Origin of the sequence: Acinetobacter sp. YH12099 (assembly GCF_013419195.1) — a bacterium.
Lineage (GTDB): Bacteria > Pseudomonadota > Gammaproteobacteria > Pseudomonadales > Moraxellaceae > Acinetobacter > Acinetobacter towneri.
In genome coordinates, this window is the sequence record NZ_VPAP01000015.1 from 1 (window position 1) to 57,671 (window position 57,671).

Consider the following 57,671-nt stretch of genomic DNA (forward strand, 5'->3'; position numbering starts at 1 on the left):
TTCCATTTTAGAGATTTGTTTAAGATAAGATATAACTCATTGAGATGTGTCATAGTATTCGTCGTTAGAAAACAATTATTGTGACATTATTTCAATGAGTTATCTATTTTTGTCGTGTACAGAGATTTTTTTCAATTTCATTTGCAAATTTCAATTCATCTAATTTATTTTCAGATGTTGAGGCTTCAATTTCTTTAACTTTCTCTGAATTAGTCCAATTATTAATCGTATTTGAATTGGTAACATGAGCGGCGGTAGTTAATGATGTCGCCAGCGCATCAAATCCTTGAGCTATTTCAGCTCCTACCGCACTATCTAAAGCTAAAGATTTTCCTGTCTCAATTGCTAAACGGACTGGGCCTGAAATCATTAGTCCTACCGCAAGTTGAACAGTACCTAAATCAACTCCAGTATCTTCACTAATCTGCTTTATATTATTTCCTAAATCAGCAATATTGCTTAATATCGTCATACCAACTGTGGTTTGGGTCGTAACTTTTGTCTCAATGTCAGTTCCTTTCGCATAAATTACTTCTTGTTCATTTACGCCTATTTTAGGTTGTTTAAAAATCGTTTCTAAACCAACACCAGATTGAGCTAATGTATCTAGTTGACTCTGAATTTCACTAAACTCTTTTGCTGCATAGAAAAAATCTAATTTAGAAAATAAAGCTTCAACTTCTTTTGGCTCTATCCCTCGTTTGAGCAATTCACTTGCAACTTTGTCACCAACTACACCCGTTTCTTTATATTCACTTGGTAAATTGTAAAGCCTTGCCTGAATATTATTTAGTGTTTGTAAAGCCTTATCTTTATACTCACCCGCTGGTAAGGCTTGTGCTAAATTTTCTGCACTTTGACGGAAATTCTCTGGCAAATCCTTCTGTTCTTGAATAATCTCCTGTCGTCCAGCTTCTGTCAGTAATCGATGATCAATCGTTACTGAACCATCCAGCATACCTGTGGTCTGATCACGAGTAATTTCTTGGGTATTGTTGATATCACGGTTGGTGGTATGGTAATCCTCCCATAAATAACCGAAGTTAAAAGCAGAGGTTAAGCAGCCATTAGAGGTGGCTTTCCTTTGTTAGCTTGATGTGGTCTTTCATGGTTGTAATGCCACAACCAGTTTGTTGCATAATCTTGTACTTCATCCAAAGTATCAAATAAATGCTTGCTCAGCCAACTATAACGTATGGTCCGATTATAGCGTTCAATATACGCATTCTGCTGTGGCTTACCCGGTTGAATATATTCAATACGAATACCATGCTCAGTAGCCCAGCGCACAAATTCGTGACTGATAAATTCGGGACCATTATCGCATCGGATCACTAACGGTTTTTCTCTCCACTCCAGCAATTGATTCAACGTACGAATAACCCTGATTGTGGGCAATGAGAACCCTGCTTCAATGGCTAGGCCTTCGCGGCGGTAATCATCAATCACATTCAATAATCGAAACTTGCGACCATCGGAAAGCTGATCATGCATAAAATCTAATGACCAAACCTGATTTTCTCGGATTGGTTCTTTCAATGGTTCAGGCGCATGCCGTTTTAGTCTTCTTCTCGGTTTAATACGCAGATTCAGTGCCAACTCACAGTAAATGCGGTAAACCCGCTTGTGATTCCAGCAGCAACTCTCAACATGCCGTAAATACGAGAAGCACAAACCAAAGCCCCAATCGGAATTTTCCTCAGTGAGTTCAATGAGCTGTTCAGCAATGAGTGCATTGTCATCGCTGAGTTTGGCTTGATAGCGGTAGCAGGTTTCACTAATGCCAAATGCTTTACAAGCCAAACGAATACTAATGGCATGCTGGGCAACTGCCTGTTGTGCCATCTTACGCCGGCAAGATGGCTTTACCACTTTTTTGCCATCGCTTCCTGGATGATTTCGGCCTTTAATCGCTCTTCCGCATACATCTTTTTAAGTCTGGTATTTTCGGCTTCTAGCTCTTTCAGTCGAGCCATTAATGATGTATCCATACCACCATATTTGGCACGCCATTTATAAAAGGTAGCATTACTCATGCCGTGTACACGGCAAAGGGTCGCTACAGGTGTGCCAGATTCTGCCTGTTTCAAGATGGACATGATCTGACTATCAGTAAATTTAGATGTTTTCATGCAGAATCTCCTGCTCGTATCTTAAGAGAAAATTCTACTTTTAGATCCTATTATTTTTAGGGGGGATTACCGTATCTTTCACATTCGTCACAGTACCTTGACCTAAGGTTGCCTTGGTCAGTTGTTCTGTTTCTTGCCCGCTGCTATTGATACCAATGGTCGTTGAACCTTTTGGAGCTGTAGAAGCTTCTTTAGTTCCCTTTTGTGGAATACCAATACTGGTCGATACATTAATTTCAAAAATTAAAATCCTTTAACGTCTTTCCTTTTTCATCCAATAATTTATATACAAAATCAGGTTCAATTTTTAAAAATAACTCAATAACATCATGAATTTTCCAACCATGTATTTCTGGATGATCAATGATTGAAATTAAATGTTCTTTTAAAAATGGAATATATTCTTTGAAGTCCTCATCGATTATTAAACCAAATAAAGAATCTATTCCAAAAGGTTGAGTATTAGCAAGCTCTATTATTTTGACAATATATGGAAACAATTTTTTTCTTGTTAAGGTACCTAGACCATGGTCAGATTTATCAGCCCAATAACGAATAAATGCTCTAAGAACATGTTGCAATGTATCATCATAACCATTTAGCCTATGATCAATAAAACCATTTAATTTATTGTTTTCAAATAATGCAGTTAAAGCATTAAAACCATAATCATCTCCCCAAAATGTCAACAATTTAGCAGCTTGGAATACAATATAGTCATCCGAATTTGTTAATAATTCTCTTAACTGTTCTATACGGCTAACTGAAATATCTTCAGCATCTAAGTCCTCTGCTATATCTGTATAATTGACACTATCAGGAATCTCATTTAATAAGTCTATAATCTTCTGTTCCAACTCTATACTCCTTACAAACTATTTCTTTATGTATTCTGATGGAACACAACCTTTGATTAAGCATTCCCCATCTCTAATAGCATGATTCAAATCTTTATTTGCATCTCTTAATTTATCTCGATTTTTTTTACTAGGATTACGATCATATTTCGCCTGAGCTGCATCGACTTTAGATTGTAATTCCTTTCTAACTTCGGTATGTGTCACAATCTGACTACCAGAAATCTTACCTGCATCAATATCTTCCTGCAATCGCTTCGTATCAATCTTAATTTGCTCACCACCATAATTTTTAGAATCAATAGCTATTGCTGGATCACTTGTTGAAATGTATGGTGTATTCTCAGAATTACCACCTCTAATATGAGATTGAACAGATCCTGTTCCTTCAGGGTTTGCAGCAACCAAATCACCTTTGTCATTTATGTAAGCTTTTGGTTTACCTTTATAATTTTCTGTAGCAGAAAAATCATGATCATTACGAGTAACATAATCAGGAACAGTAGGTTTTACTGATATTTCATCACTATTTTTAGCTTTTCCTTTCCCTGAAATTAGTGTCTCAGCAGCTATACCAACAATAAAAGTAGCACCTAGCTTTGCATTTTGCAGTGATTCCGCATAATTAAGACTTCGTTGAAAATCATCATCGCTTAGTCCAAGCTGTTTCAACTCACTAATTTTTTCAGACCGACTCCAATCATCATATAGACCATCTGAAAGTCCGTAGAGTGATTTTACTAAATGATCTGATACCGCATTTGTAGCATAATCAATATATTCTCCACTAAATTGATTAACTATATATCCTGCTGTTGCTTTTACAGGCCCTCCTAACAACACGCTAGCAGCAAGTTGTATTTTTTCAATGTCAACACCACTATCTACAGAAATTTTTTCTATATTTTTACTAATTTCTGCTGCCGCATGTAAAAATTTAAAACCTAGTAAATCCGTTTCTTTTACAGCAAGAGAACTATCTGTATTTTCAGCTAATATACTAATTAAGGAGTTTGAGTTGACTATTGGTTGCTCTTTAGAGAGCTCAGAATTAAGAATCTGTTCAATGCCACTACCATTCTGACTCAAAATATCTAATTGTTCTTGGACAGCAGATAATTTTTGAATTGCATACCAATAATTATCTGTATCTATAATCTTTTCGACCTCTTTAATTTCAAGACCATTTTTCAATAGCTCCCCTGCAACTTGCTGCCCATATTCCTCTAAACCCTCAAAATCTGCTGGTAAACTATAAAGTTTTGCTTGTATATTATTTAAACTTTGTAAAGCCTTCTCTTTATATTCTCCCTCAGGCATTTGCTTCACAATATTTTCAGCACTTTGACGGAAATTTTCAGGTAATTCCTTCTGCTCTTGAATAATCTCCGCCCGTCCACTCTTACTCAGTAAACGCTGATCAACCGTCACAGAACCATCCAGCATGCCCGTCACTTGGTCACGAGTAATTTCTTGCGTATTATTAATGTCCCGATTGGTGCTGTCTGGGGCATTTGCAACAGTCCCTTGACCCATCGTTGCCTTAGTCAATTGTTCTGTTTCTTGTCCACTGCTGTTAAGGCCAATGGTGGTTGAACCGTTTGGATATTTGGATTTTTCTCCATCTTTGTTGTTCGTGGTTTTGCCTATCGTCGTTGATACATTAAAACCACTGCTACTGTTGTAGTTATGATCTTCTATGTCTTTCAGCGCAAGTTCGCCTGAATAGTTCAGCTTACCGTGATCCGTTAATGTGCCGTCTTCATTCTTCGTCGCATTGGCAATCACACCACCAATACTGGTAATATTTTTAACACCCATCGCATCTAGATCAGCATCGTTCTGCGCATTGCCAATCAGCAGCTTACTAGTGTCATTTACCCATGCACTGTCAATGCTGCCCTTACTTTGGTTATAGCCAGCGCTGATATTGCTGGCTTTACCGTTAGAACCAAAACCTAAGCCAATATTTCCGCCTTTGCTGCTATTACTGCTAGTCTCTGTATCCTGCAAGCTTTCTACATGGATCTGATTTACTTGTAGATTACCTCGGTCAGCGATAGAAACCTCACCGCCCTGAATATTCAGTTTGTCTATTGCACCTTCAGTACGATTCAGCACAACTTCACTATTTACGTGGGTGAGGCTTTCGTTTTGTGATTGGCTGGTTTGCTTGCCTATTGAAGCACTGCCGCCACCGCCATAGGTATAGCTCACACTTTGGCTATTGGTTTTACTATTGCTGTCCTGTTTACTATGCTCGACGCCTGCAGTCACATTGAGGTCTTTGCTGCCATCAAAGGTCGTGGTGCCTGTTGCATTCACTCGGCTGCCTTGGATATTGATGTCTTGGCCTTCTGATTTAAGCTGAAGGTTATTTAAATCTAAGTTGCTACCTTGCCATTGGCTTTGTTCTGTATTCGTGGTCGTCGTAGTTTCAATCCTTTCACCATTGGCACCAATAGTAAAGCCATAGGTTGCACTGCTTGCAGCCGCAGATGCGGCTGCTGCCCCTACAGCAATCTGTGCACTTGCCACATTGGCCGTTGCCATTGCGACATTGGCTTTGCTGTCATCTAAGGCTCCTTTGGTAATTCGACCCGCTGCATAGTCACGTTGTGCTTGGCTATAATCATCTTTAGCTTTAGATAAGGCTTTAGTTGCATCTGCAACAGCTTCTACCGCTAAGATTGCATCTAAATAGGCATTGCGAATGCCGACTTCTGTACTGATGGTTTCAGTATGAGTCTTTTCTTCTGTGGTGGTTTTATTTTCATAACCGCCTATGTTAAGATTTCCTCGACCATGATCAATGATCGTATCACCTGTCGCTGTGATATTTTGGCCGAGGATATCTACACCTTCTGCACCTTGAATTGTTAAATTTTCAGTATTGATATTGCCTGACTTATGCGTTGTGGCTGTAGTTTTAACGGTATTCTCTGCGTCTTCAAGTACAAAGCCGCCCACTCGAATGCTGTCTTTATTCAGCTTAACCCCAAGACCTTGTACCGTTTCTTTGCTGTTTGACGTAACAGTTTTGTGTTGTTCTTCTGCTGCATCGAGCGTGACTTTTTTGCCCGCTAAGACCGTGTTCTGTGCATCAATGTTGCTACTGGTCAGTGTCGTTTGACCTGCTGAACCCACATAGACATTATTGGCACCAAGATCGGTCCCTGTTTGTGTTCTTTGCTCAGTCCGTGTGCTCGATGATTCTCCGATCGTGATCTTCGGTGCTTTTAATCCCGGAGCTAAAGCCTCAATACCCGCTAAGCCAACAGCAGTCACTTTCATTAAGTCTTTGGCAATGCCACGATAACCTTTTTGGGTTTCATCCCATTGCTGATCATTGGTTTCTAATGTCGTCAGACTGACATTTTCGGGCAGGGCATTACCATCTTTGGATTTTAAACTGCCATCCGCTTGGCGTTCGAATTGTTTATTGCCAATATAAATATTGTCTTGAGCTTGTATATCATTGGCTTGCAGCTCGATATTTTTACCGGCATTGATATCAACATTTTTGCCAGCTTTGAGCTGTGTTTGTGCAACATCTTCGTCGATATATCCTGATTGACGGTTTTTAAATTGAATTGTATTTTTCTTGGCTGTTTCCGTGCTCTTTATATCAGTATCAATATCTGACAAAAGTTTTACATTGCCTTGGTTTGCCGTAATTTGAATGCTGTCTTTCGCACCAGCTTGCAGGTGCGTGGCTTGAATATCTCCTGTTTGGCTATTGATCAGGATATTGCCACCCGATTGGATGTCGGTTGCAATCGATTGACTGGTCGAAGATTGGATTTTTTTATCTGTTGTAGAGAAGCCACCTTTTTCTTGGGCTGCAAGCTGAGAACTGCGTTCATCTCGTCCATTTTCGATCAAGACATTTTGTCCAGCATCAATCACTACATTGCCCGACGTACTGTTCAAGGTGCTGGCTTTAATCTGAGTATTGGCACCACTTTGCAGGGAAATATTTCCTTTCGCCTGAATCTGCGTCCCTACATCTCGACTCGAAGCATTCAGAATCTGATCCTTGTCACCTGCTGAGCTTAAATCACTGCGACTGACATTCACCGTAGAAAGATTCAGGTCTTGTCCCGCTTGGATCGCAATGCTACCTTGGCTTTGTAGATCTGATGCAGTCAGATTGATATTATTCTTGGCATTGGCAACCAGCTGACCATCCGCATCTTGTACATACAGCCCAGCAACACGGCCAATGTTTTCAGCGCTAAATTCACTTAAACCGTGCTTATTTTCAGTTTTAATCGTCGTGGTGATGTTGTTAATGTCTCGGCCCGCATCAAGGGCAAGGATTTGATTGGCGGTCATTGTCCCACCAATATTATTGATATCGGTGTGTGCTGTCGCAAAGACATCTCGACCTTGTATTAAGCCACCCACGTTATTAATGTTATTGGCTTCAAGACTCACCAATTGGCGTCCAGCAATACTGCCTTGGTTGTTTAAATCCCCACTCAGTTTTAAATTGACCGTCTCGCCTGCAATCAAGGCACCTTTGTTGTTTAAGTCCCCCGACTGTACCGCAACATACACTTTCGGTACCAAGACTTGGATTTTTTCGCCATCAACGGTAATGGTTTCTGTCACCAGCCACACCATATCACTGGTCAATCGAGCAATCTGTGCTTCTGAGAGCTTCACTCCAACACTTAAATTAAGATCTTTGGCAGCACTTACCCCAGAATCCATCAAGGCTTTGAATTGATCCTCGAAGTTCGTATAACCATCTAAATAAACTTGACCCGTCAGTTGTGCAATTTGGTCATTGACCAGTTTTTGCTCGTAATAACCATCCCCTAAACGTTTTTGCATATTTTGTGGGTTGGTCGTGAACATTTGCAGCATGTAATCACTGCCTAACCAATTTTTATAATTGGTAAAGGCATCGCTGCTTTCAATCAAAGGGCGGTTATTATTTTCTTTATTAACGCTGTATAAGGATTGCAGCGGTAAGCTGAGTTCTGAGGTATCACCATTTAATGTGCCTTGGTGAGCACCATCATATTTCACCACATCAAGTTTTATTGGCGTTACGATATCAGCTGGATTATAGGGTTTAACACTGTTCCACTTACTTCGTTTACTTGTACCTAATGTATTCCAACCTACATAGTGATACTGTGATGTCCCCGTTTTAATCACACGATGCTCACCCTCAGCATCAATATTATTCACTTCATTTTGTTCAATATTAATGCCTTTCGTCGCTAGAATTTGGCTCTTGTCATTGGTCAGGCTTTGGCCTTTTAGCGTCAGTGTGCCACCTGAAATAATCTCCGCTGGTGCACTGGAATCCACATAGTGTTGGGTTTCGTACTGGTTGTAGATATATCGGGTATAGTCTTCATATTTTTGACCATCCAGATAAATGCTGTCATAACTGCCACGACCTGTAATATGCGATGAATCAAGAATTTCAGCGCTTCCAGCACCTTGATAAGCGGTCACATCTTTGCGGGTTTCTGGTATTTCTTTGACACTTGAACTGAAATGCAAATTTCGGTTGGTCAAAATATCCACGCCTAAGTACATATCACCCACGGATTGAATACGTGCACTGGCATTGTCTAATAATGCGGCAGAGCCTTCTGCCATATGGTTTGCATTGAGTTGTCCACCAACAGTCAGCGCACCTTCGCTGGCAATTAAGGCTTGTTCTCGGTTTTCAATTTTTCCGCCTGCAATATCTAAGCGTTGACGTGCCGCAATCGTGCCTGCTTTGACATCGCCATTGGTTTGCTGTTCTGCATTGAGAAGATGCGCGGCTTGCAGGGCAATATGGTCACCATAGATTTGACCTGTACCCACGTTTTGGATGCCTTGACTGGCATCAATACGAGTTAAACCTTGGCTATTAATGAGGCCGGTATTGTTGACGTTTTCAGCCTGAATGCGTTGATCGCCTAGACTTAATATCTTGCCATTATTGTTTAAATCTTTTGCTTGAAGATTTAAACTCGCTGGGGTGCTATCGACTTTATTTTCTGCAACTACTGCACCGCTATTTTGCAGCTCGCCATTGGCACTGATTTTAATATGCCCGGCTGAAGCAAACACTTGCCCTGCATTGTTAATCCCAACCCCTTGTTCGGTACTGATTAAACTGATTTTGCCCGCATACATTCCGCCTAAGTGACTGGTATCAATGGCAAACTGTGGCACAGTGCCTGCCAACCCCGAAGCCGCCTGTATCGCACCAGCCTGCGGATTAACTTCAATATCATTTTGTCCAGCAACCACCGTCAATTCTTTAGCCCAAATCCCCGCATTGATCTGTGCAGCACGGCTGAGTAACTGGGTATAGTCGGCTTTACTGGCATCCAAGCCCTGACCTGTGATGTTAATCACCCCGTCACGGACTTGATAACCTGTCACTTGTCCATTTTGAATATTCGGATTGGCGGTACTTAAAGTCACCCCACCTGCATTGATAAAACCGCCACCATCGACATTAATCCCAGCTTGGTTGGCAATGATCACATCTGCTTTACGTCCACCGACCTCTACATAGCCATTTAAGTGACTTGGATTGCTGCCGTTCACCTGATTAACAATGACTTTGGCTTCACCGCCTGCAAGCCACGGATTGGCTTGGATATAACCCCCAAGCTGCGTTTGAGTATTTTGGCGGCTGTTATTTAAAATGACACCGTTCTGATTCACATCAAATTGCTGGTAGTGATTCACCGATACCCCAGCTTTGCTTGGGGTTTGAATATTCACCTGCGTTGTGCCATTGGCACTGTTCAATATCGTTGGACGCTGATTGCCTGCCGCATTCGAGTCTGCAACAACATTGCTGTGCGATACACCAATAGATGCATTGATCAGGGCAGTGCCTGTAATCAGCATCAATGAAAATGAAAGAACTTTTAAAGCTAAACTTTTTTCAGAAGCAACGACTGGTGTTTCAAGATCAACCGCTTTATTATTCTGTGTTGAGGCTTGTCCTGCAGCTGCGACATTTTCTGCAACAGCAATCATTTCACCACGGGTTTGACTAAAAATCGTTTTATAGCAGTTCTTATTCATTTTTCAATTACCAATGTGTCTTTATTTGGGAGATTTTTTCGCTTTAATACTACGAGCTCATTTTTTAGTTTGTACTTTTCTTTAGATCAGAATGAATAACTGGCACTAAAACCATAATTCAAATCATAATTTTGGAAATATTCAGGCTTCTTGATTGGTTTACCGATAAATATATCGTAGTAAAAAGTGCCACCCACCTTAAATTGACCACGTAGCCCCATCGCACCACCCACAAGGGTTTTACCTAAAAGCCATTGGGCAGATTGACCATCAACATGCCCAGCATCCAAGGCCATATAGAATTGATGTGCGGGAAAAATAGACATGGCTAAATCATTGCGCCAGTAGAAGCCACGGTCTGCTGCTAGGGTTAGGTCACCATCAAAACCGCGTACTGTATACCTTCCACCAATGGAAAGCCGGTCTTGGATGGTCAGCGGGGTGTCATTGTATTGCGCTCTAAAGGCACTTGAGTAGCTATATTGCTGGTTCTCAAATTGGAACGGAACATTCAGATTGGCATCTAGCGTCCAGATCTTCATCCGTGATGTACCTTCGTTCAGCGCTTCCTCAACTGCTGGTAATGAATCGAATGCACCTGTGCCTCGCTTATACCCTAGACTCAAATCCAGCACTGCAAATTGAATATATTCACGATGATCAAGGTTTAACTGCCAACCCGCAACATCTCTGCGCTGTATGGTCAGTTCGGCATCATCAATATAGCTTTTAGATTCTCGATGCCAGCCTTTCAAGGTCGCTGAGGTTTTACGCTTGGCATCCCGATAAAGCAATCGGGTCAAGCCTAAGTCTTGAGTCTGACTTTCTCCATTATAGTTATAGACATTATTGGTGCCTGCAACAGCTTGGTCATAATTGTATCGACTCGCATTGGCGCTGATCAGCCAGTTTTTATAAGGGACTGAATAATGAAGGGCATAGTTATGGGTTCCGCTCTTCACAGTGGTTCCATTTTGATCCGTAATCTCTTGCTGATCTGCTAAGTTACGGCCCATGGTGACGTAAAATAAGTCACTTCTAAATAAAGGGTTATCGACTGAAACGGTGATGTTACCTTGGTATTTACCGGTTTGACGACTACCGGCATCATCAGCACTTAAGGTCACGCGAATTGGAATTTTTCGCTGTTTCCATTTGACGATAACATCACTTTGATTGGGCGCATCTGCAGGAATAATTTGAATATCAGCTTCCGCTGTAGGCAGTCTTTTTAAGTTTTCTAAGCCTTGCTCTAAGTCACGTAAATTGAGAATATCGCCACTCTTCATTGGAAAGATATTTTTGGCATATTGAATTCGGCCTGCTCGGGTATTTTCCTCATCACTTAAATCGAGTTTGATTTCTCGAACTAATCCCGGAATGACGGTGAGTTTTAATACGCCTGTACTTAAGTTTTGAGGTGCAGCCAATATTCGTGTCGTAGTAAAGCCTCGGCCAATGATGATGTTCTGCGTTTGCGTCATCAACAGATTAATTCGCTGCTCACCCATGCATAAACCTGGAGTAAAACTTAAATCTTTTAACGCTTGTTGCACATATTGATCAAAATGCTTACTCATTTCGCCATCAAGTTCAACTGTCTTGATTTCAAAACAATTCTGATCTTCAAGGTCGGTAAGTTGTACAGCTTCTTTTTTTTGGATGACATCTAAATTAACATCACGTTCTGGTTGTATAATTTTTTCTAGTTCTGCTTGGCGCTGCTGGTTTCGAATCAAACCATCTATCGCTGGATCAAATGTTTCTGCAAATGCAAAAGGAGTAACAACAAAACCACCCAAAGTAAGCAAAATACTTTTTAATACTATATTTTTTTTGAACATAAATTTATTGCATGTTAAATTTTGCGCAGAAATTAACAAATAATGACCAAATATTCAATGGTATTTTATTTTTCAATTTCTCCCATTAGATTGTACCCCTCAATAGACACTTAACTTTCATTCTGCAGGACACCTTCACTTGCCACATGTGTCGTTGATAGCCAATCTGACCATTGTTCTTGATATAACTGTACCATATGAGCACTTGGCTGTTTTTTCGTAAGCGTCCGCTGAACACACCTTATGAATTCATCCTATAAGCCTTAATTTAGTCCCCACTTAAAAACAAGTGGGGACTTAAATTTATGACGACAAATAATCAGACATCCATCGCATCTCTAGCGAAAAAACGAAGAACATACAGTGCTGAATTTAAACAGCAGATCGTTCAGGCTTGTAAAGCACCTGACGTTTCAATTGCTTCGGTCGCTTTGCAACATGGATTGAATGCAAATCTTGTATCCAAATGGATTCGCTTATTTGATGGTAAACCAAAGAATGATCGCTCACCACCACCGAATAAACCTGCATTTATTGCCTTATCCTGCTCTGCACCATTAGATCCTATTTCTACTAATATGTTAACGGTTCAAATTGCTTTACCTCACTCAAAAGCAGAAATTGGCTTTGTGATACGGGTCTGATTTTTCTTGATAAGCTGTGGCTCAAATTTACCCTCACGATCTCTAGGGGTATCTAGTTCAAACTCACCATCATCAGTCAGTAGACGCTTCGTTGTGTAACCATTGCGAGCATTTTTACCTGTTCGTGGACTATTCTTTTCGTAACCTAAATGGTCGGTGAGTTCCGCATTAAGGGCAGTTTCAACAGTCAATTTCTTTAAAGCCCGACTAAAATTATTGAGATCGAGTTCGGTTTTTAGGTTCTTGGCTAACTCTTTAGCGAGTGCCAACATTGCTTCATCTTTCATGGTAAACACCTTTTGTTTGACCCCAACAACGTTGGGGGAGTTTAAGCGTTTACATAGTTTTATTTACAGTCTCAACAAATCCGAAAACAAGGCATCACCATTGCTCATCTAAGGAGTAGACCCAGATACGATATTAGGCATATTTAGGTTTTTTGTCGTGTACAGAGTCAAAAAAGATAGAATCTGGATTTTTATTACATTTACTATCCGTATACTTCAACAGCAGCTTTGAATGTTTCACTTAACCTTAAACTTTTTTTAAAATTAAATATATTTACATATACGTTCTAAAATTTGATATAATTTATTAAAACTTTAGATTCCAAGTGTAAATAATGAGAAGCGCTAATATTCGACGTGATGGCTACTTAAAATTTCTGAATACATGGCAAGACCGTGATGTCATTAAAGTACTTTCAGGTGTGCGTCGCTCTGGAAAATCCACCTTATTGGCAATGTTTCAACAAATCCTAAAAGCACAGGGTGTACAAGCCGAAAACATCATTGCCATCAACTTCGAATTTATGGAATTTGAAGAACTCACCGATTACCGTAAACTACATGATTATGTATTGTCCAAAGTTGATAAAAGTAAAAAAAACTATGTTTTCTTAGATGAAATACAACATGTTACAAATTTTGAGAAAGTAGTCGACTCTTTATATGTTCGGGATTATATCGATTTATATATTACAGGCTCAAATGCATTCTTTCTAAGTGGAGAACTTGCGACTTTACTTACAGGACGCTATATCGAGCAACATGTTCTACCTCTGTCATTCCAAGAATTTAAACAGTGGCATATTGAAAATAATCCGATCATCCAACAATTATCAAATCGTGATTTGTATGCCATGTATACGCGCAGTAGTTTCCCTTATACGCTTGCCATGACTAGCCAGCAGGAAACTTATGATTACTTGCAAGCAGTCTATGCCAGTGTAATGTTTAAAGATGTTATTCCCCGTTTGAATACTGCCGATATTAACTCTCTCGAGCGTGTCGCAAGATATTTGGCAAGCGTGACAGGCTCACCTATTTCCATCAATAAAATTAAAAATACCTTTGTTTCAAGTGGGGTTAAAATTTCATTTGAAACAGTAAAACGCTATATTCAGGGCTTACAGGACAGTTTGTTATTTTATAGTGCCGCACAATTTAAAGTACGCGGGCGTGAGTTATTACAATCCTCTGAAAAATACTATTTAGTTGATGTCGGATTGCGCCGGATTATGTTGCCTGATGCTAATGCTGATCAAGGTCATATCTTAGAAAATGTGATTTATCTTGAGCTTGTCAGACGAGGTTATACGGTCTATGTAGGGCGGGTTGATGAATATGAAATTGATTTTGTTGCTGTCGATACTTTACAGAATTTAACTTATTATCAGGTGGCATTAGAAACGCTCAATGAGGAGACACTCAGCCGAGAGTTACGTCCATTACAGAAAATTTCTGATTCGTATCCCAAGTATTTGCTTACCTTAGACACGATAGGGACTGAAGCGAATTATAATGGTATTGTAAAAATGAGTGCTCTCGATTGGTTGCTATCTGAAAATAAGTAAAGTTGAGGGTAGACATGGATACACTTATTTATTAATTAAAACTCAAAGACTTTTCAGCATTAACCAAGAGTGTGATCAAGCATAATTTCTGCTCCATTTGTGATGGATTGATTTACCTCGACTCGATTTCTATCTGATTAAGATGTATGGTCCGCTTGCATCATGTGAGGACAGGAAAAGGCGAAACGGCTACTTTTTGCATGTGATTAGATAGTTACGGCTGTTATAATCCGTTACTTAACGGGGGATTAATATGTTTAAAAATTTATTACTGAGTTTATTTGTGGCTGTTCCACGGCTTTGTTGCATAAAGATTTTGTAAGCTTCTGATTTAAATAGGTTTGTATGAATTTCAACCTAAAAATTAATGAACAAAATCAGTTGGTTATGTATTTATGCAACAAAGCCTATGTTAGAATATTTTTTTATCGATAGTCCAACATTAAAATTTCGTCTATCTGCGGGCTCAAAGAAACGATTATTACTATCATTGACAATCACGGAACCCACATAGTTTCGATCTAATAAATTATCTAGTCGTGCATAAGTATTTACTTTCCAGTCTTTATTGACCCACAAATAGCCAACATTTGCCGCAACGACCGTATAACTTGGTGCAGTATCAGAGTTGATATCATCGACATAAATCTTGTCCATATAACGTGCTTCTAAGCCTGCCTGAAATCCCTGCTCAGGTTGCCATGCCAAGCCTACAAAAGCTTGATTCTTGGCAATACCTGGAATATATGTTCCTTTTTGTATCAGCGGTTTGGTTGTGGTCGCTGGAATATCAGCATCAAAAGTCGCATCTAAATAACTATAACTGGTTCGAATATTGAGTGCTTGCCAGAGCTGTTTTTGCCACGATAACTCTAAGCCTTCACGTAAGGTTTTTTCTGCATTACGAAATGTGCTTCGCCCGCCATTGGCATCGTCAGGCACAATGTCATTTTTAGTTTCAGTATGAAATACAGCAAAAGTAAATAACCCTAAGGTATTCTGCGATTTTAAGCCAAGTTCTACGGTATCACTGGTCGCAGGTTTTAAATTAAAGTTAATGCCTGAAGTCCCTACTGTAAGATAGGCCATCTCGGTAAAGGTTGGTGTTTCGAAGCCTTTGCCATAGCTAGCATAAGTATAAAGCTCAGGTAATATATCCCAGCCTAAAGCGACAGTTGGAAGTAACTTTTGATAATCTGTTGAACCACTGTCATCACCATTGCCTGTGGTTTAGTCATGGTGCTGAAGCTATTTCTGATGTCTTAATTCTATTACCTGCAACACAGTACATTTAAGTTGATGATGCTACTAGCAATGTTTTAACTATTGGAAAATATTACAGTAATTTAAATTATTTGGGGGAATTTTCAATAAACATAAATTTCGACACGTCACATTGTGTCGTTAGTAAGTAGGATGATTCAATCACTTCAAACTTAGCATTGGTATAACCCTGCCCTATGAGACAGCTTCATAATAAGGCTGCTTATATCTAGAATACTGTGGCAGTTTAAAGTTTTATTTTAATTTTACCTCAAACCACATTTGATAAATAATGAAGAAAACCTAGATATAACCCCCACAAACTACTGATATTTTTAATTTGCTAAAATTTTACATTGATCATATTTCATTCATGTAATTGTCATTTTTGCTTCTTATGATGAAGCTTTTTAAACATGATGCTTCAAAAAAATGAAAAAAAAACCACTAACCTTAGCTTTATTAGCTTCGACAATTTTATTAACCGCATGTACTGATGATGGGGACAATGGTCAAAATGGATTGAATAGTTTGATTCAACAGACGCCTTTAGTACTTGGAAATGATGATTGCTGGAGTGCTGGAACACGTATTGAAAGTGGTTTGGATAAAAATCAAAATGGTGAGTTGGATGCGAATGAAATCCAGCAAAGCTCCATCCAGTGTGGTCCAAACTTATTTGCCCAAGGGGTTGCATTGCCTTACCAAAACTTAACAAGCTTTAAGGCGAATGGAACAACTATTGCGAGTGCATTTACACTTCGACAGGGTGGCTTTGGCTCTGATGTTGCTGCCCATCCTACGAACAATAAACAATTTTACGCAATCACAGATCGTGGCCCAAATGCTGACTATAATGATGGCGTGAATGGTGCTGGTAAGATTTTTCCAATGCCAGACTATATACCTAAAATTGGGTTGTTTGAGGTACAAGATGATGGCTCAATCAAACTCATCAAAACGATTTTATTAAAAGATCGTGATGGAAATAATATTAGTGGATTACCGAATACTGCTGCACTAGGTGGTACAGGCGAAACACCTTACGATATTCATGGCAAGGTCATCGCTAAAGATCCATCAAAGCCTTATGACCCAATAACGAACCCTATCAAACTTGATGATTACGGTCTCGATTCTGAAGGTTTGGCAGCATTGAATGATGGTACATTCTGGGTGAGTGATGAATATGGTCCTCACATTGTGCACTATGATGCCAATGGAAAAGAAATTGGTCGTATTAATCCTTTTGTAAATGATGTGCGCAATACCTTCACTTTACCGCAAGAATTTAGTTATCGTCGTGCCAACCGTGGTATGGAAGGTTTAACTATTACACCTGACCAAAAAACATTGGTTGGGATTATGCAATCGACAATGGACTTACCGACTAAAGCTGTTAATAAATCAACCTTAACACGTATTGTGACGATCAATCTTGAAACAGGAAAAGTTGCTCAGTATCTCTATCGTCAAGAAATTGATGCTAACTCAAACTCAGCTATTATTGCGATTAATGATCATGAGTTTTTAGTACTGGAACGTGATGGCAAATTCCTTAAAGACGATCCGAATATCATGAAACATGTTTATCGTATTGATCTGAAGGATGCTACCAATTTGGAGGATATCGCAACTCAGGGCGATCTAGTGCAAGATCCTAAACTTGGTTTAACGATTGCAGGTAAAACCCTCGAGCAATATTTCATCAATAACGATAAAAAATGGGAAGCATTACAAGCACTAAATATTCAGCCAGTAAGTAAAACATTGGTATTGGATATGGGTAAACGTGTAAGTTATGCGCATGACAAAATGGAAGGTCTATGGTTGATTAACCGACAAACTCTTGGCATTGTGAATGATGATGACATGGGTCTTTGGACAACCAATGGTTTAGAGCAAAAGTATTTGGATAATGTGGGCATGCGTGTCGATACACCTACCTTATATATTGCCGATAAGTTAAATCTTTTCAACCCATAACAATGAATGAAGCCCAAAAGCTAAAACTTTTGGGCTTTTTAAATTCAACTTTTGTCTAGAGAGAAAAATGAGAATAACTCAATCGGCTTTGATAACTTTCTTGGCAATTACAGTGCTACCATCGCTGAGCTATGCATCTCCCAAAGTCACATCTCGCGAATACAAAGTACTATTAGATCCCATAAATTTTAATTATGGAAATGAAGCAAGCAGCATAAATAGCTATTTTTCAGCGGTGAAAAATGCGATTGAAAATAAAATCAGTCGTGACGTAACTGGTGCTATGATCTTTGATACACAAAGAGAAATCCGCTTTTACGATACTCAAGGAAGCTGTACTTTAAAAAATATGGGATACAGCTTCAGAGAGCGTAATGAAAATGGTACAAAAGAAGTAACTTTAAAGTATCGTGGATATGACCATTATATTGCTGACTTCAAAGATTTGACTAGCAATGTATCAGGCGCAAAAACTAAGCTAGAAGATGACATTACTCGTAAAGATAACTTGAGTTTCCTTGTAGTTGCAAGCAAGTCAACAACCGTACCAACCTCGCGAACCATTAACGATTTTGAGGATATCAATATTCTATTTACTGGCTTCAAAAATGACTATAATTTTAATAATAGTCTAGCCCTGAATCAAGTTGGTGGTCTAACTATCTATGAACGAAAATATAGTGGTGCAACGATTGATTTAGGTGAATTCGATGCAGATTTAGAGTTAAGTTTATGGTATACCCTATTGCCTTACGGTAGTCTAAAACCTGTTTTAGCAGAAATTTCGTTTAAATATTCAGATCCCAATGCGAATTTCACAAGAAAAGTAGTTGATCGTGCTGCTTTAAGCTTCAGTGCTTTAAAAGGTTTAACCCAATATAATGCACCAACTTCGACAGCAACAAAGACTCAGTTTGTGTACCAATATCAATCAAATTTCTGCAATTAGCCTTCATACACATCTAGAAAATTTAACCTGATAGAAACAATAAAAAATGGGTAACTGTCAGATCAGGTTTGAGATACAAGTTATCCTTCTCTGCCCCAATTTCAAGCCCAATATTTAAAGCTTGGGCTGTTCTAAACACATTAATCACACAGCCTAAACCGAGTGAATAAATCGGCTGTCTTAATAGAACAACAACAGCACCTAGAATATGCTCAACTTCAGCCACAGTTTCAGGCTCGTATAGGTATTTTCCGTTCGCTTCTACGTGATTGTCAGTTTAGGACGCAAACTGGGGCTCATCCCGCCTGCACGTCCAACGCACAGCTTGGGGTATGAAGAATCACTCTATTGGTTCAGAGTATTGGCCTTCTTCGATGGCAAACGCAGCCGCATGTCGAAAAGGCCCATCAGGCGAAAATAGCAAGCCCCCCATTTGATCACTTACCGTGGCAGTTGGGACAATGGGGCAACACTTGATATGCCGAGCTTAAGAGGGTGAATAAGAGGGATGTGAACCGCCCCAAGGAATGGGGCAATTGGGGATGCGGTAACAACTCCTAACCGCATCAAGAATACCAAACTTGCAAAAGTCCCAAATTGGGACTAATATCTATTTATGAGAATTATCGCACTATCAACCTTAAAAACATTTTGGGAAGACAGCTCAGAATACATTGACGCTAAAGAGCCAACGTTAGCTTGGTATAGGCATGCATTAAACGCTGATTGGGGAGCACCGGCGGATGTGAAACAGGACTTTAGAAATGCCAGCATCCTCAAAGATGGGCGTGTCGTGTTTAACATTGCCGGTAATAAATACCGGTTAGTTGCTTGGATCAATTATGCGTACAAAGTGGTTTACATACGGTTTATCGGCAGCCATGCGCAATACGATAAAATTGATGTACAAACGATTTGAAGCCAAAAGGTAGTAACAAGAGGTAAATATAATGGACATCAGACCTATTAAAACAGATGCCGACTACCGCGCGGCATTAAACGACATCGAAAACCTAATGATGGCGGAGCCTGATACCGTCGAAGGCGAAAAGCTGGACATTTTGGTTACGTTAGTCGAGGCCTACGAAGCAAAGCATTTTCCAATGGATTTGCCAGACCCTGTTGAGGCAATAAAGTTTGAGATGGAGCGCAAAGGCTTAACCGTTAAAGATCTTGAACCCATGATAGGTAAAAGCAATCGTGTTTATGAAATCCTAAACCATAAGCGATCACTCACGCTAAAAATGATTTGGAAACTTCATGAAGGGTTAGGTATTCCAGCAGAGTCGCTGATCAAGCCACCGCAAGTTCGCGCTTTATAGTGCTGCGAATCAAAATTAGTTTGTTATGAATGACGCTCGCTACCCAAACATTTCTGCTATTGATAACAGGCTAGCTGAGCTTGAAAATGAAAAGCAGCAGCTTCTCGCATTAAGAGAGGCTTTGCGTAGCGCTCAAATCGAGCGTTCAGTACAGACATTCACGCCAGAACAAAAGGTCGCCTTATTCAGACAACGATTTCGTGGAAGAGAGGATATCTTTGCCAATCGTTGGCAAAATCAACAGGGGCGCAGTGGCTATTCCGTAGCCTGTGATAATGAGTGGGTAAGCGGGCTATGCAACAAACCCCGCATTAAATGCCAAGACTGTTCACACCGAAAGTTTAGCGAATTAAACGAGCACATTATTTACAGGCACCTTGCCGGTCATCAAGTGGTTGGTCTGTATCCACTACTTAAAGATAATTCGTGCTATTTGTTGGCAGCCGATTTTGACAAAGGCTGTTGGCAAGAAGAAGTCAAAGCAATGTCTAAAGTGTGCCAAGCGTTTGATATTCCGCACGCGATAGAAATCTCGCGTTCTGGCAACGGGGCTCACTTATGGATATTTTTTGAAACCAATATCCCAGCGAACCATGCTCGGGCACTGGGTTTCGCTTTGCTTGATAAAGCCATGGAAATATTTCCAAATCTATCGTTTGACTCCTATGACAGGCTCTTTCCTAACCAAGATGTACTTCCTGAAGGCGGGTTTGGCAATCTCATTGCGTTACCACTTCAAAAGGAGGCTCGCCTTTCAGGTCGTAGTTGCTTTGTTGACAGTGACCTGAATGCCATCGATGATCAATGGCGGTACCTTGCTGAGCTTAAAACGCTCACTCAGTCGAGTATTGACCAACTCATAACAACTATTTCACCCAACACCCTATTACTGTCCGAGCAAGGGCTAACAGACAACCGCCCTCCTTGGGAAATCACAGCCAAAGCCGCACCAATAAAATTAGAGTCTTTGCCGAAAAACGTGACCATTACCTTGGCCAACCATATCTACTTTTTGATGAGCGAGTTACCTGGGCCATTACTGGCCGGACTAAAGCGATTAGCTAGTTTTTCTAATCCTGTGTTTTTTAAAACACAAGCGTTGCGCTTTTCAACCCATGGCATTCCGAGGTTTATTTCCTGTGCTCGTATTGAAAACGGTTATCTAGCACTACCGCGAGGCTGCCTCGATGATGCGATTGCTTTGCTACAAGAGCAAAACATTTCGCCACTATTTGACGATAAGCGTGAAATTGGTAAACCATTATTAAAGCTTACCCCTGAGTTCACTTTGCGAAAGAACCAGCGTGACGCAGTGGCCGCAATATCTAAACATGACTTCGGTATTTTGCATGCGCCAACTGCATTTGGAAAAACGGTTACTGCCATTGCTATGATCGTAAAACGCAAAGTAAATACCCTCATACTGGTTCATAGCCGACAACTGCTCGAACAATGGCAAGAGCGCTTACGCACGTTCCTACCCGAAGTAACCATTGGCAGTATAGGCGGAGGTAAAAGAAAGCCGAGTGGCATTATCGACATAGCCACCTACCAAAGTTTGGTTAATAAAAAAGACAATTCCATCACTCCTCTCATTCAAGACTACGGCCATATTATTGTTGACGAATGCCACCACCTATCTGCACCAAGGTTTGAAATGGTACTCAACGAGGTAAGAGCAAAATATGTATTGGGCCTTACAGCAACACCAGAGCGACAAGATGGTCATCAAAAGATCATTTTTATGGCGGCAGGGCCTATTCGCTACAAAGTGAAACAAAGCCCTGATGAGCAATTTACTCAAACCGTGATGATTCATCAGCTCTACGATGTACCAGCAGCAGAGCTTATAAAAACAGATGAGCGCCCCAAAATAAGCGATGCCTACCGCTGGCTCGTCAATAATGAGCAGCGCACTTCAAAAATCGTCTCAGACGCCTACGAGTGTGTTCAAAATGGCGGACACCCGTTAGTCCTTACAGAGCGTAGAGAGCACGCAGAATCCATACACTCACGACTTACCGAAATGGGTATAAGCACTGTCGTACTTAAAGGCGCCATGAAAGCTGCGGAACGCAAGAACGCTGACAATCATCTGCAATCGGCTCAAGTCGTCGTCGCAACAGGAAAATATGTAGGCGAAGGGTTTGACCTACCAAGACTGGATACGTTGTTTTTGGCCATGCCCATCTCATGGAAAGGAACATTGGCTCAATATGCCGGTCGTATTCATCGTGAATCGGAAGGCAAAACACAAGTCACTATTCACGACTATGTGGACTGCACTCTCCCTATGCTGCAACGCATGTTTAAAAAACGCGAGAAAAGCTACAAGGCTATGAGGTACGCCCTTGAGTACATTGATGACAACAGTAACAAGCAACCTTCATTGAAATTAGAAAACATCCCTTCACCAAATACCAAGCCAAAATAAACAGCAGCACTTCATTAAACACTTCCCCATGCCTTTACCCCCATACGCCAAAACTGAGCTAAATCAGCTGTGGTTTGTGCTCCACAATTGGAAATAAATTCAGCAATCTCTAAGTAGCTGGCACCTTGAGATTGTTCACCATCATAGTATTGAAGCTGTGTCATGGCCGACGAAAAATGCAGCCGCTTGTCACCGTCGCGGTCAAACCGTTTTGTTAAGAAGGTATGGTGCTGTGACGAAAATTGCCTCATCTCACTTGGAAACATGTCAACACCTGCCGCTAACGCCAATTCATAACAGACCATCTCCCACGCGCCCACATCATGGGTATCGTTTAAATTGGGAAACTTAGCAATCCACAAGTGGTCTTGTTCATCTGTGACACAAGCTTTGGGCCTTGCACCACCTAATGATGAGCCTGGAGAAATCAGCATTTTCAACCAGCGGTAATACTCGTCACTGTCGATGTTATCGTCTTTTTCAATCTGCATTGCTGCATGCTCTAGCTCTCGCAAAGAAGCCATTGGCGGCGCAGCAAATTCAGAATTGTCGTCCAAAAAAGCATTCGAGCCTGTTCGCTTAAATCGAATACCACCCATCCGGTAAGAGTCATTTACGCCCAGCAGGTAATCCAATTCGTTTAATCGACTTGTTGCTCGAATGCCTTTGCGCGCCTCAATCGCCGCACGCCGCTGCATTAAAATACGCCCCCATCTATCAGGCGATGAATCAAGAAATGCGCGGAAGCTTTTATCGACTTCATCGTTTTAGAGTACACCGGAGTGGAGGGTCAGGATGGGATCAATTTGCAAGCGATAGGCTGAGGTTAAAAATGCTTTATCGTAGGCAAAACTAAACACGCCACCTCGGCTTGAATCGCTGTAAGAAAGCAGCCCTATTAGCAAAGGTGCTTCAATTGGCTGCCAGTCGGCATAGACTTCAACGATTTCACGGCTCATCTTGAACCTTCCAGCAATTTTATGTTTTGCAGCTTGATACCCACTTCATCATGGGCGGCCATTTCTGCAAAGTTGCTTTCCATGCCAAGAACGGCCATCACCTTTAAGTAAGTGCCTATGGCAACGCCCGGATCACCGGCTAAGACTTAATTCACGGTTTTATGATCAAAACCAGTACGTTCACACAGTAGCTTTTTGGTAAAACCACGTCTTTTCATCGCCAACAGCAAGTCTTCACCAAACTGCGTCAGGATTTTACGCTGCTTTGGAAACAATATATTGTGTAAGTCACGCTTAGCCATATCACCAACCAAAGGGACTATATTCCCACTTTACTCAATATAATTGGATTTATATCCTACTTTTAGGTTTAGCTTGCGCGTTGGCCAAGGCGATGATGTGAATCCCTGAATGCCAAAGGTCATCAAATTACACTTTTATGCGCATAAAAATGTAAAATTCCGCACTTTTCTGCGCGTAAAAGTGTAGGCTGAGTTATACTACAGGCAGTTAACAGTCTTAATTGGCGGGAAATGACAATGCAGCGCAACTTACTAAACGCCCTAATAACATGGAAAAATCAACCGGTGCGCAAGCCATTATTGATCGATGGTGCAAGACAAACAGGTAAAACCTATCTGCTACAAGAGTTATTTGGGAATACCTTTGCCAACATCCTTCGTATCGACTTCCTTGAAAACCCTGCCTACAAAGAAGCGTTCGATGGCTCTCTGTCACCTGACGAGCTAGTAATGAATATTGAGTTGTTAACCAACCAAGCGTTCAACCCAGAAACCGATCTGCTGATATTAGATGAAATTGGCGAATGTGAACGTGCCGTTACCTCACTAAAGTACTTTGCTGAAAAAGCACCGTCCTATTTTGTCGCTGCCAGCGGCTCGAATATTGGTTTGCTCAACACCTTCCCTGTGGGCAAGGTAGAACAATACAATTTACGACCACTGACCTTCCAAGAATTTATTTACGCATCCAACGAGCAAGCGCTGATCAAAGCGTTTGATAGTCAAGCAAGCACACCGGCAGTACACACCAAATTGATGGACAAACTCACTGACTACTTTTTTACTGGTGGTATGCCGGAAGCCGTTTCTGCTTGGTATCAGTATAAGGATTCAAGCATTCTAGAGCGTGTTGAAAAAGTCACAAAAATTCATGCCGATTTAGTGGAAGGTTATCGCCGCGATTTTGGTAAGTACGCGGGCAAGGTCGACACCACACTGATTGAATCGGTATTTAATAGCATTCCAGCCCAGCTATCACTTGTCAGCGATGAGTCGGTTAAACGCTTTAAATTTAAGCATGTGCATGAGCGTAAATCTCGTTATAGCGATTTTGAAACCGCGATCCATTGGCTTAACTGCTGCCGCCTAGCTTTGCCAAACTACCCTATTGAAGGATTGCCGAAATCTCCGTTAGCGGCCTATAAAAAAGAAAATATGGTGAAACTGTTTTTGTTTGATGTGGGTCTGCTTAATCATATGCTCGGCAGCAGTTATAAAGAAATTAAGCAACAAAACTATGAATACAAAGGTTATGTGGCTGAAAACTTTGTGCAACAAGAGCTCACTGCCATTGGCGTTGACCCAAGCTATTCATGGAATGACGCCCGTGCCGAAATCGAATTTATTTTGGCGACCGATGAAGGCGATATCGTCCCTGTGGAGGTCAAAAGTGGTAAACGTACAAGAGCAAAATCGTTGGCATCCTACGTTGAAAAATGTACTCCAAGTAAAACCTTTAAGTTAACGGGTACACAAGGCTCATCCGCATTAGAGCAAACCAATATCGTGATGCCTTTGTATTTCACGCAGTATTTACCACAGAGATGGTAAAAGCGCGTTACTTAGACCCCGAGGTCTACACAAAGTGACTTCATAGGTAACAATTTGTAGACCTTTGGTGGGCTTACAACCTTTCAACCAACCCTCAATCGGTTTTTTGCTAACGTCATTTGGCCAGCCTATCGCCTCATCGTTTAAAGCAAATCACTCAAGCGATTTAACAGTGCTTTACGGCTATTATTCGCCACAACAAAGCGCTTAAAACGTTGTTCAAACGCCGCTTCATCAGCTTTGAACTGATAGGCCTCAAACAGCTGATGCAGATAGCGTGATGCCGCATCGTAACCACTGGCGCAAGTTCGATCCGCTTGCTCTTGTGATTGCTGCCAGTAGTGCTCACGTTGATTGTAGATATACGTCAACGCTTTTTCTTTTTCCGCTTTTTCGATAGCTAATTTTTTTGCGAGTGCTGCGGCTTGCTCTTGCTGTAATTGACTTTGCGCTTGCTCAATGAAAGGAGAAATGACGGCGGAAGTTAACCAGTATTGATAGATCTCGTCTGTGTTGACAGGTTCTTTTCGCGTCAGCGCTAAGGCTTGGTGACGGGTTAGCTGGCCTTGCTCAAACAACGTGCGTAATAGCGTGTCTTTCTCTGCTTGCGAGAGATTATGGATCCACGCATCAAGCGTAAGCTGAGTTTGTTTGGCTTGGTGACTGGGTTGTTCGCTCAGCACCATGGCGAGCGCCTTAACCAATGCTAAGGGAATATCATACAGCGCAGCAAACGCCTGCTCCTCTTCCCTGAGGTGCTCAAAATCGAATTGAATTAACGGCACTCGCTCAACGCCATCATTAAAATCAAACGCTTTGAGCCACATTAAGTACACAAGGCGCCAATCCCCTTGCATTAACCCGCCGCGTAAAGCGGCTAAATGCTGGAAAAAGTCGTCAGCATGCTCATCGTCAAAATACTCATCACACTCCTCAAGGGAAAAAATCAGCAACTGCCACTCATCGTTTTCGTGAACATGAAGTCCATCACTTGAAAAGCCAAGTAACGCATCTGGAAGCGTTCCTGCTGGTAGCTTGATGTATACATCGATTGAGCCCCAATCGGCATAGTAAAAACCGATATCAAAGTATTTTAACATCAGCTCAAAAGGCTCGGCCTTTAGATCACTGTAGGTGTAATACACCTGAAAGGCCGTAGCGCTGATCTCGGCACGGCTTGAAATGGCTCTGAGTGCTTGACGTGCTTTAGCATCTAAATACCCATCCAGACGCTCAAATTTATAGTATTGAAATTCGCTCACGGTGACCTTGCTATTTATTTATTGTGAATTGAAAAGTTTGTTTTAACAAAGGCTGTACCTGAATCACTCTGGCGACTTGTTCAGCGTTTATATAACGTCTTGGGTCAATCGTTACAAATCCCCAAAACTGCAAAAATCGCTCAATAAATCGTGATTCGATGAGCATACTTAAGTTTCTTTCTGGCGAGAAGTAATCATCCGTAGGGAATACCAGCAATAGATTAGGGAAAGCTGTCATCACCTCTTTCACAAGCTGCTCCACACTGTTGTGGCTTTGAATACGCCACAGCATAAACAACCAAAAAGTGCGCAAGTCGACATCGTATTCGAAACTGTCCAAATAACCCCAGTTATATTTGCTGATAGCGGCCTCTAACATAGGTTTGAAAAAGGCCTGTATGCCTAGCGCTTGATACTGCTTTTGCGCTGATTTTTTTACATGGTAGCGGCCACTGCGCCGATAAATAATACCGCTAATTTCGGCAAGCACTCGGGTGTAGTGCAAGGCATTAAATTTGTCTTCATTGCTGCCCGAAAACTCGCTGATGCTTATACTACGTTCTAATTGAGCAACGGCAAACTCAGGCAATAACTCACTGGCCTGTTTAACCAACTTAGCCGGTAAGTTGCCTTTACTCGTGGCTTTGAAGGAGCCTTCTTGCGCCATGGCCTCATCAAGAATGAGGGCTAGATAACGCATTATTGGGCTGGCAGAAAGAGAGTCGGGAGTGCAAATTGTCACCCACTTTAATTCATCAAAAGGCGCATAAAGCCAATTGGCCATTTGCGTTGGCGTTACGCCACAAAAATCGGGATGAGGTTGATGATTGCGTTCTTGCACTTTGTGCTGCAAAGCGGCATTGAGTTCATCAAGACTCAAATTTGGGTTCATTGCCAGCATGGTTTCAACATCATCGAAGACTTGGGCATGTTGCTTGGAAACGCTGCTCATACAACAACGTTTAAATTTTTTACCACTGCCACAATGGCAAGGATCGTTTCGGCCGAGCTTCATTACTGTCCCTTCTTATTGTTATAGAAAAAGCGCTGCATTTTCTTGTTTACGCTGCTCCAATGTCTTAGCAATCACGGACATTGTTGTTTTACTGATCCCTTGTTGCTTGGCAAGATACGTAAATTGGCTGATGGCTTCTGCGACTTCTTCAATAACTTGCTTTGCATCATTCCAATTCGCAAAGCCAGCACTAGTAGCAAGTTTTTGCATCACCTTAAGCGATGGCGCTTTGCCATAACCGCCGAAAGCAGTGGCGTGTTCGTTGAATGGATGTGGGCTGTAGGTAACATCGTAAAAAGGTGCAGGGTTCCATTGACCGTCATCCGCTTGCAAAAACGCCCAGTTTTTACTGTGGTCGTCTTGGTTAGACGACAGCAGGTTAAAAACGGCACGGCGAAATTGCAGCTGCCCAGCAGCAGGAGATTTACACAACTGACGGCTGGCTTTGATCAAGTCAATATAATCTAAACTTGGCGTTCGAAAGTCTGCATCCAGCAGCCCGCAAGCGCTGTGCATATGCAAGCGACCTGAACTGCGATTACCGCTTAAACGGGCCTGCTCCGTGACATAATCAAAACGCTTAAGCGCCAACCAGGCAGACGCACCGCTTGTAGTTGGTGCTTCAATGAGTTGCCAGACTGGTGGTTGGCACTTGGCAAGCTCGGCCATTTGCAAATAAACCGCTTCACACAACCCTTCTTCATGCCCGAGCGCGAGATTTTTCGAGGTAAACTTAATCAGCCAAGCCTCATCTCCAGGCTGAGCAAAGGTTCGACAATGCTGAGTTTCCCCTGCAGGCATATAAATCTGCGCCTTAGGCCTTGCTCCACCCGAACTACCACCGGCGACTAATGCGGCCAACACCTGTTGCGTATGCCCATCTAACTCATCGTGATTATCATCCATATAATCTGACATTGAAGCATCGAACAGCGTTTGTGCTTCTAAGCCCAAGGTTGCTAAATCAATGTCCGCGTATGTCGTGGCTGAAAACTCAGACACCGGAGCAAAAGACAGCGCTCCCATGCCTTTATCACCGACAAAGGCCAGTCTATCCATCGCCGTTAATTGATTAGGTAGGATGCCCTTTTGCCGGAAAATACGATCTTGTAACAACATGCCCCAGCCATCGGGCAAACAATCCCCAAATACGCCATGTACACCTTGGTGCGGCGCTTTAGGTGCGGCTTGAACTAGCGTATTCGCTTGCAAGGTAAACGGTGATAAATTGCCAAACTGCTGCAAATAGTCGTCAGTATACTGAAAAAAAACGCCTTGCCGATTCTGCGCCAAGACTCCAACAGATATCTGCTCACCTGAGCTTAGCGTACGAGTAACATTAAGCTTCTGAATCGGTTTAAAACTCATCTTTTAGCACCTCATCAATACTCATGGGTATAGCAGCGCGTTCTTTGCTAAGTTGCGTGAGCTGATAAAGCCTATCTAGCGAATCAAGTGTCTGCCATAGCAACAGCAATTGACGAAATGAAATTTGCCCGGTCAGCTCAAATTTCTTAATGGTGGCCGCAGGTACGCAGCTTCGCTCAGCCAATGCAGCGCGCGACAGCTTTGCCTGCTTGCGTAACTCACGTAAATAAGCCGCATAAGCTTGGCTTACATCGGTATCATCAAGTAAGGTAAAATTCATCCGCAAAGACCAAATGGATACAGTTATATCCATTATAGCGAAATAAAACATAAAGTGGATACTATGATATCCATAATTGCGTAGAGTGTTGAAAAAATCACTCGATAAAGCCCTTCAAAACTGCTATTTTTAGACCCTAACAGCAGCATAAGATTAACCCGTTAGGTCAGGTGGCCTAACTTAAATAAAAAAGTCTCCGACAAACCCGGTACGGTTCAGCCATATATAACTCCATCAACCTGATTTTTTACCATTCGGTTTACCTAATTAATCATCACAAAATTATGTTGGTGATTATTTGGTAAATTTTTAAAAACTTATGTGACCAAAATTAAACGATCTTAATAAACATTAATTCCAATAAAAATATTTTAAAACGTAAGTTATTGATGTTATTGTACTTATATACACAGCAATTTATACAATTTAATGTAAATTATGTTGGTGACTATTGCCAAGGTTGGGGTTTCTTGTAGAGTGGCAACTTCCGCAACACTTTTACCTTCAGAAAGCCAGAGAATAGTTTGGGCACGTTGTCTTTCACGCCAATGTTTTGCATGCTTGGCCAGAAAAATGAGTCATTCTCGCTGTTCTAAACTAAGTGGTACAGAAACAATTCGAGGCATGTGTGAACATCTGTTAACTAAAAAAACTTTTTCGCATGATTAGTTATTTTTGTCAACTTATCGAAATCATAAAGTTTGTCTTCTAAATCGTTTTTAGAAAAAATTTTGCTAGGATGCATGAGGAGTGCAGTGAGAATAGACCATTCCCGATTAGACAACTCGATCGGTTCACCATTAAAGCATACGATGTGCTGTTCCAGGTCCAGTTCCAGCCCACTGTGTGATAATTTCTTATTCATATCTGTCACAGTATTTTTTAAGCCGGCACGTCGGATTAAGGCATGAATACGGGCCAGCAGTTCGTCAAACTCATAGGGTTTAATCAAGTAGTCATCAGCTCCCTGATTCAGCCCATCTACCCGGTTTTGTAATTGATCCCGGGCAGAGATAATCAATACCGGTAAATTCGGAAACTTCTGCCGGATATTTTTTAGCACCAACATGCCATCCATCATTGGCAAACCTAAATCGAGCAGCACAATATCGTAGACCTGCTGCTGTAATTGTTTTAAACCCTCAATCCCATTATTGACCCAGTACACCTCAAACTGATGCAGTTTAAGCAATGTTTCAGTCGACTCGGCAATCATAAAGTCATCTTCAATAATCAGTATTTTATGCATTTCAAGCTCTGTTTTTTAATGATGATGAGCATTGTGCAAGCATATCATTTTTAGCTTCAATCACTTGCGTTTTTATATCCAGCATACTTAATAAGCTGGGGAAAAGATGATCGTGACTGCGTGCCTGTCCGGTCTGTGTTTTTAAACAGTTTAGCTGCAGGGCATTATACTGTTGCCAGGTATCAGAAAACCACATCAGCATTGGGATATGGGTTTGCTGCGTGGGCGCCATGCTATAAGGAGCACCATGCAGGTATAAACCGTGCTCTCCGGTAGATTCTCCATGATCAGACAGATACCAGAAACCGGTTTGATATTGAGTCTGTTGCTTTAAAGTTTCAATGATCTCGGCAAGAACATGGTCTGTATATACAATCGAATTATCATAGCTATTCTTTAATTCTTCTGTACTGCAGCCCTGAATGGCATTGGTATTACAGGTCGGTTGAAATGGCTGATATGGTGCTTTGGAGCGCTTGAAATATGCGGGGCCATGACTGCCCATCTGATGCAGTACAATTAACTGCGGTTTCGAGTTGTTTTTATCCAGATGCGCCAGATAATCTTTCAGGCTATCCACCAGGATTTCATCAAAACATTCACCACCAGCATCACACCATCTCTGTTTCAGTTGGGCTGGAATCTGGTATTTTTGTACGCGGTCACAGGCACCTTTACAGCCCGAATTATTATCAATCCAGGTCACCTGATAACCGGCCCGCTGAGCAATATCCAGCAAACCTTCTCGGTGGCTAGCCAACTGTTCATTATAGTTTTGACGTGTCATCCCTGAAAACATACACGGTACTGAAACAGCTGTGGCAGTTCCGCAAGAACTGACTTGATTGAAATTAATTATCGGTAACTTGCTCAGTTCAGGATTGGTATTGCGTGCATAACCATTTAAAGCAAAACTCTCGGCACGTGCAGTCTCCCCAACCACCAGCACCATCAATTTGGGTTGTTTCTGTATTTGAGCCTGCTGCAGCAGATGGGCATCTTCACCATAAGGAATCAAAGGCAAATTGGCTTTAGGTGCTTTCTTTTTATAGTAGGATACGGTGGATGCAATACTATTTTGCGGGGAAATCATGCCCTTCAGATCGCGGTGCTCGCGGAAGATGGCTGCATAATCGACATAAAAACAGAATAACAGTCCTAGAATCAATACGGCCGAAAACAGACTGCTCAGGCTTTTATGCAACAATTGACGCCCGAAAGATGCAGGCTGAATGTTCAGCATCCAGACGATACACAAAGGAAAAATCACAAAGACCAGCGTCCAGATCACCAGCCGTATTGACCAGAGATCACGGACTTCCCGGGCATCGGTCTGCAGCATATTCTGGATCTGGTCCGGCGTAATAACAACCCCCAGACTATTGACAAAATAAGCACTAAAACCGCCCAGAATGATCAGCACACTGGCCAGTATCTTGGCATTCCATTTCCAGTTCAGCCACTGCAAGACCAGATTGTACAAGCCGATAACTACCAAGACTGTAGCCGCCAATAATGCGTCTGCCTTGAGGTTGGTATAAGGCGTCAGTTGATGGATTTTCTGATAGAAAGCAAAGTTTAAGACCAGTCCCAGCCAAATGGCGAGTAACAGGTTGAAGCGTGCAAGGCTGAGGGGTTTGATCTGGCGTAGACCGGGAAAAGAAGGCAGCTTAAGCATTTTTTTTAGTTCAAAGACTTTAATATGCTTTAGCCTAAAATTTGAATCTTAAAAATGACTTAAAATAATCTGAGAGCTACAAAAACTTATACATATTTTGATTTCAAATCAAATCTGATAAAACCAAAAATGCAGCCCAAGCACGTTGGGGAAAATCCGCAAGTAATGCTCAAGCAAATCATGAGCACAGCCCGAGTATTACTCAAGTCATGCTTGAACCAGGCCCTGGACTGCCACCATTCTCCTAGACAAATTTCGTCTATTCTTTTTGCATAGGAGAGAACATTATGAGTGGACAACGATATACGCCAGCATTTAAATTAAATTTATAAATCAATATGATAAAATCTATTTTTTTGACTATCGTTTTAATAAATATTCAATTTTTTGAAAAATTCAATTCTGACAATCAATCCTCCAACTGCATTTGCACGTTGTAAAGTAATCTTGCCTAAATGAGAGTCAATAATCTGCTTCACAATAGATAATCCCAGACCACTTCCTACTACAGAACTGGCTTGATTTATTCTATAAAAACGCTGAAATATAAATGGGATTTGTGCTTCATCTAGACCTATGCCGTTATCTTCAACCTGTATAAAACTACCATTTCCAATACTTCCACAACTGACTTTAATAATAGGTTTATGTATTGAACTACGATAAAGAATGGCATTTTCGAGTATATTTCTCAACATAATTTCCAACTGATCTGACTGCCCCCAAACGCACACTGAGGTGAGATGCAATTGTAAGTCTACACCTGCTTTTCTGAACTGAATACCCATCATTTCAACTGTACCTTTAACAATATCTACCAAATCAATATTGCTTTTGTTTTGTGTGGCATTCGGTTCAAGCCTCGCTAATGTAAGCAACTGAGTAATCATTCTTGATGCTTTGTCTACTCCTGTAATAATGTCCTGTGCAGCTTCCTTAGACTCCTCATTGGAACGTGCATTTTGAAGTACTTGGGCATGTAAGCGTATAGCAGCTAATGGTGTACGGAGTTCATGAGCGGCATTTGAGGTAAAACGTTTTTCACGTTGCATACTTTCAGCAATCTCACTAAGTAAGGTATTTAAAGAGCTCACTAAAGGTTCTATTTCTTTCGGTACAACTGGCTTAATTGGATTTAAATGTTCAATGGATTGTTTTTCTAAGTTTTGACTAATGCTATATACAGCCAATAAATGACGACGGATCGTGCAAATAATCAACCATAATAATAATGGCAAAAATATGATTGAAACCAAAATCAAAAACAGCAACATATCTTGCTGAATATCTTTTCGAATTGTCCAAACCTGCGCAATTTGTACCTGTATTGTATGCGTACTATCCCAAACAGAATAACTACGATAAGTATTATTATTCAGTTTAATCCAACCAAAATTATCTTGCTGAACAAATGGCTGTGTTTCCACACCAATAGAACGATAAATTAATTGTCCATCACGATGCCAAATTTGAAATACAATTTGGTCATAATGCTCACCCTTAGCTTTTTCAATCACTGTATGCTGCGGTACTTTTCCATCTAGGGTACTTAGAGTCGTAGACAATAAAGCATGAGCAGTTTCTGCTAATGACTTATCAAAAATATTATTGGCAGTGTTTTGCATTCCCCAATAAATACTTCCTAAACTACCCAACCAAACGCTAGTGGTAATTGCCAGTAAAATTATAGATAAGCGCTGGGTTAATGAATAGCTGCGAATTGGATCAGCCATTTAATGCTGTTCATCCATGATATATCCAAAACCTTGTACTGTACGGATAATATTTTTACCTAATTTCCGACGCAAGTTATGAATATGGACTTGTACAACATTACTACTCACATCAACGTCATAAGCATAAAATGAATTTTCTATATTTTCACGCGAAATTACACGACCACGATTGAGAGTAAATAACTCCAATAAATGAAACTCTTTATGTGTCAACTCAATTTCGACTTGATTTAACAGTACTTGTTTACTCGCTTTGTTAATACTAATATTTCCAACCTGAATTAGGTCCCCTACCTCTCCTGAAATTCGGCGTAATACAGCATGAATCCTTGCTACGACCTCATGTAAATCATAAGGTTTAACAACAAAATCATCAGCTCCTGCCTCTAGACCTGTAATACGATCATCAACTTGATCTTGAGCAGTCAGAATAATAATTCCAACTTGATTCTTTTTGCGACGTAGTGATTTTAAAATTTCAATCCCATTTCGATCAGGCAAACCTAAGTCTAGTAGAATAAAGTGATAATGATAACTCACTAAAAAATGGTACGCTTGCTCTGCTGTGCTCGCAATGTCAACTACAAAGCCCATTTGATCTAGACCACGTGCAGTTGCTTTTGCCAACAAGCTATCATCTTCTACCAATAGAACTCTCATAACACCTTTTTCTCTTGCTTACCAAACTACAGCGCAAATTTATAATCCCTACTATGCTCGTAAATATTACTGTTAAATTCTATCCATCTCATGTAAAGGCCACAATTGATGAGAATCAAGTAATAAGGAACTCATACTTTCTGCATAATCTACTTTAGCTTGATCGACTCGGCTACGTGCTTCAATCAATTGCTGCGAATGCAACAAAAGCTCATTGAGATTCAACTCACCTAATTTATACGCTTTTTGCATCAAGTGATGTTGTTGTTGCAACAGTTGTAAGTTTTCTTGCGCCTTCGTATTCCGTACAGTCGCTGACTCCATTTGAATCACCCACCCCTGTATTTCTTGACGCAGACGTTTTTCTACACGCAATACCTCCAAATCCGCTTTTTTTGCTTCTGCCGCTGCCATTCCTGAAGCAATACCGACTTGTCGCGCAGTCAAAGGAATTGAAACACTAACCCCTAATAAATTCTCCTCTCCCGATTGCTCCCTACTGTAACCAAAACCAATCGTAGGATCTGGCAGTCTATTAAGCTGCTCTCTTTTTAATACTGCGTATTGCTGTGTAGCTTGCATCCTTACGAGTGCTAACTCATGATTAACTGACAAAATTTTCTGTACCCACTCTGCTTGACTATACTGTATAGGGCTAGGCTGTATAACATCGCTGCTCCACTGTTCAGGGATCTTTCCTCTATAATCGCGGGCCAACAATTGCTGAGCTTGAATATATGCAGCTTTAGCTTGCATATATTGTTCCTCAAGTTGTTGGTACTCATTCTTCAAGAGCATTAGCTCAAGTCGTGGTGCATCTCCTGCTCGAATACGTTGTTCAGTCACTTGGATAAATTGCTGAATTTGATCCAGCTGTTCTTGCAGTCGCTTCAAATGCAATGTGCTTCGCATATAAGCAAACCAACTATTTAACAACATTTTAGATGCTTGATGTTGAGCATTCTCATACTTCAGTTCTGCAATACTTGAAATACGTTGTGCTAGATCTTGATCTAGCCGGTATTTATTAGGCAAACGTATTTGTTTTTCTATCCCCAAACTAGGTTCATAACTATTGGCTTGTTTTCGCTCTAGTTGTGTATCCGTCTTACGTACTTGCATACCGGCTGTAACAGTCCACGGATTTTGCCCTACTTTTAATCCTTGTCGGGCAAAGTCTGCATAATCTTGCTCTGATATTGCAGCACGCACATTCGGATGTTCTACTAGACTCTGTTGTACTGCTTCAAGTGGTGGCAAAGCAGCTTCAAGTTGAGGTTTTGCAATTGCTGTCGAAGCCACTGTAAAACAATAGCCCAACCCAAACAGATACCAAATTTGGCCTAGAAGTGTTGATTTAAATTTGATATTTAATGTCATTAGTCAAGTGCTCCTTGGCTCATATAACCAGAAATTAATGTAGGTATGACCCAATAAAAACAATCACTTGATTTAAATTTTTGCTGAATATGCGCCAAAACCAATGATACAGATTCGTGTTGTACAATCAGCAATATAAGATTCCGTTCAGTTGCTCCGCGAATTTTTTCCTGAACATTACGATAATGTTGGCGATTACCAAACCCTTGTGCGTTGACACAAGTACACCCTGAAATCAACTCAGGAATTAACCACAAATGCTCCATAAGTTCTTCAGCAATATCAGAGGACACGTTAATAGAGAGTTGGCATATTTCAGACATGATGATCTCGCGCTAAACCAAATTTTTTAAACAAGTTAGGAAGTAAAATCAGAGTCAGCAAAGTACAAGAAATAAGCCCTCCAATCACAACTATCGCCAATGGACGTTGAATCTCGGCACCAGGGCCAGTAGTAAATAACAATGGGATCAAACCTAAAGCTGCAATACTCGCGGTCATCATGACTGGACGTAAACGGCGCATAGCACCTTCACGAACAACTTCCTCAATTGCAACACCACGAGAAATCAGTTGATTAAAATAACTAATCATCACTAAACCATTCAGTACAGCAATCCCCATCAAGGCAATAAAACCAACTGATGCAGGAACAGATAAATACTCACCTGTTAATGCTAATGCAAATACTCCACCGACTAACGCAAAGGGAATATTGACGAAAACCAATACGGCTTGACGCACCGAACCCAAAGTCGTAAATAGTAAAAAGAAGATCATTGTTAATGCAGCAGGTACAACAAGCATTAAGCGAGCAGCCGCACGTTGTTGGTTTTCAAATTGCCCCCCCCATTTGAGTGAGTAGCCGGTTGGTAACTTGACTTTCTCTGCAACCAATTGTTTTGCTTCATCTACAAAACTAACTAAATCACGATCACGTACGTTGGCACGTACCACTGACATTCGTGATGCATTTTCACGATCAATTTTTACGACACCCTCAGTCTTAACCACTTCTGCTAAAGATAACAATGGCACTGCAGCTGCATTCTCAATTGGCAAGGCAATATTGGAAAATTCAAAACTCGACTCTCCCAAACGTGGATCCCCTTTCATCATTAATGGAACAGGGCGCCCCTGTTCAATAATGGAACCTATTTCTTTGCCTTCCACGAGCATCTTGAGTTGGGCTTGAACATTTTGACTGTCCAATTGATTTCGTATAGCCATATCACGATGGATTCGCAGCTCTTGATACTGTACTCCCGAATTTTCGAGTGTCATGACATCTTCATTGCCTTCAATGCCTTGTAGAACTATTGCAATTTGCTTTGATAAATCATTAAGCTGGTCTAAATCACTTCCAAAAATTTTGACAGCCAAATCTCCTCGTACTCCAGACAACATTTCTGAAGTGCGCATCTCTATGGGTTGACTAAATGTTAAGTTCACGCCAGGAACATCTTGAAGTACAAGACGAATTTTTTCTAAAATTTGCTCTTTATTTTTGACTTGCCATTGCGTTTGTGGTTTTAGCACAATGAAACTATCTGTTTCATTTAACCCCATAGGGTCTAATCCCAATTCATCAGAACCTGTACGTGCCACAATTCTTTCAACTTCAGGCACTTGTTCCAAAATACGTTTTTGAATATCCAGATCTAATGCAATTGAGTTTTGTAAGCTAATCGAAGGGATTTTTTCTAACTGTAAAATAGTATCTCCCTCATCCATGGTTGGCATAAATGACTTTCCAATGAATGGGAAAATCAATGCAGCCAGAAGTAAGGTACCACCTGCTAAGACATAAATCTGTTTAGGATGGGCTAAACTCAGATTCAAAAGTTTTCGGTAACCAGTTTCTAATTTAGCTACTAAAAAGGGTGTGTGATGTGCTTTCGGTTTTAGAAAGAATGAACACAGTACAGGAATCACTGTCAAAGAAAAAATTAGTGAACTTGATAAAGCAAATACAATTGTTAAAGCCACAGGTGAAAAGAGCTTCCCTTCCAATCCTTCAAGCGTGACCAATGGAATAAACACTAACATAATAATGATCATGCCTGCTGTGACTGGTACTGCAACCTCAGACACTGCGCGGTAAATCATATTTAATGGCGGTAAAAAAGAACGTTGCGGTGACTCTTTTGCTTCAGCAAGTTGCATTTCAATATTTTCAACCACTACAACTGCAGCATCCACTAATAAACCAATCGCAATCGTCAAACCACCTAAAGACATTAAATTGGCACTTAAACCAAAATGGTGCATCATCAAAAAAGTACTTAGTGCAGATAATGGTAAAACTGCCGCAACCACTAAAGCAGACCTTAGGTTTCCTAAGAACAATAAAAGTAAAATCAAGACTAAGACAATAGCTTCTAATAACGTTTTACTTACGGTATGAATGGCTCGGTTTACCAACTCACCACGATCATAAAATGGTTCAATCGTTGTACCCTGTGGCAGAGTTTTTTCAATGTCGGACAAATGCTCACGAACATGTTGAACGACTTGACGTGCATTCGCACCTTTTAAAGTTAATACAATACCTTGGACAGCCTCACCTTGGCCATTTTCAGTCACTGCACCATAGCGTGTGAGTGCTCCAGTATGTACCTGTGCAACATCTTTAACCCGCACCAATGTTCCTTGATGGCTAGAAACAATAATATCGCCTAACTCTTCAAGGTTTCTGACGCGGCTATCGCTTCGGATCAGTAATGACTCTCCATTTTCATTAAGCCGCCCAGCACCATCACTGGCATTATTTAGCTCGATTGCCTGTTGTAGCTGTGTTAAAGATAAGCCTCGTGCCGCCAGGGCCTCTAAATTAGGGGTCACTTCAAATGTACGAACAAGTCCCCCCAAAGCGTTAACATCGGCGACCCCTTCAATTTTACGAAGTTGTGGACGAACCACCCGATCAAGTAGAGTTCGTTTTTCCATATCACTGAGTGGCCCATGTAAGGTAAACATAAAAGATTCACCTAATGGGGTCGTCATGGGTGCAATTCCACCTGACGTACTACTTGGTAATGCAGACATCACATTACTTAAACGTTCATTCACCTGTTGTCTAGCCCAATAAGGGTCAGTGCCTTCAGCAAAGTCTAATGTGATAATCGCAATCGCGTATTTAGATTGCGAACGCATTACTGTCTGATGAGATATTCCCAACATTTCTTGTTCAATGGGTACAACAATACGGCTTTCCACCTCTTCGGGCGTCATGCCGGGCGATTTCATCACAATTTGTACTTGCGTACTTGACACATCAGGAAAAGCATCAATTGGTAGTTTCGTAAAAGCAATGTAGCCTGCCACACTGATCGCCAATGTGAGCAATAATATTAAAATGCGCTGACTAAGTGAAAAGGCGATAAGACGTTTTAACATATGTCTCACCTCAACGTTCTGTAGTGCTAATAGGTGCTTGCTCTGCACCAAAGCCAGACCACACCGCCTTGAGACGCTCTACACCACTGATAGCAAGTTGCATTTTGGGTTTTAATTTTTCAGCTGTAATATAACTTTGCTGCTGATCAGCTGATAGAACTTCAACCGTTACAGCTTCAAACCCCTTCTGATTTTTAACAAAAATAATGTGTTTACCATCTTGTGAGGTTATGGCAGTACTTGGTACTGGCCATGCTGCAATTACTGTTGGCTGCTTACTTTGAACATGAACTTTGACAAATTGTTGCACCCGCAAACAATTATGTTTGGTATCCATTTGTACGATGATATTTTGAGTTTGTGTATTCCCTACAAGTGCTGGAGCGATATTTTGTATATGCCCTGTAATATCACAACCTTCAACCTGAACAACATCCCCAATATGCACATATTTACTGTCAGCTAAATTAGCTTGTAATAACAATTGTAACGGTGAATCAGCGTTTACAAGTTGACCTAATACTGTACCAGCCTCAACATACTGACCTGTAGAAACCTGTAAGTTTTCTATATAACCACTTGTTGGGCTTTTAACATAGACAATGGAATTTAGACTATTTACCTGCCCTCCTCCCATAAATTGCAGCATTCGCTGTTTTGCACCTAAGTTAATATTAAGACGCTGTACTTGATTCTGTGCCTCTTGCACACGCTTCTCGGCAATAATGCCTTCAGCATATAAGCTACGTTCACGTGTTAAATTTTGCTGGGCTAATTGTTGTTGAGCACGAAGCTGCAATATTTCATTTTGAATCTGAATTAAATCTGGACTATGTACAGCAAGTACATGATGATTCCGGGTAACTTCTGCCAAGGGTTGTACCAAAACTTGCTGCACCATTCCTGAAACAGGACTAGTCAGTACAACTTTGCTTTCTGGTGACCACTGTACTTGCCCTTGTAAAATAATTTGTTTTTGTATGTTAGTAGAAGAAGCACCTAATGTGTGTAATTTGATCCCAACTTGCTCAATTTGTTTTGAAGAAATTAAGATTTGTTGCTCTGAGACTTCAGGACTCCTCTCAGCCTCTGAAACCTGTCTCTCTACTTTAGCCTCTATATTTTTATTCGAGAGCAGCTTACTTCCCCACCATAGCCCAAGGCTAATCAAGATCAAGACGCTCATTAGATATAATAGTTTTTTAAAATTTAGTACATCTACTCGCTGATCCACTCGTTTCATCCTTCAAGAGATTTTCTCTACAAAGCTAAGATTAAGTTCTTAAGATCAGATTAAGTTTATAAACCTATTTCAGACTGCATAGGCCCAAGTGAACCGTATTGGGTTTGTGGGAGACTTTTATTTAACTGATGTTACGTAGTAAGTGCATTTTGAGCATCTTCGCTACTACATGTTGTAGTCGATTTATAAATTATTAATAATCATTATATTAAACTATATATTGTTATTATTTCTCACGAAAATCAGCATCAAAACATAGGTGACTTTTATAAACTAAAATGTCTAAAATGAAGTGACCAAAACCACATTAAATGATCTAAATTGATCAAAATTTTACTCCACCAAAAACTATATACCAGTAATCAAATCATATACTTATAATTAAGGTCATTTAATGGAATAAATCTCGGTGACCTTGCCAAGGTTGGGGTAAATTTTTATGATCTAACTTTTACTACTTTGTAGCAGGAATCACAGCCATACAATCAATCAATCCCAACCTCGGTAATAGCTTAAAAATATTACTAATAAAAATAGAACCAAATTAAATTATGCACACCAAAACTATAAATTGTGTCTACTTTTCTACACTTACACAATAAATACCGTTAGATTACTTGAAAAGTAAACAGTTAAATAGTAGAAATGTATCATAGTTATATTTTAATAATCTAAATATGTGCCGTGGAACGCGTAAACAAGTAACTTCTGAATGTTCATTTAATTTTGATAACCCCAAAATTATCTTCAAGCGAGATCTTTCTAAACTCGCATTAAACACTCATCCAGATTTTGCTGGCATTCATCACTGCTATCACATGGCCTTTCGAGCTCTACGATTAACTTCTCATTTTCGTTTAGCATCAAACAAACTCAATGTTTGGTCTATAGCAGGAATATCCAATTTCTGGATCGCTGATAATTTTGATTTGTACCTGCATCACATGAAGCTTCCGCCTTCACCTCAGGAATTACATGTATATACGTTCCCACCTGATGCCAACTTACAACAACAACTCAAACACTATGCAAGCTTTGAATTCTTAAGTTTTTTGCAAGCAAATACTTTTGATATACACAATTTAAATCCGCAGCATCTTCAGCAAGCGATCAACCGATATATTTCGACTGAAGTTTTACTCGACTTTAATCGCTTACATTCATTCAAAGCACATAAAACGCTCAGTCTTGAGGGGCTTGGTAAGTTACTCAATTTTAGCCATACACAACTCCACAATAGAAACAGAAAAATCCATGCACGTCGCCAGCATCTACTTGACGAAGTCAGCAAGCAATCAAAAGTCGTCGATCATTATTTAAATCAAAATGATTTTTCACCAAATCCAACAGATTTTTGGAATTGTTCATATGCACGAAAGTGAAACTAAGCCCCTTCCTCAACCCAAAATTTTATTATCAGACTTATTAAAAAAGCTTTTTAATGCAGAGGATTTGTGTCTTCATGCACATATTAACTTTATCGCAGATCTATTGGTTTACCATGACTGCTCAGATTATCTTAAGGGGCTTGTTCTCAGTGAGATTGAATCTGATATTTCTACAAGTTCACCACCTCGCATTCCCGCTACTCTCCAAGCGTCTAGAAAATCTAAAATTGGTGATTCCCCAATCACGTATTACATCAACAGTATTGCCAGCATTTATCATGCGCACACGGAACTACTCACCTGGAATGTGCTCGTCCTTAAAGCAGCACTATATTTATTAGCATTGCCGCAGATCAAACCAGATTTATTTGAAAAACAACATACAGAGCATCTCAATACGATTAAGCGCTTATTTCAGCGTTTCCGCGTTGCAAACAAGTCTTTTTTTGCAAAAAAAAAAGATGCTCACGCATTAGATTATCAAGCATTCTTAACTCTTAAATTCCCTGCTTTATTTCTATCATTAGAGCAATTTGTAGAGTCTGCTCTTCAACCTGAAGCAGATCAAGAACTAAATGATTTTCAGAAAAATTTCTGTGATGAATTACGTATTGCATTCAATTATGTACTAAAAAGCCGTCCAAAAATTGCCAAATCAAGTGTAGATAGTAAACTGCAATATCGTACATGGGATACCGATGGAACTATTAACGAAATCATTGAGACTAAAAAAAGTAATAGAGGTTTAGCTAATGAGCAAGCCCTTGACGAGCAAGAAGACCCCTCTGTTATTGTTCAAGCAGATCAGATTACACCACTTGCCAGACATTCTAAAAATGCCCAACGTATGGCACTTTCGTTAATTCCAAAACATATGCAACGACAAGATCATTTGCTCACTGCAAGTTGTTTACTCCCAAGTGTTTATACTATTTCTGACCTAATTACATACCTGTATCATGATGATAAAAAACATAATGATAAAAGCGTGCTCGTTGTATTACTTTGCTTAATCACAGGCGTTGGCTTTAAAGACTGGTTAAATTTTCAAAAAAGGCGTGTAAAAAGATTAAATCATCGCCAAGTCATTAAATTGCAAAGTGACCAATACTATCTCTCAACCAAATTCAGCATTTTTGAAGATGCAACGTTTGAATATCCGGAGTCACTGATCAATAACACCGTTCATTTAGATATCCCTATCCCAAATCACTTTATTGATCGTATCAAAGCAGAACCAATCATCACTGAAGATGAGCTAAAGAAAAAAATTAGAATAATAAAAGATGAAGTCAAAATTCCTCAGCTGAACTTATCAAAAACTAGCTCATTACTGCATCATGTTATTTTGCAAAAAACAGGCAATAGGCAACTTGCTGACATCATCACTGGTGTAGATGCAAGTCACTCTTCTTCAAGCTCTTACTGCCATTACAATGTAAATAAATTACAAAAAAATTATGTCAAAGTTTTATCTGAACTATGTACACAGCTCGCTGAAAATGACTACGGTGATATTGTCTATAGTGATCAGTCCATCTGCTTTGGTAGCCAAAAAGCACCAAGTAAAAATGTCATAAAGGACATCCTTTTCTATCTTTACACCAAAATTTATACGACTTCAGATAACGACTGGGTAGAAAGTTTTAATGCTTATAGCATTTGGATGTGGCATATCCTACTTTTGTTTACCGCTGCACGACCTGTTCGGGACTTTCCAGGTTTTTTGAATAATATAAGTTTTCAGCAACAGACAATTATGCTGTCTGACAAAGAGGTCGGTGGTAGACGTGGCTTTGGACGCTTGATTCCACTTTGTGCATTTCTCATCGGTGAATTAAAGAAATATCTTCGTTTCCTCGAACATATCCAACAACATTACATGGCGATTAACCGCGAAATCTCAGCCCAAATTGATGCCATATTTAATAATGAACAGCCTCTGTTAAATCTTTTACAAAATGGCACACTCACTCCGCTTACACCTTCCAATGTGCGTGACTTTCATCCTGAAGTTGGGTTAGCACATCCCAACTGGCACCGCCATACAACACGTGCCTTTCTCACCAACAAACAAATCCCCGAGCCTTTAATACTTGCACTTTTTGGACATGAAGCCTTCCAACAGGAAGCCGCACATCCATTTTCTAGTTTGTCTCTGAACCAATATCGCGCGCTCGCAACACATTTAAATGAAATGCAGGAATATTTTGAAATTATTGGAGTGAATTTAAATGTCCTCATCGCTTAAAAAAGCAGATCAACTGTTTGCCGAAAAGAAACGAGAACTTACTCGACAATTAAATGAACAAAAAATTCAAAATGAAGTTCATGCTTCACTCCGCAAATATTTTTCAGAACAGCAGTTTGATCAGAATCCACATTTGCTAGGTGATTACGGCGAGGTTTATAGCCACATCAAGAAAAACTCTACGAGTAAAAAGTGGATCAAGTTTGCATATGATTTTTTTGAAGATTACATCAAAGAGTTAAATGCTCAGCATCGCTTGGATTTAGAGCTGCCTCATGCTGTTTTAGATATTAAAAGAGATAAGCCTATCGTGACCATGAGCTGGAATGCCGATGGTCATGAAATAAATGACCTCGTACAACAGCTTTATAATTATTGGGAATTGGCTGAAAGCTGTGACTCATTCTCAAATGAGGAAATCGTGGGCAATATTATATTGTCTGCCATTCTATTTGGTGGCTTAAATGAAAAAGCTGAACTTAATGCCTTGCTTGAACACCTCAGAAATCCAGTAAAAGTACGCCATTATAAAGACCTTAATATTCTTTTTTTAGAATCCCATTCTAATCATTATGGCGATATTTTTATTGATGAATATACTGTTCGAAAATCTAGAAATTTTATTCCAGACCCCGTCACACGTCTGTGGCTAATACATTTTAATCTGAGAGATATTCGACATGTTCATCTTCCCGTAGAGGGCTATCTTGAGTATATCTTTCGAAAAATAAAGAAAAAGTTTAAAAAAAATAGCTTATCGCATTTACTTCAGCATGCTCGCTACAACTGGTTACAGCTTCCCAACGTAGATATAGATCCGGCGCTCTCTGAATGCCTCATCGGGAATTTACTCAGTTGTGGTTTACCCGAACAAGAGTTTGAGCGTTTTGTGCAACCAAAATTTAAATATAAGCATGAGCTCACTACTGAAGTCATTCATCAGTCTAAGAATTTACCTCCACAAACTGTTTATTTGCATCATGAGCAAGATGCACTAAAAGATGTACTAAAAATTCATAAAGACTTATTAAAAATTATTCGTCTTCGCCAAACAGATGCCCCAATCTATCAACTCATGATCGATTATTGTATGGAGAATGCAAAACTCTTTAATGAATACAGTAAACGAATCACCCTGTGGTTAATTAGTCTCTTTAAACCACCTCAAGAAGATATAGATCTGCTAGCTCAGAGATTTGATTTTTGCGCTACAATTTTTGCTAAAATCATTTCCAACAATAGCCAGTTAGCCAAAAGCTCAATTTACACATACTACACTCGAATTGGTGAGCCTTGGCTAATCTATTCTTTACAATATCAATTTTCTGAGGACGATGAAGAAACACGCCTGCAAAAAATATATGCACAGATTTATCAAAATAACTGTATTGCTGAAAGTCTGCTCGAAGATACTGTTAAAAAATCGGCTGCTCAAATTGTAAAAACACTCAAACGTTTTCATCAATTTCAAGAACAACTATTCGATGCCCCAGCATTCACTTTAGAGACGCTGGATCAACAAACCAGACCACGCACACGTATTATCAGCCCAGTCACATTTCAACTGTTAATCAAAAAACTTCAACAAGCACATCTACAAAATATCATCTCTCAACATGACTATGAAAATCTTAGTCTTATTTATACGCTTGCTTACAGAACTGGGATGCGAATTAATGAAATGATTGGTTTACGTATCAAAGATACTGAAGGATTAAACAGAATATCATTATTGGTCAAGCCATATGGGTCAGAAAAAATAGGCAATGAACACAGATTAAAGACTGACAGCGCGCAACGTAGCGTGCCCGTGTATTGCTTACTCAAAGCATCTGAGTATCAACAATTTCATCAATATGTTGTCAAACAGCGGTTAACAAAAAAACCGAATGATTATTTATTCAGTCAGTTCAATGAGAATAAGAAACTCAGCCAGCACATGCTGACTGCACCCTTTAAAAATTTTATGGATCAGTTATTCAAGCAACATCACTATACATTTCATTCATTTAGACATTCTGCAGCAAATCATTTAGCATTAATTTTTAAATGTGATTATCATTTTTTGTCTGATAGCCTCACAGACTATACGGAAGTTGAATATAATCAGCTCAGGGCTGAGTTATTACGTAATTCAATTGATCAAAATCATTGGATTATCATCGCACATCTTTTGGGGCATCTCGAACCCATCGAGACCTTTAAAAGTTATATTCATGTAGCTTACTTTATTGCAGGTTATCAATTTTCCAAATATCGCCCATTACTAAGCAATGGTTTGGTTAAGAAAATGCTGGGGATAAGCAATTCAACACAAGAGTTACATTTTCTAAAATCGCTCAATGATCAGTCTGAATTCAATTTTGAAATGCATGCTACAACGCTCTGTAAACTCCTTCTAAACAATCAAGAAAAATGGATAGCGAGCAATGCTCACACACTACATGCAGAATTAGAGGTAAATCAAACGCAAGAACATTGTATTTTTGACTATTTTGTCGCGACTCCAGAATCTAAAATCGATCTTGATCTATTTTATAAGGCACTCTGCTTATTAGAGTTATACAAATATGATACGGAGCGCGTAGCACAAGAACTTTGCCTATCTCATGAGCTCATCAAGTATTGGTATGACAATGCAATCCAACTCAAACAACTTAAATCTAGAAAAAACAATCCAAGACTTTTTCATATAACCGAACTGCAATACATCAAACCGTCAATGATTGATACTAATGAGGACCTTTTATTGGTCACACATTTTTTTAACTATCTACAAGCCTGCTATCAAAAGTCACCTGAAAATATTAGGTATGTCTTAGAATTCTTTATTAATCACGTAACTGCTTCACATACAGGTTTACATTCAACGCGGAAAAATATTCAGAATCTGGAAAAATTCTACTATGCGGCCAAAGATCTGTTTCCTGCCAACATGTGGCATTTACTTGGAATAGATATGGTTAATTTTTTAAACAAAGAAATTACGCCGAATCTACTCAAACTTGCCAAGGCAAATCAGAAACTAGAAGGTTACCCAACAACAAAAGAAAATAATGCACGCTTACAGCTATATTCCTTAAAACAAGGCAAAGCACTACCGGCTTTTAAATTTTGTTTACATCTGGCTTGCATTGGTAGGCCTGCTCAATTGCAGTTAGAAATAAAATGACTTCAATAAATCATCGTAACGGATACTGCTTAACTCTCGTGCTACACCTAAGTTTTAATGGTGAGTGTCTGTTTTAATTTTTTTTGGGGGTTATACAGTTAATTAATGCTGATAAAATCCTAGGCTGGCCATATATAATTCCATCAACCTGATTTTTTACCATTCGGTTTACCTAATTAATCATCACAAAATTATGTTGGTGATAATTTGGTAAATTTTTAAAAACTTATGTGACCACAATTAAACGATCTTAATAAAAATTAATTCCAATAAAAAATATTTGAAAACGTAAGTTGTTTATTTCATTGTACTTATATACACAGCAATTTATACAATTTAATGTATATTATGTTGGTGACTATTGCCAATATCGGGCTTTGGATTTTGATGCTGTATTGATTGAATTTAATGGGGAGGATGATCATGTTCATTTATTAATTAATTACCCACCAAAAGTTGCTATTTCAAATTTAGTGAATAGCTTAAAAGGTCTATCTAGTCGCCACCTTAGAAAAGACTTTCCTGAAATTAAAAACAAACTTTGGGGTGATTCTTTATGGTCGCCAAGTTACTTTGCTTCAAGTTGCGGTGGTGCGCCATTAGAAATTATTAAACAATACATCGAGCAACAACAATCACCTCATTAGAATTAAAAATCGAGCCTTATATCACCTCCATAAATGAGGGTGTTTTACGGCTCATTGGATAAATAAACATAAACGTCGACTACTCCCAGATCATTTAGCAACCGTACGTATTGAGCATGAATCTGCATCAACGCAATACATCTGTGGGTGCACACTGCGTCGTATCGGCGAATATCAGTGAAAAATTGAATTTCAGACCAGCGCAGTTCTATAAAGAACAGCATGTGCGTGGTAAATGGGTTTGTGATCAATGTGACACCCTGACTCAGCAAACGATGCCTGCCTATGTGATCGATAAATGTATTGCGACACTTGAGTTACTTAGCCATGTGCTGGTATCCAAATATGCTGATCACTTACCGCTGTATCGTCAGCGACAGATCTTTCTGCGCGCAGGTGTAGATCTATCTAGATCCACCCTGTCAGATTGGATTGGTCGCTGTGGTGTAGACACTTGAACCTCTGGTCAATGCCTTAAAACAGGTGGTGCTGCAGCAAGGGGGTGATCTATGACTTTCAAGAAACCGTTCAGGTCTGCATGCAGAAGAATTCCTGAATGGCTGGCAGGGACATCTGGTCTGTGATGATTACAGTGGTTATAAAGCACATTTCAAATCAGGTCAGATCATTGAAGTAGGTTGCATGGCACATGCATGTCGTAAATTCCATGAACTGCATATCACTGGGAAAAGTCAGATTGCTGAACAGGCACTGGTGCTGATTCAGAAATTGTATGCGATAGAAGCAGAGTTAAGGCACAAGACCGACGGTACAGCGCAACAACGCTGCGAATACCGGCAACGGCATAGTCAACCAGTGATGCAACAACTATATGAATTGCTCAACCAACATCATCTGATGGTGCCATCAAGCTCTACCACCGCTAAGGCAATCAATTACACTCTAAAGCGCTGGCAAGCCTTAAGCCGCTATTCAGATGATGGTAATCTATCTATTTACAATGATTTGGTGGAGAACCAAATGCACCCTTGGGCTTTAAGTCGTAAGAACTGGTTGTATGTTGGATCACTGCGCAGTGGTCAGCGAGTTGCTAACATCATGACATTGATCCAGTCAGCAAAGTTGAATGGTCTAGATCTGTATGCCTATTTAAATGGTGTACTGCAAAAGTTGCCGACATACAAAGTGATCCAAATTAAAAGATTGGCATAGAGTTTAGAGGACACTTACAAATCAATGGTATCGCCAAGTTGATCGTCATCATCTTTAGCTAAAACGGTCTTTAGCTTATCATTTGTGGCTAGACGCAACAGCATCAAATATCTAGCTTAAGAAGCATCTCAGAGTAAATTTTTACAACAAAGCTAATAAGCTTAGGCTATTTTAATAGTTTTCATGATCCGCTGCTTTATACAAAGGCTATAAAAATATTTAGTAATTTTTTATCTAAATTACTCTATATACTTAAAACTTGGTTGATCTCCCTATCTTAACCACACCATTTTTTGAGCACTGAAAAACTTTTTTCTGCAAAAATATATGAGGAACAACAAAAGTGTAAAATCTAAAAATAATATCTATTCTTTTAACTATTTTTCATTCAGCTATACACACAGATATTTTGTATCCAATTTTCTTAGTACTTGAATTCTTCAGTGATACATTAAAAAATGTGTAGCAAGTTGCTACACTTTTCCTTAGACAAGCTCTTTACCAAAAATATCATTCAGCCTATCACGAATACTTTGTACAAATTCCGGATTATTTTTTAGTTTATGCTTCATATTACGTTTAAAGTCATTCAAGCTCATACCAACTTCAGCAAAATCCATTTGGAATAAAGTGTCATTAATAACAATATTTGCTTGAGAGTCAGTGAGACAACCAATTTTTTTAAACCACTTCTTGAACTGCGAATACTTTTCATCATTATTAAAAATGTACCAGGAACGTACATTCGTATCGAATTTTGCCCCCAATTCTTTTACTAATGCATTCTCTTCAAATGGAACATCAAGATAAATTTTTTCAATTACAGCAGTTTCATTTAGTGTTTTATCAGTAATACGCTGATGCAGTTTAAAATTCACCCCCACAATTGGGCGCCCTTTTTTTATGGTTTCATACTCTAGTTGTAGATCTGTATTTTCGTTAATTTCTGCAACTATTTTATCTAATACATAGCGTCTAAAATCTACCCAGCGATCATATTTAGTTTCATTAATATCAATCAGAGCTTTCAAGTTTTCTAAAAGCATTGGGACTTCATAACTCTTTTGGCTTGCGTACTTGAATTCATTTTTAATGAAATACGTATAAAGACTCATACTAGCAACAGAATCCAAGGCAAACAGATGTTTCAATTGATAGGTGGTGAAATTCCCCCCAGCCAACTGCGTGAAATACGGTAACACCTCACTGGTAAAACGAATCTGAATGGCATTTTTAGAATCATCTTCCCATCTTAACTCACGGATAATAGGAACGACAGAATGTACTTTTTTAGTCTTTCTCTTACCATCATCAGTAGGTTCCTCAATAATAAAATGAGCCACCCTAGATGAAAGTTCTTTATAAATCCGGTCTATTGCAACATTAATCGAATTGCGTTTATTCAATCCTAGTAAATCTGCCAAATCATCCTTATACAGATAAATATAGGTTTGTTCTGTGATTTCACCATTTACCCTATTTTTCTCACTATAATTTGCAACAGCCATTGCATATAGGAGCGCCTTATATTCATTGGCTGATAACTCAATTGGGCGAATTAAGCGGTTACTAGTGCTAACAACGCCATTATGACGAATATTGCCTATACAGTAAGGAATATGATTCAATTCTTCTTGCAATGATTCTGATTCTGTCATAACCGTGATATTTATATATTTAATTCTATTTTTATATACAAAAGTGGAAAAACTTTCAAGACTTTCACCACAAGAATCTAAGAGTGGAAGGCTTGTCATCAGAAATATGCATTTTTGACGATTTATTGTCCTTAAAGTGGAATGAAATATATTATTTCCACCATATAGTGACAGACCTTCCACCTTTAGCTCTAAACTAACAGTTCAAAATACCCATTTTCACTTATTTCTTCCAAATTTAGGTATGCTATGTCAGATAGAAACCTAGATGTGACAAGGCTTCCACCTTTCATTAGATTTGAAAGGTATAAATGAATAGATAATCATCAGGAAATATCCAATAAAAAAAATTTATCCACAGGGTGCTAACACATAGTGACAAACCTTCCACCCTTAAAGATTGTTTAGCCAACTTTATCAACAAATTAAGTATTTATTTTTGCAAGAGTTTTTTAAAAAATATAACCTTTTTAAAAATAGTAGTGACAAACCTTCCACTCTTGTGACAAACTTTCCACTTTACGGTGACAGACCTCCCACCTTTGAGTGACAGACCTTCCACCTTTGAGTGACAGACCTTCCACCTTTGAGTGACAAACCTTCCACTTTACGGTGACAAGCCCTCCACTTTTAAACTTATAAGCATTTGTTTTATATAGCAAAAAAACAGTCTTAATTATTAATTAGCTAAATAAATAATTATACTAATTATTAATTAAGCTAGCTTATTTAAAAATTAGTTTTTTAAGTTGTTTTACACCTAAATAAATAAGATTTATAAATTTAAAAACTATAGTATGATGAGTGAAAGTTATTTATATTGTTAAACATTCAAATACGGAAGCATCTGACACGTATGTCTGCAAAAATTATTACGGTTGCTAACCACAAAGGTGGATGTGGCAAAACAACGACCGTTGTACATCTAGCCTCTGAACTTGCAAATCTTGGCAATAAAGTTTTAGTCATTGATTTAGATCCTCAAGCAAACGCAAGTTTACACATTGGGATCCAACATCCAAGCGAAATTGTTGTTACTTCAGCAGAATTACTCGTTGGTGATATTTCATTATTAGCTGATGCATTACAAGAAGAAACAAACTTTGAAAAAGTATCATTAATTTATGGCTCATTAAATTTAGGAAAAACTGAAGACCAGCTTAAAGAAGAAGCTCCTCGTCCTTCAGAAGAATTAAGCATCAAGCTAGAACTGTTAAAAGATCTTTACGACTTCATATTAATTGATTGCCCACCTAGTCTTAAACTATTAACCAGTAATGCCTTAGCATCATCAACACATGTCATTATCCCTATCGAATCTGGATCACAATATGGACTGTATGGGGTAACAGATCTTTTAAACCATCTTGAAAAGATAAAACGTATTAATCCAGATTTAGAGCTTTTAGGCGCTTTACTGATTAAACATGATGAACGTCAGAATGTTTGTAAATTGATTCGGGATGAAGCTTTAAAACAGGTTGGAAAAATTTTACAAACTACCATTCCTCAAAGTACTAAAGTTAATCAAGCAGCAATTCTGCAACAGCCACTTTTGAAAGTAGAAAAAAATTCAAAAGTACGTAAGGCTTTTGAAAGCCTTGCTTATGAAATTGTAGCGAAAGTTTAAACCTGAGAGTATTATGGCAAGCACTAAAGAGCTTTTAGCTCAAAAATTGAAACAAAATACAGAAAAACATCAGCAAGCACAGAAAGACAATATTAAAGAGCTAAAAGAATTTAGACGTAATGTTCCTATTGAGGATATCAGTCGCAGTCCCAACCAACCGCGTAAAGTATTTGAAGATTCTCAATTAAAAGAACTGGCGGATTCTATTAATGAAATCGGCCTTTTGCAGCCCATTACAGTGCGTAAACTTGATAATCTGAAATATGAACTGATTGCAGGCGAGCGACGCTTACGGGCGCATCAATTACTCGGCAAGTCGGTGATTGAAGCCATTATCATTGATGCTAATGATGAAGAAGCATCTTTGTTAACCCTAGCTGAAAATTTAAAGCGTCAAGATCTGACAGATTATGAAATTTTTATTGGTTTGAACTCACTTGATGAAAAGTTGAAGAAGAACAAGCAACGTTTAGCTAATTCATTGGGTTTAAATCGCGAAGATATGTACAAATATCTATCGTATGAAAAGCTGCCTAAAGCAATGTTGAATGACCTGGATTTGGAGCCAGGTCTAGTCGGTCGTACTGCTGCAACAGCGTTCAAGAAATTTTTATCGGATCATATAGAGCAACTTTCGGAGGCGGAAACAGCTTTACTCGGTGCTTGGGAGAAATTAAAAGAAAAAAAACTGGAGCAAAGCAAAGTTACTTCTTATGCTGAAAAACTATTGAGTCAAGATCCAGAAAAAGTAACCACGACATCAGTGGTAAGAAAAATCGAATATGATGGTAAGGTTGCTGGAAATATCAAACTGAATCAAAAACAGCTCAATATCTCTCTTAAAATTTCAGAAATTGATGAAGCTAGTCTTTTACAACTAGAAGATTTTTTAAAACAGCTTATTCAGAAAAGTGAAAAAGTGTAGCAACTTGCTACACTTTTCAGTTTGCTCATAAAACTCTCACACTTACGTGAGAATTTTTTATAATTATCACATGCGAAAAATTATACCACCCAAACTGAAATTGATATGGTTACGCTAGAAGAGTTTATTCCTAAAAATTATCTTATACGTAAAATAGACAAAGCGATTGATCTCAATATCATTCATGAACGTGTCGCGCATCTATATTGTCCCGATAAGGAGACTGTTGAACGAATTTTGCCGTTGCAAAATAATTACAGGGTCTCTGTTATGCAAGTAACGCAGCAATGTTTACTGTCAGTTACAGCACAAAACTTGAAGAAAATCGCCTTGCACTTATCGAAGTTAATTTTTATTGTATTTTTTAGCCATCAATACGCTTAAAAATAAATCACTATGAATAAGCGATAGAAGTTTAGAAAATACCCCCACTTTAACGATCGCTAAAGTGGGGTTTGTGATTAGTCTGAAAAGTGTAGCAACTTGCTACACTTTTTTAATACTTAAATTGTACGACAAGAAATGACGTATCAATACTTACACACGAGCGTATTATTGGGTACTATTGGTTTAACTAAAACTAGATAACCTATTCATTGCAGGACAATTCCATGGCACGTACTCCAAAGCAAACCAAACAAGAACCCATTGAGGTCATTCTTTGGAAAGCTGCAGACAAACTTCGTAAGAACATTGATGCTGCTGAGTACAAGCATGTAGTCCTTGGTTTGATCTTCCTCAAGTACATCTCTGACTCATTTGAAGCTCACTACAACCTATTGGTTGAAGGTGAGGGAGAGTTTGCAGGAGCTGATCCTGAAGATCGTGATGAATACACTGCATACAACGTCTTCTTCGTTCCTGAGATCGCACGTTGGTCATACCTGTTAAACCAAGCAAAGCAAGTCACCATTGGTAAGATTGTAGACGATGCAATGGAAGCCATTGAGAATGAGAACCCTCAGCTCAAAGGTGTACTACCTAAAGTCTATGCACGTCAAAATCTCGATCCTACGAGCCTAGGTGAGCTGATAGACCTCATTGGTAACATTGCCCTAGGTGATGCAAAAGATCGCTCTGCCGACGTTTTAGGACACGTATTCGAGTACTTCCTAGGTGAGTTCGCTTTAGCTGAAGGTAAGCAAGGTGGGCAGTTCTACACGCCTAAATCCATCGTGAGCTTATTGGTTGAAATGCTAGAGCCATACAAAGGACGTGTATTCGATCCTTGCTGTGGTTCAGGTGGTATGTTCGTACAGTCTGAGAAATTCGTAGAATCGCATCAGGGTTTAGTGGACGACATCTCCATCTATGGTCAAGAAAGTAACCAGACAACTTGGCGTTTGGCCAAGATGAACTTAGCCATTCGTGGCATTAACTCAGAGCATGTGAAATGGAACTCTGAGGGTTCATTCCTGAATGATGCACACAAAGACCTGAAAGCGGATTACATCATTGCTAATCCACCATTCAACGTCTCTGATTGGAGCGGTGAGCAGTTAGTGGGTGATGCTCGTTGGTCTCTAGGTACACCACCTGCAGGCAATGCGAACTTCGCATGGATGCAACACTTCTTGTATCACATGAGTCCTAAAGGTCAGGCAGGCGTTGTGCTTGCTAAAGGTGCATTAACCTCTAAGACCAGTGGTGAAGGTGAGATTCGTAAAGCCTTGGTTTCAGAAGCCAATGTCATCGACTGTATTGTGAACCTACCTGCCAAGCTGTTCCTGAACACACAGATTCCTGCTGCTTTATGGTTTATGCGTCGTGACCGTGTTAACTCAAGCCAATACCAAGATCGTAGCAATGAGATTCTGTTCATTGATGCTCGTAACCTAGGTCATCTGATTAACCGCAGAACCAAAGTCTTGTCTGATGAAGATATTAAGCTCATCACAGACACTTACCACAATTGGCGTAACAAGGGTGGTGAGTATGAGGATGTTGCAGGCTTCTGTGCATCTGTACCACTTGAGAAAGTCGCTGAGCTTGATTATGTACTGACGCCAGGTCGTTATGTTGGTTTAGCTGATGATGAAGATGAGTTCGACTTCAAGGTACGCTTTACAAGCTTAAAGGCAGAGTTTGAAGCACAGCTTGCTGAGGAAGCCAAGCTAAACCAAGCCATTGCTGAGAACTTAGCAAAGGTGGTTGTATGAGTGAGTGGCAGGTTGGGCGATTAGATAGCTTCTTTACCCTAAAACGTGGTTATGACTTACCAAAGCAATCTCGTGTTTCTGGTAGTGTTCCCATCATTGCTTCTTCAGGTTTTGCTGATTTTCATAATGAAGCCAAAGTAAATGAATCAGGTGTTGTGACGGGCCGATATGGAACCATTGGTTCAGTTTTTTTCAGTGATGTACCATTTTGGCCATTAAACACATCTCTTTATGTAAACGACTTTAAGGGGAATGACAAAAAGTTCATCTACTACTTTTTGCAAACATTGGATTGGGAAAAATTTAGTGACAAAAGTGCGGTGCCTGGAGTTAACCGTAATGATGTTCATCAAGAAGAGATATGCTTTCCGTCTCTCCCTGAACAAAAAGCCATAGCCTCAATCCTTTCATCATTAGATGACAAGATCGACTTACTGCACTGTCAGAACAAGACTTTGGAAGCCATGGCTGAAACACTGTTTCGTCAATGGTTTATTGAGGAAGCGAAAGAGGATTGGGATGATTTACTAGTAAGTGATATAGCTACTCATATCAAAGACAATGTGAACCCATCAAAAGATCCTCTTAAGACATACTATCATTTTAGTTTGCCTGCTTTTGATTCAGGAGAAAAGCCTACTATTGAATTGGGTGCGGAAATTCTGAGTAATAAGTACAGAGTATGTGAGAACTCAATTTTAGTCTCAAAGCTGAATCCAAGAGTGCCTCGTATATGGTTATTAACTGATGTCAAAGATAATTATGTATGTTCAACAGAGTTTCAGAATTTGAAGCCTAAAGTAGGATCTCATTTAATGTTCTTGTATAGCTTATTCAATTCAAGAGATGTTATTGATGAATTAGCAATGAGTGCTTCGGGAACCAGTGGCAGTCATCAAAGGGTTAAGCCAGAAGATATGTTAAATATCTCTTTTAAGACTCCAAGTTTAGACTACCTTGAAGAGTATTCGCTGTTGATTACTCCTTCGATGCAAAAGGTTTCATCTAACAAGAAGCAAATCCAAACACTTGAACAACTACGAGATACCTTGCTTCCTAAGCTGATGAGCGGCGAAGTCAGAGTCCAATACCAAACAGAAGAAGTTGCATAACATTTGAGGTGAAGTCATTTGATGGCTTCACCTTTTTTACATTCAGGGGGCTGAATTGAATAAAAAAATTATAGGGGCAATCATTGCCTTAGTCGTAGTGATCTGTGGCTACTTGTATGCTTCGCCATACATTGCCATCAATAACATCAAGAATGCTGCACAAGTAGGTGATAGCGAAAAGGTGTCCAAGTACATCGACTATCCAAGTGTGCGTCAGAGCTTCAAAGATCAAATGAATGCCATGATGATGAAAGAGATGGCAACCCATAAAGATGATGGTTTCGCAGCACTAGGTGCCATGCTTGCATCTACCATGGTAGACAAGATGATTGATGGTTTTGTCACACCTGAAGGGATGACCATGATGATGCAAGGCAAAGACCTTAAAGATGCAGCACATTCATCACAGGGAGCATCAACAACAGAAACCAAAGAAGAAGATCAAGCAGAGTACAAAACTCGCTATACCTCATTCAGTGACTTTGAGGTTGTGATCCAACATCCAAATGATTCCAAAGCCGTCACTGTCAAAATGGTTCGTGATGGTTTGAGTTGGAAAGTGAATAAGATCGCTGTGCCGATGGATTAAGTAAAAGAGAACAAAGAGGAAAAACAGAATGATAAAGCGCATGATTCAAATGGGATTTGGCTTGATTGCTGTAGTTAGCTTTGCTGCAACCGTTCAAGCAGCACCGGCTAAATTCAATCATAGCGGCATACAAAAAGGTAAAGTCATAGAAACCTGTTATCACTCTCCTTGTTCAGTCGCCAAGTTTGTCTCTTACAAACAACTGAATAAGACAGCGACTGAATCCAAGATTCAAGTCACCTTGCTGGGCGGTAGTCGTGAGTGGGAAGCCAAGAAAATTGACTGGAATAGATCGCCACATAAAGTCACTGTGAATTGCTCATACCAACGACCAACAGTTCAGATTGGTTCACAAAAGACTCTGATTCCACTCAATGATGGTTTAGGTGTTCCTGGAGTACTGATGGTAGATGCTGAACTCTATCTATATGTTTGCCATAAGTTTGAGGGCGCTATTGAGAATGCTGTGCAGAAGTATGGCTATAACATGCAGGACGATGAATAAGGTTTCTTAGCTTTACATCATATAAAAAATTA

At 39.7% G+C, this 57,671-nt stretch carries 37 protein-coding genes and 8 pseudogenes; 21 read left to right on the top strand and 24 right to left on the bottom strand.

Annotated elements, in window-relative coordinates; genetic code table 11:
- Positions 1 to 103: 103 nt before the first annotated feature.
- From FTU39_RS09815 to FTU39_RS09835, 5 genes are all read right to left on the bottom strand, one after another.
- On the bottom strand, positions 104 to 958 hold the full coding sequence (locus tag FTU39_RS09815) for a hypothetical protein (RefSeq protein ID WP_180052102.1): 855 nt from the start codon (positions 956 to 958) through the stop codon (positions 104 to 106).
- 98 nt (positions 959 to 1,056) lie between these two features.
- Positions 1,057 to 2,132 (bottom strand): IS3 family transposase gene (locus FTU39_RS09820; protein WP_154320122.1). Its coding sequence is split into 2 segments (ribosomal slippage): positions 1,057 to 1,880 and positions 1,880 to 2,132, totalling 1,077 coding nucleotides; the frame shifts between segments, so codons are not numbered across the junction.
- A 236-nt stretch (positions 2,133 to 2,368) separates the two neighbouring features.
- On the bottom strand, positions 2,369 to 2,989 hold the full coding sequence (locus FTU39_RS09825; protein WP_154320123.1) for a hypothetical protein: 621 nt from the start codon (positions 2,987 to 2,989) through the stop codon (positions 2,369 to 2,371).
- A gap of 18 nt (positions 2,990 to 3,007) precedes the next feature.
- Positions 3,008 to 10,051 carry a hemagglutinin repeat-containing protein gene (locus tag FTU39_RS09830; protein WP_179990510.1) on the bottom strand — a complete coding sequence of 2,348 codons (7,044 nt, stop codon included), beginning with the start codon at positions 10,049 to 10,051 and terminating at the stop codon, positions 3,008 to 3,010.
- 86 nt (positions 10,052 to 10,137) lie between these two features.
- Positions 10,138 to 11,895, bottom strand: a complete 1,758-nt coding sequence (locus tag FTU39_RS09835) for a ShlB/FhaC/HecB family hemolysin secretion/activation protein (RefSeq protein WP_154320126.1) — start codon at positions 11,893 to 11,895, stop codon at positions 10,138 to 10,140.
- Positions 11,896 to 12,200: 305 nt separating this feature from the next.
- On the opposite strand from FTU39_RS09835, the gene FTU39_RS09840 reads away from it, so the two are divergent.
- Entirely contained in the window at positions 12,201 to 12,539 is a 339-nt protein-coding gene (locus FTU39_RS09840; protein ID WP_154320127.1) for a transposase, read from the top strand.
- Here FTU39_RS09840 and FTU39_RS09845 read toward each other — a convergent pair.
- Positions 12,524 to 12,826, bottom strand: a pseudogene (locus tag FTU39_RS09845) (transposase); the annotation flags it as partial. The gene FTU39_RS09840 and the pseudogene FTU39_RS09845 overlap by 16 nt on opposite strands.
- Before the next feature lie 335 nt (positions 12,827 to 13,161).
- On the opposite strand from FTU39_RS09845, the gene FTU39_RS09850 reads away from it, so the two are divergent.
- Together FTU39_RS09850 and FTU39_RS13955 are read left to right on the top strand one after the other, a co-directional pair.
- Entirely contained in the window at positions 13,162 to 14,394 is a 1,233-nt protein-coding gene (locus tag FTU39_RS09850; RefSeq protein ID WP_094069408.1) for an ATP-binding protein, read from the top strand.
- Between the two features lie 38 nt (positions 14,395 to 14,432).
- A pseudogene (locus FTU39_RS13955) lies at positions 14,433 to 14,519 on the top strand (HNH endonuclease); the annotation flags it as partial.
- A 268-nt stretch (positions 14,520 to 14,787) separates the two neighbouring features.
- Here the strand turns inward: FTU39_RS13955 and FTU39_RS09855 are convergent.
- Positions 14,788 to 15,615: pseudogene (locus FTU39_RS09855) on the bottom strand (TonB-dependent receptor domain-containing protein); the annotation flags it as partial.
- Between the two features lie 474 nt (positions 15,616 to 16,089).
- Here FTU39_RS09855 and FTU39_RS09860 point away from each other — a divergent pair.
- Together FTU39_RS09860 and FTU39_RS09865 are read left to right on the top strand one after the other, a co-directional pair.
- Positions 16,090 to 17,643: an esterase-like activity of phytase family protein gene (locus tag FTU39_RS09860; protein WP_167846514.1), complete on the top strand. Its 1,554-nt coding sequence runs from the start codon at positions 16,090 to 16,092 to the stop codon at positions 17,641 to 17,643.
- A 67-nt stretch (positions 17,644 to 17,710) separates the two neighbouring features.
- On the top strand, positions 17,711 to 18,592 hold the full coding sequence (locus tag FTU39_RS09865) for a hypothetical protein (RefSeq protein ID WP_094069355.1): 882 nt from the start codon (positions 17,711 to 17,713) through the stop codon (positions 18,590 to 18,592).
- A gap of 22 nt (positions 18,593 to 18,614) precedes the next feature.
- Here FTU39_RS09865 and FTU39_RS09870 read toward each other — a convergent pair whose 3' ends face one another.
- Positions 18,615 to 18,818, bottom strand: a complete 204-nt coding sequence (locus FTU39_RS09870) for a hypothetical protein (protein ID WP_094069354.1) — start codon at positions 18,816 to 18,818, stop codon at positions 18,615 to 18,617.
- Positions 18,819 to 19,208: 390 nt separating this feature from the next.
- On the opposite strand from FTU39_RS09870, the gene FTU39_RS09875 reads away from it, so the two are divergent.
- Genes FTU39_RS09875 through FTU39_RS09885 form a run of 3 tightly spaced genes read left to right on the top strand, consistent with a single transcriptional unit; the run spans position 19,209 to position 22,348 of the window.
- Positions 19,209 to 19,511, top strand: coding sequence for a type II toxin-antitoxin system HigB family toxin (locus FTU39_RS09875; RefSeq protein WP_154320130.1), 303 nt, complete (start codon positions 19,209 to 19,211; stop codon positions 19,509 to 19,511).
- Positions 19,512 to 19,542: 31 nt separating this feature from the next.
- Complete coding sequence (locus FTU39_RS09880; protein ID WP_000354814.1) at positions 19,543 to 19,914, top strand: type II toxin-antitoxin system HigA family antitoxin; 372 nt, start codon at positions 19,543 to 19,545, stop codon at positions 19,912 to 19,914.
- A gap of 25 nt (positions 19,915 to 19,939) precedes the next feature.
- A complete protein-coding gene (locus FTU39_RS09885) occupies positions 19,940 to 22,348 on the top strand; it encodes a DEAD/DEAH box helicase family protein (protein ID WP_094069352.1) in 2,409 nt (802 codons plus the stop codon).
- Between the two features lie 44 nt (positions 22,349 to 22,392).
- On the opposite strand, the pseudogene FTU39_RS09890 reads toward FTU39_RS09885, so the two are convergent.
- Positions 22,393 to 23,307: pseudogene (locus tag FTU39_RS09890) on the bottom strand (type II toxin-antitoxin system HipA family toxin); the annotation flags it as partial.
- Positions 23,304 to 23,609, bottom strand: a pseudogene (locus FTU39_RS13960) (transcriptional regulator). The pseudogenes FTU39_RS13960 and FTU39_RS09890, both read right to left, overlap by 4 nt.
- A 237-nt stretch (positions 23,610 to 23,846) precedes the next feature.
- Here FTU39_RS13960 and FTU39_RS09900 point away from each other — a divergent pair.
- Positions 23,847 to 25,160 carry an ATP-binding protein gene (locus FTU39_RS09900; RefSeq protein ID WP_070153175.1) on the top strand — a complete coding sequence of 438 codons (1,314 nt, stop codon included), beginning with the start codon at positions 23,847 to 23,849 and terminating at the stop codon, positions 25,158 to 25,160.
- Between the two features lie 143 nt (positions 25,161 to 25,303).
- On the opposite strand, the gene FTU39_RS09905 is transcribed toward FTU39_RS09900, so the two are convergent.
- The 13 genes and pseudogenes from FTU39_RS09905 to FTU39_RS09965 all read right to left on the bottom strand — a co-directional run bounded on the left by FTU39_RS09905 (position 25,304) and on the right by FTU39_RS09965 (position 40,421).
- Complete coding sequence (locus FTU39_RS09905) at positions 25,304 to 26,422, bottom strand: hypothetical protein (protein ID WP_154320131.1); 1,119 nt, start codon at positions 26,420 to 26,422, stop codon at positions 25,304 to 25,306.
- 10 nt (positions 26,423 to 26,432) lie between these two features.
- Positions 26,433 to 27,437, bottom strand: coding sequence for a YecA family protein (locus FTU39_RS09910; RefSeq protein WP_070153169.1), 1,005 nt, complete (start codon positions 27,435 to 27,437; stop codon positions 26,433 to 26,435).
- Positions 27,438 to 27,455: 18 nt separating this feature from the next.
- Positions 27,456 to 28,805 carry a type II toxin-antitoxin system HipA family toxin gene (locus FTU39_RS09915; RefSeq protein WP_154320132.1) on the bottom strand — a complete coding sequence of 450 codons (1,350 nt, stop codon included), beginning with the start codon at positions 28,803 to 28,805 and terminating at the stop codon, positions 27,456 to 27,458.
- Positions 28,795 to 29,085: a helix-turn-helix transcriptional regulator gene (locus tag FTU39_RS09920; protein ID WP_070153163.1), complete on the bottom strand. Its 291-nt coding sequence runs from the start codon at positions 29,083 to 29,085 to the stop codon at positions 28,795 to 28,797. The genes FTU39_RS09915 and FTU39_RS09920 overlap by 11 nt, the downstream gene beginning before the upstream one ends.
- A gap of 467 nt (positions 29,086 to 29,552) precedes the next feature.
- Positions 29,553 to 29,660: pseudogene (locus FTU39_RS09925) on the bottom strand (helix-turn-helix domain-containing protein); the annotation flags it as partial.
- A 110-nt stretch (positions 29,661 to 29,770) separates the two neighbouring features.
- Positions 29,771 to 30,334, bottom strand: a pseudogene (locus tag FTU39_RS09930) (response regulator transcription factor); the annotation flags it as partial.
- Position 30,335: 1 nt separating this feature from the next.
- Positions 30,336 to 32,012 carry a phosphoethanolamine transferase gene (locus FTU39_RS09935; protein WP_154320133.1) on the bottom strand — a complete coding sequence of 559 codons (1,677 nt, stop codon included), beginning with the start codon at positions 32,010 to 32,012 and terminating at the stop codon, positions 30,336 to 30,338.
- A 368-nt stretch (positions 32,013 to 32,380) separates the two neighbouring features.
- Positions 32,381 to 33,745: an ATP-binding protein gene (locus FTU39_RS09940; RefSeq protein WP_004974307.1), complete on the bottom strand. Its 1,365-nt coding sequence runs from the start codon at positions 33,743 to 33,745 to the stop codon at positions 32,381 to 32,383.
- Entirely contained in the window at positions 33,746 to 34,396 is a 651-nt protein-coding gene (locus FTU39_RS09945; RefSeq protein ID WP_242770618.1) for a response regulator, read from the bottom strand.
- An 84-nt stretch (positions 34,397 to 34,480) separates the two neighbouring features.
- Positions 34,481 to 35,788 carry a TolC family protein gene (locus FTU39_RS09950; protein WP_004974304.1) on the bottom strand — a complete coding sequence of 436 codons (1,308 nt, stop codon included), beginning with the start codon at positions 35,786 to 35,788 and terminating at the stop codon, positions 34,481 to 34,483.
- A complete protein-coding gene (locus FTU39_RS09955; protein ID WP_004974301.1) occupies positions 35,788 to 36,111 on the bottom strand; it encodes a DUF3240 family protein in 324 nt (107 codons plus the stop codon). The genes FTU39_RS09950 and FTU39_RS09955 overlap by 1 nt, the downstream gene beginning before the upstream one ends.
- Entirely contained in the window at positions 36,104 to 39,187 is a 3,084-nt protein-coding gene (locus tag FTU39_RS09960; RefSeq protein WP_004974298.1) for an efflux RND transporter permease subunit, read from the bottom strand. Before FTU39_RS09960 ends, FTU39_RS09955 begins: the two co-directional genes overlap by 8 nt.
- 10 nt (positions 39,188 to 39,197) lie before the next feature.
- Positions 39,198 to 40,421, bottom strand: a complete 1,224-nt coding sequence (locus FTU39_RS09965) for an efflux RND transporter periplasmic adaptor subunit (RefSeq protein WP_004974297.1) — start codon at positions 40,419 to 40,421, stop codon at positions 39,198 to 39,200.
- 686 nt (positions 40,422 to 41,107) lie between these two features.
- Here FTU39_RS09965 and FTU39_RS09970 point away from each other — a divergent pair.
- The 5 genes and pseudogenes from FTU39_RS09970 to FTU39_RS09990 form a co-directional block, all read left to right on the top strand.
- The gene (locus FTU39_RS09970; protein WP_094069346.1) at positions 41,108 to 41,812 is read left to right on the top strand and encodes a hypothetical protein; all 705 of its coding nucleotides are present in this window, start codon (positions 41,108 to 41,110) and stop codon (positions 41,810 to 41,812) included.
- The gene (locus FTU39_RS09975; RefSeq protein ID WP_070153152.1) at positions 41,799 to 44,069 is read left to right on the top strand and encodes a hypothetical protein; all 2,271 of its coding nucleotides are present in this window, start codon (positions 41,799 to 41,801) and stop codon (positions 44,067 to 44,069) included. The genes FTU39_RS09970 and FTU39_RS09975 overlap by 14 nt, the downstream gene beginning before the upstream one ends.
- On the top strand, positions 44,053 to 47,241 hold the full coding sequence (locus tag FTU39_RS09980; protein ID WP_154320135.1) for a tyrosine-type recombinase/integrase: 3,189 nt from the start codon (positions 44,053 to 44,055) through the stop codon (positions 47,239 to 47,241). Before FTU39_RS09975 ends, FTU39_RS09980 begins: the two co-directional genes overlap by 17 nt.
- Positions 47,242 to 47,570: 329 nt before the next feature.
- The gene (gene tnpA / locus FTU39_RS09985; protein ID WP_257229519.1) at positions 47,571 to 47,888 is read left to right on the top strand and encodes an IS200/IS605 family transposase; all 318 of its coding nucleotides are present in this window, start codon (positions 47,571 to 47,573) and stop codon (positions 47,886 to 47,888) included.
- A gap of 61 nt (positions 47,889 to 47,949) precedes the next feature.
- Positions 47,950 to 49,061, top strand: a pseudogene (locus tag FTU39_RS09990) (IS66 family transposase); the annotation flags it as partial.
- A gap of 485 nt (positions 49,062 to 49,546) precedes the next feature.
- On the opposite strand, the gene FTU39_RS09995 reads toward FTU39_RS09990, so the two are convergent.
- A complete protein-coding gene (locus tag FTU39_RS09995) occupies positions 49,547 to 50,719 on the bottom strand; it encodes a replication initiation protein (protein WP_094069347.1) in 1,173 nt (390 codons plus the stop codon).
- A gap of 856 nt (positions 50,720 to 51,575) precedes the next feature.
- On the opposite strand from FTU39_RS09995, the gene FTU39_RS10000 reads away from it, so the two are divergent.
- From FTU39_RS10000 to FTU39_RS10030, 7 genes are all read left to right on the top strand, one after another.
- Positions 51,576 to 52,349, top strand: a complete 774-nt coding sequence (locus FTU39_RS10000; RefSeq protein WP_094069344.1) for a ParA family protein — start codon at positions 51,576 to 51,578, stop codon at positions 52,347 to 52,349.
- A gap of 13 nt (positions 52,350 to 52,362) precedes the next feature.
- A complete protein-coding gene (locus tag FTU39_RS10005) occupies positions 52,363 to 53,274 on the top strand; it encodes a ParB/RepB/Spo0J family partition protein (protein ID WP_070153141.1) in 912 nt (303 codons plus the stop codon).
- 105 nt (positions 53,275 to 53,379) lie between these two features.
- A complete protein-coding gene (locus tag FTU39_RS10010; RefSeq protein WP_070153138.1) occupies positions 53,380 to 53,658 on the top strand; it encodes a hypothetical protein in 279 nt (92 codons plus the stop codon).
- Positions 53,659 to 53,885: 227 nt separating this feature from the next.
- Complete coding sequence (locus FTU39_RS10015; RefSeq protein ID WP_154320136.1) at positions 53,886 to 55,433, top strand: class I SAM-dependent DNA methyltransferase; 1,548 nt, start codon at positions 53,886 to 53,888, stop codon at positions 55,431 to 55,433.
- The gene (locus tag FTU39_RS10020) at positions 55,430 to 56,545 is read left to right on the top strand and encodes a restriction endonuclease subunit S (RefSeq protein ID WP_104915058.1); all 1,116 of its coding nucleotides are present in this window, start codon (positions 55,430 to 55,432) and stop codon (positions 56,543 to 56,545) included. Before FTU39_RS10015 ends, FTU39_RS10020 begins: the two co-directional genes overlap by 4 nt.
- Positions 56,546 to 56,600: 55 nt before the next feature.
- The gene (locus FTU39_RS10025; protein WP_167846516.1) at positions 56,601 to 57,134 is read left to right on the top strand and encodes a DUF2939 domain-containing protein; all 534 of its coding nucleotides are present in this window, start codon (positions 56,601 to 56,603) and stop codon (positions 57,132 to 57,134) included.
- A 28-nt stretch (positions 57,135 to 57,162) separates the two neighbouring features.
- Positions 57,163 to 57,639: a hypothetical protein gene (locus tag FTU39_RS10030; protein WP_180052103.1), complete on the top strand. Its 477-nt coding sequence runs from the start codon at positions 57,163 to 57,165 to the stop codon at positions 57,637 to 57,639.
- Positions 57,640 to 57,671: the final 32 nt, after the last annotated feature.

What these genes read in the sequence shown, in the direction of transcription:
- FTU39_RS09915 (WP_154320132.1), bottom strand. Translation starts at nt 28,805, where the DNA reads ATGAGTTTTAAACCGATTCAGAAGCTTAATGTTACTCGTACGCTAAGC.
- FTU39_RS09910 (WP_070153169.1), bottom strand. Translation starts at nt 27,437, where the DNA reads ATGAAGCTCGGCCGAAACGATCCTTGCCATTGTGGCAGTGGTAAAAAA.
- FTU39_RS09920 (WP_070153163.1), bottom strand. Translation starts at nt 29,085, where the DNA reads ATGAATTTTACCTTACTTGATGATACCGATGTAAGCCAAGCTTATGCG.
- FTU39_RS09865 (WP_094069355.1), top strand. Translation starts at nt 17,711, where the DNA reads ATGAGAATAACTCAATCGGCTTTGATAACTTTCTTGGCAATTACAGTG.
- FTU39_RS09885 (WP_094069352.1), top strand. Translation starts at nt 19,940, where the DNA reads ATGAATGACGCTCGCTACCCAAACATTTCTGCTATTGATAACAGGCTA.
- FTU39_RS10005 (WP_070153141.1), top strand. Translation starts at nt 52,363, where the DNA reads ATGGCAAGCACTAAAGAGCTTTTAGCTCAAAAATTGAAACAAAATACA.
- FTU39_RS09835 (WP_154320126.1), bottom strand. Translation starts at nt 11,895, where the DNA reads ATGTTCAAAAAAAATATAGTATTAAAAAGTATTTTGCTTACTTTGGGT.
- FTU39_RS09960 (WP_004974298.1), bottom strand. Translation starts at nt 39,187, where the DNA reads ATGTTAAAACGTCTTATCGCCTTTTCACTTAGTCAGCGCATTTTAATA.
- FTU39_RS10015 (WP_154320136.1), top strand. Translation starts at nt 53,886, where the DNA reads ATGGCACGTACTCCAAAGCAAACCAAACAAGAACCCATTGAGGTCATT.
- FTU39_RS09995 (WP_094069347.1), bottom strand. Translation starts at nt 50,719, where the DNA reads ATGACAGAATCAGAATCATTGCAAGAAGAATTGAATCATATTCCTTAC.
- FTU39_RS09830 (WP_179990510.1), bottom strand. Translation starts at nt 10,051, where the DNA reads ATGAATAAGAACTGCTATAAAACGATTTTTAGTCAAACCCGTGGTGAA.
- FTU39_RS09955 (WP_004974301.1), bottom strand. Translation starts at nt 36,111, where the DNA reads ATGTCTGAAATATGCCAACTCTCTATTAACGTGTCCTCTGATATTGCT.
- FTU39_RS09935 (WP_154320133.1), bottom strand. Translation starts at nt 32,012, where the DNA reads ATGCTTAAGCTGCCTTCTTTTCCCGGTCTACGCCAGATCAAACCCCTC.
- FTU39_RS10030 (WP_180052103.1), top strand. Translation starts at nt 57,163, where the DNA reads ATGATAAAGCGCATGATTCAAATGGGATTTGGCTTGATTGCTGTAGTT.
- FTU39_RS09970 (WP_094069346.1), top strand. Translation starts at nt 41,108, where the DNA reads ATGTGCCGTGGAACGCGTAAACAAGTAACTTCTGAATGTTCATTTAAT.
- FTU39_RS09900 (WP_070153175.1), top strand. Translation starts at nt 23,847, where the DNA reads ATGCAGCGCAACTTACTAAACGCCCTAATAACATGGAAAAATCAACCG.
- FTU39_RS09860 (WP_167846514.1), top strand. Translation starts at nt 16,090, where the DNA reads ATGAAAAAAAAACCACTAACCTTAGCTTTATTAGCTTCGACAATTTTA.
- FTU39_RS10010 (WP_070153138.1), top strand. Translation starts at nt 53,380, where the DNA reads ATGGTTACGCTAGAAGAGTTTATTCCTAAAAATTATCTTATACGTAAA.
- FTU39_RS10020 (WP_104915058.1), top strand. Translation starts at nt 55,430, where the DNA reads ATGAGTGAGTGGCAGGTTGGGCGATTAGATAGCTTCTTTACCCTAAAA.
- FTU39_RS09975 (WP_070153152.1), top strand. Translation starts at nt 41,799, where the DNA reads ATGCACGAAAGTGAAACTAAGCCCCTTCCTCAACCCAAAATTTTATTA.
- FTU39_RS09880 (WP_000354814.1), top strand. Translation starts at nt 19,543, where the DNA reads ATGGACATCAGACCTATTAAAACAGATGCCGACTACCGCGCGGCATTA.
- FTU39_RS09840 (WP_154320127.1), top strand. Translation starts at nt 12,201, where the DNA reads ATGACGACAAATAATCAGACATCCATCGCATCTCTAGCGAAAAAACGA.
- FTU39_RS09980 (WP_154320135.1), top strand. Translation starts at nt 44,053, where the DNA reads ATGTCCTCATCGCTTAAAAAAGCAGATCAACTGTTTGCCGAAAAGAAA.
- FTU39_RS09875 (WP_154320130.1), top strand. Translation starts at nt 19,209, where the DNA reads ATGAGAATTATCGCACTATCAACCTTAAAAACATTTTGGGAAGACAGC.
- FTU39_RS09950 (WP_004974304.1), bottom strand. Translation starts at nt 35,788, where the DNA reads ATGACATTAAATATCAAATTTAAATCAACACTTCTAGGCCAAATTTGG.
- FTU39_RS09850 (WP_094069408.1), top strand. Translation starts at nt 13,162, where the DNA reads ATGAGAAGCGCTAATATTCGACGTGATGGCTACTTAAAATTTCTGAAT.
- FTU39_RS10000 (WP_094069344.1), top strand. Translation starts at nt 51,576, where the DNA reads ATGTCTGCAAAAATTATTACGGTTGCTAACCACAAAGGTGGATGTGGC.
- FTU39_RS09815 (WP_180052102.1), bottom strand. Translation starts at nt 958, where the DNA reads ATGCTGGATGGTTCAGTAACGATTGATCATCGATTACTGACAGAAGCT.
- FTU39_RS09940 (WP_004974307.1), bottom strand. Translation starts at nt 33,745, where the DNA reads ATGGCTGATCCAATTCGCAGCTATTCATTAACCCAGCGCTTATCTATA.